Annotated in this window: 42 protein-coding genes (1 of these 42 running past the window's edge); 20 read left to right on the top strand and 22 right to left on the bottom strand. The window is 70.8% G+C overall.

Features of this window, described 5'->3' with window-relative positions; all coding sequences use genetic code 11:
• From FHR56_RS19135 to FHR56_RS19110, 6 genes are all read right to left on the bottom strand, one after another.
• Positions 1-679: the 5' portion of a lysophospholipid acyltransferase family protein gene (locus FHR56_RS19135; RefSeq protein WP_160947915.1), read on the bottom strand. It extends 116 nt beyond the left edge of the window; only the first 679 of its 795 coding nucleotides appear in the window; the start codon lies at positions 677-679; its stop codon lies off the left edge, out of view.
• A 104-nt stretch (positions 680-783) separates the two neighbouring features.
• Positions 784-1,203 carry a hotdog fold thioesterase gene (locus FHR56_RS19130; RefSeq protein WP_160947916.1) on the bottom strand — a complete coding sequence of 140 codons (420 nt, stop codon included), beginning with the start codon at positions 1,201-1,203 and terminating at the stop codon, positions 784-786.
• A gap of 168 nt (positions 1,204-1,371) precedes the next feature.
• The gene (locus FHR56_RS19125) at positions 1,372-3,366 is read right to left on the bottom strand and encodes a phospholipase D family protein (protein WP_160947951.1); all 1,995 of its coding nucleotides are present in this window, start codon (positions 3,364-3,366) and stop codon (positions 1,372-1,374) included.
• Between the two features lie 11 nt (positions 3,367-3,377).
• Positions 3,378-3,920 (bottom strand): YceI family protein, encoded by a 543-nt coding sequence (locus FHR56_RS19120; protein WP_242081631.1) that lies wholly within the window; start codon positions 3,918-3,920, stop codon positions 3,378-3,380.
• A gap of 68 nt (positions 3,921-3,988) precedes the next feature.
• Positions 3,989-4,465, bottom strand: coding sequence for a histidine phosphatase family protein (locus FHR56_RS19115; protein WP_160947952.1), 477 nt, complete (start codon positions 4,463-4,465; stop codon positions 3,989-3,991).
• Between the two features lie 15 nt (positions 4,466-4,480).
• Positions 4,481-5,113, bottom strand: a complete 633-nt coding sequence (locus FHR56_RS19110) for a ParA family protein (RefSeq protein ID WP_160947918.1) — start codon at positions 5,111-5,113, stop codon at positions 4,481-4,483.
• 127 nt (positions 5,114-5,240) lie between these two features.
• Here FHR56_RS19110 and FHR56_RS19105 point away from each other — a divergent pair, with 127 nt between their 5' ends.
• On the top strand, positions 5,241-6,734 hold the full coding sequence (locus FHR56_RS19105; protein ID WP_160947919.1) for an AAA family ATPase: 1,494 nt from the start codon (positions 5,241-5,243) through the stop codon (positions 6,732-6,734).
• 199 nt (positions 6,735-6,933) lie between these two features.
• On the opposite strand, the gene FHR56_RS19100 is transcribed toward FHR56_RS19105, so the two are convergent.
• Positions 6,934-7,848 (bottom strand): AEC family transporter, encoded by a 915-nt coding sequence (locus tag FHR56_RS19100; protein ID WP_160947920.1) that lies wholly within the window; start codon positions 7,846-7,848, stop codon positions 6,934-6,936.
• A gap of 533 nt (positions 7,849-8,381) precedes the next feature.
• Positions 8,382-8,993, bottom strand: a complete 612-nt coding sequence (locus FHR56_RS19095) for a tetratricopeptide repeat protein (protein WP_160947953.1) — start codon at positions 8,991-8,993, stop codon at positions 8,382-8,384.
• Between the two features lie 190 nt (positions 8,994-9,183).
• Here FHR56_RS19095 and FHR56_RS19090 point away from each other — a divergent pair, with 190 nt between their 5' ends.
• A complete protein-coding gene (locus FHR56_RS19090; protein WP_160947921.1) occupies positions 9,184-12,906 on the top strand; it encodes an indolepyruvate ferredoxin oxidoreductase family protein in 3,723 nt (1,240 codons plus the stop codon).
• 413 nt (positions 12,907-13,319) lie between these two features.
• On the opposite strand, the gene FHR56_RS19085 is transcribed toward FHR56_RS19090, so the two are convergent.
• The 7 genes from FHR56_RS19085 to FHR56_RS19055 form a co-directional block, all read right to left on the bottom strand.
• Positions 13,320-14,102 (bottom strand): hypothetical protein, encoded by a 783-nt coding sequence (locus FHR56_RS19085; protein ID WP_160947922.1) that lies wholly within the window; start codon positions 14,100-14,102, stop codon positions 13,320-13,322.
• A gap of 196 nt (positions 14,103-14,298) precedes the next feature.
• Positions 14,299-14,901, bottom strand: a complete 603-nt coding sequence (locus FHR56_RS19080) for a DUF938 domain-containing protein (RefSeq protein ID WP_160947923.1) — start codon at positions 14,899-14,901, stop codon at positions 14,299-14,301.
• A 61-nt stretch (positions 14,902-14,962) separates the two neighbouring features.
• Complete coding sequence (locus tag FHR56_RS19075) at positions 14,963-15,790, bottom strand: NYN domain-containing protein (RefSeq protein ID WP_160947924.1); 828 nt, start codon at positions 15,788-15,790, stop codon at positions 14,963-14,965.
• Positions 15,791-15,888: 98 nt separating this feature from the next.
• Positions 15,889-17,016 carry an alpha/beta hydrolase gene (locus tag FHR56_RS19070; RefSeq protein ID WP_160947925.1) on the bottom strand — a complete coding sequence of 376 codons (1,128 nt, stop codon included), beginning with the start codon at positions 17,014-17,016 and terminating at the stop codon, positions 15,889-15,891.
• A gap of 105 nt (positions 17,017-17,121) precedes the next feature.
• Positions 17,122-17,937 carry an EcsC family protein gene (locus tag FHR56_RS19065; protein WP_184502827.1) on the bottom strand — a complete coding sequence of 272 codons (816 nt, stop codon included), beginning with the start codon at positions 17,935-17,937 and terminating at the stop codon, positions 17,122-17,124.
• A gap of 126 nt (positions 17,938-18,063) precedes the next feature.
• Positions 18,064-19,458 (bottom strand): MFS transporter, encoded by a 1,395-nt coding sequence (locus FHR56_RS19060; protein WP_160947926.1) that lies wholly within the window; start codon positions 19,456-19,458, stop codon positions 18,064-18,066.
• Positions 19,459-19,616: 158 nt separating this feature from the next.
• Positions 19,617-20,522 (bottom strand): DUF4424 family protein, encoded by a 906-nt coding sequence (locus FHR56_RS19055; protein ID WP_160947927.1) that lies wholly within the window; start codon positions 20,520-20,522, stop codon positions 19,617-19,619.
• A 157-nt stretch (positions 20,523-20,679) separates the two neighbouring features.
• On the opposite strand from FHR56_RS19055, the gene FHR56_RS19050 reads away from it, so the two are divergent.
• The 3 genes from FHR56_RS19050 to FHR56_RS19040 all read left to right on the top strand — a co-directional run bounded on the left by FHR56_RS19050 (position 20,680) and on the right by FHR56_RS19040 (position 24,121).
• Positions 20,680-22,503: a family 43 glycosylhydrolase gene (locus FHR56_RS19050; protein WP_184502826.1), complete on the top strand. Its 1,824-nt coding sequence runs from the start codon at positions 20,680-20,682 to the stop codon at positions 22,501-22,503.
• A 98-nt stretch (positions 22,504-22,601) separates the two neighbouring features.
• Positions 22,602-23,159, top strand: coding sequence for a DUF1311 domain-containing protein (locus tag FHR56_RS19045; RefSeq protein ID WP_160947928.1), 558 nt, complete (start codon positions 22,602-22,604; stop codon positions 23,157-23,159).
• 53 nt (positions 23,160-23,212) lie between these two features.
• Complete coding sequence (locus FHR56_RS19040; RefSeq protein WP_160947929.1) at positions 23,213-24,121, top strand: hypothetical protein; 909 nt, start codon at positions 23,213-23,215, stop codon at positions 24,119-24,121.
• Between the two features lie 35 nt (positions 24,122-24,156).
• Here the strand turns inward: FHR56_RS19040 and FHR56_RS19035 are convergent, their stop codons facing one another.
• Together FHR56_RS19035 and FHR56_RS19030 are read right to left on the bottom strand one after the other, a co-directional pair.
• A complete protein-coding gene (locus FHR56_RS19035; protein WP_184502825.1) occupies positions 24,157-24,672 on the bottom strand; it encodes a hypothetical protein in 516 nt (171 codons plus the stop codon).
• 64 nt (positions 24,673-24,736) lie between these two features.
• Complete coding sequence (locus FHR56_RS19030) at positions 24,737-25,399, bottom strand: hemolysin III family protein (protein WP_184502824.1); 663 nt, start codon at positions 25,397-25,399, stop codon at positions 24,737-24,739.
• A 240-nt stretch (positions 25,400-25,639) separates the two neighbouring features.
• On the opposite strand from FHR56_RS19030, the gene FHR56_RS19025 reads away from it, so the two are divergent.
• Together FHR56_RS19025 and FHR56_RS20725 are read left to right on the top strand one after the other, a co-directional pair.
• Positions 25,640-28,153 (top strand): DEAD/DEAH box helicase, encoded by a 2,514-nt coding sequence (locus tag FHR56_RS19025; RefSeq protein ID WP_160947930.1) that lies wholly within the window; start codon positions 25,640-25,642, stop codon positions 28,151-28,153.
• Positions 28,150-29,259, top strand: coding sequence for a ribonuclease H-like domain-containing protein (locus FHR56_RS20725; protein WP_237473335.1), 1,110 nt, complete (start codon positions 28,150-28,152; stop codon positions 29,257-29,259). Before FHR56_RS19025 ends, FHR56_RS20725 begins: the two co-directional genes overlap by 4 nt.
• A gap of 476 nt (positions 29,260-29,735) precedes the next feature.
• Here FHR56_RS20725 and FHR56_RS19015 read toward each other — a convergent pair whose 3' ends face one another.
• Both FHR56_RS19015 and FHR56_RS19010 read right to left on the bottom strand, forming a co-directional pair.
• Positions 29,736-31,814 carry a M56 family metallopeptidase gene (locus FHR56_RS19015; protein WP_160947931.1) on the bottom strand — a complete coding sequence of 693 codons (2,079 nt, stop codon included), beginning with the start codon at positions 31,812-31,814 and terminating at the stop codon, positions 29,736-29,738.
• A gap of 3 nt (positions 31,815-31,817) precedes the next feature.
• The gene (locus FHR56_RS19010; RefSeq protein WP_160947932.1) at positions 31,818-32,204 is read right to left on the bottom strand and encodes a BlaI/MecI/CopY family transcriptional regulator; all 387 of its coding nucleotides are present in this window, start codon (positions 32,202-32,204) and stop codon (positions 31,818-31,820) included.
• 684 nt (positions 32,205-32,888) lie between these two features.
• Here FHR56_RS19010 and FHR56_RS19005 point away from each other — a divergent pair.
• From FHR56_RS19005 to ligD, 3 genes are all read left to right on the top strand, one after another.
• Positions 32,889-35,216, top strand: a complete 2,328-nt coding sequence (locus tag FHR56_RS19005) for a TonB-dependent receptor (protein WP_160947959.1) — start codon at positions 32,889-32,891, stop codon at positions 35,214-35,216.
• 188 nt (positions 35,217-35,404) lie between these two features.
• On the top strand, positions 35,405-35,581 hold the full coding sequence (locus tag FHR56_RS19000; RefSeq protein ID WP_019796493.1) for a DUF3606 domain-containing protein: 177 nt from the start codon (positions 35,405-35,407) through the stop codon (positions 35,579-35,581).
• A gap of 19 nt (positions 35,582-35,600) precedes the next feature.
• A complete protein-coding gene (ligD, locus tag FHR56_RS18995; RefSeq protein WP_160947933.1) occupies positions 35,601-38,228 on the top strand; it encodes a DNA ligase D in 2,628 nt (875 codons plus the stop codon).
• Positions 38,229-38,444: 216 nt separating this feature from the next.
• Here ligD and FHR56_RS18990 read toward each other — a convergent pair whose 3' ends face one another.
• Entirely contained in the window at positions 38,445-39,479 is a 1,035-nt protein-coding gene (locus FHR56_RS18990) for an SDR family oxidoreductase (RefSeq protein ID WP_160947934.1), read from the bottom strand.
• 71 nt (positions 39,480-39,550) lie between these two features.
• Positions 39,551-39,784, bottom strand: coding sequence for a hypothetical protein (locus FHR56_RS18985; RefSeq protein ID WP_019797504.1), 234 nt, complete (start codon positions 39,782-39,784; stop codon positions 39,551-39,553).
• A gap of 138 nt (positions 39,785-39,922) precedes the next feature.
• Between FHR56_RS18985 and FHR56_RS18980 the strand changes: the two genes are divergently transcribed.
• Positions 39,923-40,279, top strand: coding sequence for a hypothetical protein (locus tag FHR56_RS18980; RefSeq protein ID WP_160947935.1), 357 nt, complete (start codon positions 39,923-39,925; stop codon positions 40,277-40,279).
• Between the two features lie 46 nt (positions 40,280-40,325).
• Here the strand turns inward: FHR56_RS18980 and FHR56_RS18975 are convergent, their stop codons facing one another.
• Positions 40,326-41,555: a DNA topoisomerase IB gene (locus tag FHR56_RS18975; protein WP_160947936.1), complete on the bottom strand. Its 1,230-nt coding sequence runs from the start codon at positions 41,553-41,555 to the stop codon at positions 40,326-40,328.
• A gap of 440 nt (positions 41,556-41,995) precedes the next feature.
• Between FHR56_RS18975 and FHR56_RS18970 the strand changes: the two genes are divergently transcribed.
• The 9 genes from FHR56_RS18970 to FHR56_RS18930 all read left to right on the top strand — a co-directional run bounded on the left by FHR56_RS18970 (position 41,996) and on the right by FHR56_RS18930 (position 57,119).
• Positions 41,996-42,391, top strand: coding sequence for an I78 family peptidase inhibitor (locus tag FHR56_RS18970; protein WP_160947937.1), 396 nt, complete (start codon positions 41,996-41,998; stop codon positions 42,389-42,391).
• Positions 42,392-42,583: 192 nt separating this feature from the next.
• The gene (gene gltB / locus FHR56_RS18965) at positions 42,584-47,038 is read left to right on the top strand and encodes a glutamate synthase large subunit (RefSeq protein ID WP_184502823.1); all 4,455 of its coding nucleotides are present in this window, start codon (positions 42,584-42,586) and stop codon (positions 47,036-47,038) included.
• A 208-nt stretch (positions 47,039-47,246) separates the two neighbouring features.
• Positions 47,247-48,737 carry an FAD-dependent oxidoreductase gene (locus tag FHR56_RS18960; protein WP_160947939.1) on the top strand — a complete coding sequence of 497 codons (1,491 nt, stop codon included), beginning with the start codon at positions 47,247-47,249 and terminating at the stop codon, positions 48,735-48,737.
• Positions 48,738-49,201: 464 nt separating this feature from the next.
• A complete protein-coding gene (locus FHR56_RS18955; protein ID WP_343160769.1) occupies positions 49,202-50,218 on the top strand; it encodes a glycoside hydrolase family 5 protein in 1,017 nt (338 codons plus the stop codon).
• Positions 50,219-50,486: 268 nt separating this feature from the next.
• Positions 50,487-51,539, top strand: a complete 1,053-nt coding sequence (locus FHR56_RS18950) for a glycoside hydrolase family 5 protein (RefSeq protein ID WP_160947941.1) — start codon at positions 50,487-50,489, stop codon at positions 51,537-51,539.
• Positions 51,540-51,915: 376 nt separating this feature from the next.
• Positions 51,916-52,971 carry a glycoside hydrolase family 5 protein gene (locus FHR56_RS18945; RefSeq protein WP_160947942.1) on the top strand — a complete coding sequence of 352 codons (1,056 nt, stop codon included), beginning with the start codon at positions 51,916-51,918 and terminating at the stop codon, positions 52,969-52,971.
• Between the two features lie 106 nt (positions 52,972-53,077).
• Entirely contained in the window at positions 53,078-53,953 is an 876-nt protein-coding gene (locus tag FHR56_RS18940; protein ID WP_160947943.1) for a methylglyoxal synthase, read from the top strand.
• A 155-nt stretch (positions 53,954-54,108) separates the two neighbouring features.
• Positions 54,109-55,464, top strand: coding sequence for a substrate-binding domain-containing protein (locus FHR56_RS18935; protein WP_160947944.1), 1,356 nt, complete (start codon positions 54,109-54,111; stop codon positions 55,462-55,464).
• A 554-nt stretch (positions 55,465-56,018) separates the two neighbouring features.
• On the top strand, positions 56,019-57,119 hold the full coding sequence (locus tag FHR56_RS18930; RefSeq protein ID WP_237473337.1) for an alginate lyase family protein: 1,101 nt from the start codon (positions 56,019-56,021) through the stop codon (positions 57,117-57,119).
• Positions 57,120-57,671: the final 552 nt, after the last annotated feature.

Raw genomic sequence — 57,671 nt, 5'->3', positions numbered from 1 at the left:
CCGGCTCGCCGAGCAAGCGCAGGAAGTTGGCGAAGAAACTCTCGTGCGGGCCGAACGCGACGATCTGCTGCGCCGAGCCGCCGGCGCCGTAGCGCAGGGCCACCGGCTGCACCGCCACCTCGGCCTCGACCGCGGCCTGGAAGATGCGCGCGTGGAACGGCCCCACGTCCTGGCCGCTGCGGGTGCGCCCTTCCGGGAACACGCCGACCGAGCACCCGGAGCGCAGCCGCTCCAGCATCGCCTGCAGCACCCCGCCCAGCGACTCGGTGCTGCCGCGCTGGTGGAAGATGGTCTGCCCGCGTGCGGCCAGCCAGCCGACCAGCGGCCAGCCGGCGATCTCGCGCTTGGCGACGAAGCCCATCATGCGCTGGCTGTGCAGCATCACGATGTCGATCCAGCTGACGTGGTTGGCGACGAACAGCACCGGGTTGGGCAGCGGCGCGCCGATGCGGCGCACGCGCAGGCCGAAGATGCGCAGCAACCAGGTCGACCACCAGCAGACCATGCGGTCGCCGAAGGACTCGGTGCCGGCGCGGCCGGGCGACAGCGCCATGCACACCAGCAGGAACGGCAGCGACAACAGCACATGCAACGCCAGCAGCGGCACGCGGTAGCCGTAACGAACCCAGCGCAGCGCCCCACCGTATTGGCGCATGGCGGGTGGGGAGAACTCGCTCATTCGGATAAGGGTACCGGAAGCGGGGGCCTAGCGGAGAATTGTGTCAGCCCGAAGACGCCGCCGCGGCAGCGCGCGCCACGGCAGGGTTCAGCCATGGACCGGGCTCAGCCGCGGTCGACCACCGCCAGGGTCAACCGCGACACGCACACCGGCTTGCCTGCCGCGTCCTCGATGTGGATTTCCCACACCTGGGTGCTGCGGCCCACGTGCAGCGGCCGTGCGGTGCCGGTGACCACGCCGTCGCGCGCGCTGCGCAGATGGTTGGCGTTGATCTCCAGGCCCACGCAGATGCGCCCCGGCTCCACGCACAGGTTGCCGGCGGTGCTGCCCAGGCTTTCGGCCAGCACCACCGACGCACCCCCGTGCAGCAGCCCGTACGGCTGCCGCGTGCGCGCGTCCACCGGCATCGTCGCCCGCAGCCAGTCCGGCCCGGCCTCGGTGAAGACGATGCCCAGGTGCGCGATCAGGGTGTCGCGGCAATCGGCGTTGAGGGCGGCGAGATCGGCAGGTGCGCGAAAGGACATTGGGAGGCCGGGATTGGGGATTGGGGATGAGCAGCCATTCGGCTGCTGAAAAACCAGGAGCCGCAAGAGCGCATCCCAGGCACGGACATTATCGCGCCTGCACTGGGCATCCGGTCGCAGGGACTTGCTTTTACGAATCCCCAATCCCGAATCCCCACTCCCGGCCACTCAAAGAATCGGCACCAGCCCCGAGCCGAACGCGGTCAACATGCGCACCAGCAGCCACTTGGGGCCGACGTTGACCTCGGGGAAATCGCCGACCGCCTTGTAGCAGCGGTGGAAGCCGGGATCGCGCCGGGTCAGCGGCGCCGGGCAGTCGGGGCCGGGCTGGAAATCGTAGTCGGTGGCGTAGCGCCAGGGCCAGAAGTCAAGCACCGGCAGCGCCTCGGAGACCTTGCCCATGCTGTAGTTCAGGCCCGACAGCACCGGCGGCTTGACCCGCGGTGCCACCACCCAGGAATTCTCCGGCTCGATGTCGCGGCCGATGCTGGCCGCTAGTGCCTGCGCGAACGCCGGATCGTCGACGATCACCGCGCCTTCGGTGTTGTAGGTCTCGCTGCGCGGGTCGAAGTTGTGGGTGCCGATCACGCCGACACGGCGGTCCACCACCAGCGACTTGGCGTGCAGGCCCATGCGCGCGCCCTCGCGGGTCACCGGCAACGGCCGGTTGGCGATGCGCCGGCTCAGGTAGGACGGGCGGGTCTCGGTGCGCAGCACGCGACGCTCGACCTGGCTGCCGTCGCCGCGGCCGCCGGATGGCCCGCCACTGCCGCTGCCGAGCAGCGAACTGCGCCCGGCGGCGCTGCCGCCCAGCAGCGTGTTGCGCCCGCTGCCGGCATCGCCGCGGTTCTCGCCGCTGGCCGGCGTGGACGGCAGCTCGCCCTGCAACGGCGCCGGCAGCAGGTTCGTGTAGTCCACCGGCGCGTCCAGCGGGAACGGCTTGTACTCGTAGATGTCGAAGCCGAGCTCGCGCAGGTTGCGGCGCTTGTACTTGTAGGACAGCGCGTACACCACCGGGTTGTCGGTGGCCGCCAGGCTGTTGGTGGCCACCACCACGCGCGGCGGCGGGGTGCGTTTGCGCAGGTCGCGGAAGATCTCCTGCGCCGGGTCCGACAGCACCAGGTACGGCGTCTGCAGGATGATCTCCTCGCGCGCCTCGGCGATCAGCCGGTCGAGCTTGGGCGCGGTGGAAATGGCCTTGGGGCCGTGCTCGCGGCGGTGCTTCTGCGGCAGGTCGGCGACGTAGTCCACGTGCTTGACCGGCAAGGCCGGCAGCACGAAGGCGTTCTCCACGAAGGCCGGATCGGCCGCCTCCTCGCTGACCCGCTGCACCCGCTCCGGGCGCAGGAACTGCGCCGGCGGCATCGCCGGCACGCCCTCGCGCAGCAGCAGCTTGCCGACGTCGTTGAGCCGTGCCACCGGCACGCTACGCCGCGCCGCCCAGTACGCATCGAAGTTGGCGGCCATCGACCGCGCCACGGGACCGGCGACCAGCACGTCGCGGTCGCGGAAGTTGTACTCGGCGTCCCAGTCGTAGTAATCGTCCTGGTAGTTGCGCCCGCCGACCACGCCGATCGCATCGTCGATCACCAGCAGCTTGTTGTGCATGCGCTGGTTGAAGCGGCGAAAGCAGCACAGCACGCTGGCCGCGTAGTGGAAGTAGTTGGGTTTGGCCAGGCCGAAGGTGGGGTTGTAGATGCGCAGCGAGAAGTTCTCGTGCGCGCCGGCCAACGCGCCGAGGATCTGCAGGTCGGAGATCGCCGAGAGCTGGTCGATCAGCACCCGCACCTTGACCCCGCGCCGCGCCGCGGCCAGCAACTCGTCCATCACCAGCCGTGCGCTGTCGTCCTTGTCGAAGATGTAGGTCTGCAGGTCGATGCTGCGGCTGGCGCTGCGGATCAGGTTGACCCGCGCCACCAGCGCCTCTTCGCCATGGTCGAGGATGGTGGCGTAATGCCGCGGCGCGCCGTCGCCGGACTGGGCGAAGGCCTTGCCGGCCAGCCCGCGCAGCGGCGAGGCCAGCGCGCAGTGGTCCCCGCGCGTGCAGTCGACCTGGCGGTCGCGCGCGGCCTCGGCGATCGCCACGGCACGGCCGTGCTGCGCCTGCGACAGGCTCGCGCAGCCGCTGCCGAGCAGCAGCGCCACCACCACCAGCACCCGCATCAGCCGCGATGTCACCGAGGAGCCGCCTCGGTCAGGCGTGCGCGCAGCACGAACGTGACCCGGTCGCTCAAGGCCAGATCCCACTTGTCCATTCCGTAACGTCCACGCAATACCGTACCGCGGCTGATGACATCGCAATCATAGCCTGGGCGGGTGCATGCGGCCGGCATGACGGTCAGCGTCTCGGCGTGGCTGATCCCGCGGATGCTCAGCGTGCCGGGCACCGGCCCGCCCTTGCCCAGCACCTGCGGCGAGAACGGCTGCGAGTCGAAGGACACGGTGGGGTAGCGTGGCGCGTCGAAGAAATCCTCGCCGCGCATCCAGCCGGTGTAGCGTGGCTTGCCGGGAATCTCCACGTAGGCGGTGAACAGGCGCAGCTGCACCTGGTGGCGACCGTCGGGCAGCACATGCACGGTGCCCTCGTAGCGCGGGAAGAAGCCTTCGATGCGTTGGCCGAAACGGGTACGGATCTCGAACCCGAAGCGCGACTGCGCGGGGTCCAGCCCGTACTCGCCGGGCGCCAGCGGCGCAGGCGTCACCTGCGCGTGGCCGATGGCGCACCACAGACACAACGGCAGCAGCGCGGCGCACAGCGCCGGCCGCAGGAACCTGCGCAGCGCGCTCAGGGCCACCAGAACGCGGTCAACCGCGCCACGCCCGGCTCGATCGCCGCGTCGTGCGGCACCCCGAGCACGGCGACGCTGGCGGTGGGCATGCCGCGGTAGTCGCCGGACTGGCCGCTGTGCATCAGCGCCGCCAGCCGCTCCAGGCCCGGGTTGTGGCCGACCAGCAGCAGCCGCTCGACGTCGCGGTGGCCATCCAGCAGATCGGCCAGGGTGCCCGAGGTGGCCTCGTAGATGCGCGGCTCCAGGCGCTGCTCGACGTAGCCGGTCAGGCCCAGCACCGCCTCCAGGGTCTCGCGCGCGCGCCGCGCCGGCGAACACAGCACCCGGTCCGGCACCAACCGCTGCTCCAGCAGCCAGCGCCCGGCCGCTTCGGCCTCGGCCAGGCCGTGCGGCGACAGCGGCCGGTCGAAATCGGCCTGGCCGGTGTCGGCCGGCTCGGCGTGGGCATGGCGCAGCAGGATCACTTCTCGCAAAACGATGGTCATCGGTCAGGCCTTCTTGAGCCACTTGAGCAACGGTTCCCAGTCCTGCTGATGGTCGCGGACCTGGACGGAGTGGTAATCGAACAGGCTGCGGCCCAGCCCCACCAGCACCACGTAGGCCTGGCTGTCGCGCAGTTGCGCCACCACCGGGTAGGGCCAGTCGGCGAGCATCTGCAGCGCCTGCTGGGTGGCATTGGTCCAGGGCTTGCTGCGGTTGAGCACCAGCCCGACCGGCAGCTTGCGCTGATGCACCCGCGGCACCTTGGCCAGGGTGTTGAGGAAGCCGACGGTGGCGTCGATGTCCAGCGCCGACGGCATCACCGGCACCACCACCGCGTCGGCCTCCTCGAGGAAGTGGCCCAGATCCTCGGCCATGGCGCCGGCGGCGGCGTCGACGATCACCCGCTGCGCATCGTCGGGCAGGGCCGCGCGCCAGCTGCGCTTGCGGCTGGCGTCGATCGGCAGCACCGCGCTGTCCAGCCCGGCGCGGCGTTCGGCCCAGCGGGTCGAGGAGCCCTGCGGATCGGCATCGGCCAGCACCGTGCGCTTGCCGGCCAGCGCGTAGGACGCCGCCAGGTGCGTGGCGACCGTGGTCTTGCCCACGCCGCCCTTGGAGCCGGCCACCAGGATCGTCTTCATGCACGCCTCGCTTCCGGGGGAAGAAGCCGGAGCGTACACCGGCCCTACGTCAGCCGGTAGTCAACGCGCAGCACGCCGCCCGCCGCCGGGCTTGCTATCGTGGCGGCCCCCTTCGGCTTCCAATGCCATGAGCGAACTGCAGGACCTGGTCGCGCTGATCCGCGCCAACACGCCCCTGATCGTGATCGAGACGCAGGAGGAGGCGCGCATCGTCGATCTGTTCCGGCAGGCCTTGATGCAGGTCTGGCGCGCCCTGCACCGCTGGTCGATCACCGAGGGCCTGCGCCGCATCGACCTGGACCGCGAGGATCCGCCGAGCGGGCCGCCGGACGCCAGCGCGGTGCTGCAGGCGATCAAGCAGGCCGATCAACGCGGCATCTACCTGTTGCTCGACGTCACCCCGTACCTGGGCTATGCCAGCCACCAGCGCCTGCTGCGCGACATCGTCGAGCGCCGCCATTGCCAGCCGCACGTGCTGGTGCTGATCGGCACGCGGATCGAACTGCCGCCCGAACTCGAGGCGCTGGCCACCCGCTTCAATCCACGCCTGCCCGATGCCAACGCGCTGCTGAAGATGGTGCAGGAGGAAGCGCAGGGCTACGCACGCGAATTCGGCGGACGCCGGGTCGAGGTCGACGGGGAGGCGGTCAAGCAGATCCTGCGCAACCTGCGCGGGCTCAGCCTGATCGACGCGCGGCGCATCGCCCGCCAGCTGATCTACGCCGACGGCGCGCTCACCGCATCCGACCTGCCGCAACTGGCCAAGCTCAAGTTCGAACTGCTCAACCGCAGCGGCCATCTGCAGTACGACAACGATGCCACGCGCTTCGAGGACGTGGCCGGCGCGCGCCGGCTCAAGCAGTGGATCGCGCAGCGCCGCGCGGTGTTCGCCGGCACCGCCCCGCCGGGGCTGGACCCGCCCAAGGGCGTGCTGCTGCTCGGCGTGCAGGGCTGCGGCAAGTCGATGCTGGCCAAGGCCACCGCGGCCGGGTTCGGCGTGCCGCTGCTGCGCCTGGACATGGGCGCGCTGTACGCCAAGTACCACGGTGAGACCGAGAAGAACCTGCGCGACGCGCTGGCCGCGGTCGAGCAGCTGGCGCCGTGCGTGCTGTGGATGGACGAAATCGAGAAGGGGCTAGCCAGCGGCGGCGAGGACGGCGGCGTGTCGCGGCGCGTGCTCGGCACACTGCTGACCTGGATGTCCGAACGCGGCAACGCCGACGGCAGCGCCGGGGTGTTCATCGTCGCCACCGCCAACCAGGTGCACGAGCTGCCGGCGGAACTGCTGCGCAAGGGCCGCTTCGACGAGATCTTCTTCGTCGACCTGCCCGATCCGCAGGCCCGAGTGGAGCTGTTGCGCCTGCACCTGACCCGGCGGCAACTGCACGCGGACGCGTTCGCGCTGTCGGCGCTGGCCGCCGCGGCGGACGGGTTTTCCGGTGCGGAGATCGAACAGGCGATCGTCTCCGGGCTGTACGCCGCGCACGCCGAACAGCGGCCGCTGGACACCGAACTGCTGATGCAGGAGATCCGCGGCACGCGGCCGCTGTCGGTGCTGATGGCCGAACAGGTGCAGGCGCTGCGCAGCTGGGCCAGCGGACGGACAGTGCCGGCGGATTAGCGGCGGGCGGTGGGCGAGACCGGGGGATGCCGCTGTACGAGGCTGCGCCCGACCCTCACCCCAGCCCCTCTCCCGAGGGGAGAGGGGCTTTGCTTCCCTTCTCCCTCCGGGAGAAGGTGCCCCGGAGGGGCGGATGAGGGTGCGTCGCCCACGTCATGCCACACCACATCGATCCAGGTAGCACCCTCCCGGCGCAGGCTCAACGCAACGCCCCCAACACCCACGCCCAGGCCGGCAAGGTCACCAGCGACAGCAGGATGCCGTAGCCGACCAGGGCCGCGGCCAGGCGCGGGGCGAGGCGATGCGAGATCGCCAGCAGCGCCGCGGTGATCATGGTCGGCATCGCCGACTCCAGCACGTTGGCCTGCAGCGCCTGGCCGCGCAGGCCCAGCGCCCACGACAGCGGCCAGGCCAGGGCGGGCAGCAGCAGCAGCTTCAACACCAGACCAGCCGCCAACGGCGCCAGTTCCTCGCGCGGCAGCCGCAACTGGATCGAGAAGCCCACCGCCAGCATCACCAGCGGCAGCATCGCGTCGGCCAGGTGCTGCAGGCCGGAGGCGATCCAGGCCGGCGGCTGCGCCGGCATCAGGGTCAGCGCGAACGCCAGCGCCCACAGCGGCGGGAAACGCGCCATCCGCAACAGCGTCTGCCGCGGCGAGGGCGGCGCCTCGCCGCTGTAGCGCGCCAGCACGTACAGGCCGAAACTGGACAGCAGCACGAAGGTGCCGAACTGATCGTAGACCACCGCATACGGCAAGGCCGCCTCGCCGAGCAGCGCGCGCACCATCGGGTAGCCGATGAAGCTGGAGTTGCCCAGCGCCACGCACAGCAGCAGCACCGCCTGCTGGTCGCGGCGCAGCCGCAGCGGCCCGCGCAAGGCCAGCATCGCCAGCGCGCTCACGCCGGTCAGCAGCCAGGGCGTCAGCATCAATCCGAGCAGGTCCAGGTTGAACTGCAGGCGCGGCACGTAGATCAGCACCGAGGCGGGCAGGCACAGGTACAGCACCACCCCGTTGAGCACCTCGGTGGTGTTGGCCGGCAGGACGCGCTGGCGCGCGAACAGTTTGCCGAGCGCCAACATGACCAACATCAGGGCGAACGCATCGAAAGCCATGGGTACAGCACGGAATCCAGCGGGTACGCGGCATCATCGCATGGCATCTGCGCAGACGCCGTCGTGGCGGCGCGGATCGCGTTCTCGTCTTCGTCGCCGTGGCGATGCCGATGACGTGGATAGCGGCCACGAAGCGTGCCGGCTCGCTCCTGCCGCGTATGCCGCGCAGGGTGCGCCGCGCATCGGCAGGCCGTGGCTGCGGCCTCGCAGCACGGGCCGTAGAACGCCGAAGCGTACTGGCCGAGCAGGCCATGATGCGCACCTGCGGGTGCTCGTCGGCAGTCAGCGCACGCTGGCCTGCATAGACAGGCGGCGACTGGCGTCGCGACATCCGTCGGAGCGGCTTCAGCCGCGACCGGCGCCTCGGCCATCTGCATCCTGTCGGCGCCGATGCGCGACGACGTCGCACCTGTCTTGCGCCCAGCCGCAGACGGGCTCTCGGTGCAGGAGCAACGACACCTTGCCCCGTGCGATCGACCACGATCAACACAACGGATTGCGCTGGCCGCGTCGCGCTCCTTGGCGCGCGGCCCTCAGGGCCAGGCCGGCGGCGCCGCCTTCCAGGCGGCCTGCACGTCGGCCAGGGTGGCGCGCTCGTCGTCGCGCCAGCTCGGCAACAACGCGGCGAAATCGGCGCCGGCACCCCATTTGTCCGGCCAGGTGCGTGCCGCGGCGGCGTACCACTTCACCGCCTCGTCCTTGCGCTGCAACCGCCACAAGGCCAGCGCCAGGGTCGGCGGGACCCAATCCGGTGCCGCCGGGCGGCCGTTGACCAGGGCACTCCACTCGCTCAACGCGCGGCCCGGATCGCCGGCACGCAGCAGGTCCCACCCGTAGTTCCACTGCACCTGCCGCCGCTGCATGCCGGCGGGCAGGCCATGCAGCGCCGCCTGGTACAACTGTTCGCCAAGTTCCCGGCGGCCGCCGGCCATGGCGATGCCGGCCAGCTGGGCGCGCGCCTCGTTGGCGTTGGGGTCGCGCTGCACGGTACTGGCCAGGCGATCGACCAGGGCCTCGCCGCTGCCGGCGATGGCGGTGACCGGGCGGGTGGTGCTGCGGTCTTCGTCGAAATAGAACTCTTTCGGTGCCGGCAATGCCTGCGCCCGCACGCTGGCCGCGGTGGCCAGACCGATGCAGGCCAGCATCGCGGCCACTGCGTATGTGTATGCCTTCACTGCTGCAATCCCCTGGAGTGATCCCCTCACCCAAGTCCCATCCTACCGTGCCCGCGCCGCCGTGGACGAGAACGAGCGCAAAAATCGCCGCTGATACAATCGGGGCGATCGCGCGCGGCAGGCGCTGCGCGCCCGCCAGCCTTCCATTTCCGGGCAAGCCATGAACCGCATCGCCGATCCGCGTCCGTCGTCCTCCCTCGCCGCAGCGGCTGCCGACGGCGTGGATACCGGCTATAAGCTGGAAGACAAGTACACCCGCACCGATGGCCGCATCTATCTGTCCGGCGTGCAGGCGCTGGTACGGCTGCCATTGATGCAGCAACTGCGCGACCGCGCCGCCGGGCTGAACACCGGCGGCTTCGTCAGCGGCTACCGCGGCAGCCCGCTGGGCGGGTTCGACCTGGAACTGTGGCGCGCGCGCAAGCACCTGGACGCGGCCAACGTGGTGTTCAAGCCCGGGCTCAACGAGGACCTGGGCGCGACCATGGTCTGGGGCACGCAGCAGACCAATCTCTTCCCCGGCGCGCGCGTGGATGGCGTGTACGCCATGTGGTACGGCAAGGGCCCGGGCGTGGACCGCTGCGGCGACGTGTTCAAGCACGGCAATGCCGCCGGCACCTCGCGCCACGGCGGCGTGCTGGCGCTGGCCGCCGACGACCATGCCTGCCGCAGCTCGACCCTGCCGCACGGCTCGGAGGACGAGTTCGTCAGCGCGATGATGCCGGTGCTCAATCCGGCCGGCGTGCAGGACATCCTCGACATGGGCCTGCTCGGCTGGGCGATGAGCCGCTACACCGGGCGCTGGATCGGCTTCAAGACCATCGCCGAGACGGTGGAATCCTCGGCCTCGGTGCAGGTGGATCCGTTCGCGCGGCAGATCGTGCTGCCGGAGGATTTCGAACTGCCGCCGGGGGGCCTCAACATCCGCTGGCCGGATCCGCCGCTGGACCAGGAGATGCGCCTGCACCGTTATGCGGTGCGCGCCGCGCAGGCCTTCGCCCGCGCCAACGGCATCGACCGCACGGTGATGGATGCGCCGCAGGCGCGGCTGGGCATCGTCACCACCGGCAAGAGCTACCTGGACGTGCTGCAGGCGCTGGAATACCTGGGCCTGGATGCGGACGCCTGCGCGCGCATCGGCATCCGCGTGTACAAGGTCGGCATGACCTGGCCGCTGGAGCCGCTGGGCATCGCCGCATTCGCGCGCGGGCTGCAGGACATCGTCGTGGTAGAGGAGAAGAAGGCCTTCATCGAGCGGCAGATGAAGGAGCAGTTCTACAACTGGCCGGCCAGCGCCGGCCCGCGCCCGAGCATCGTCGGCAAGTACGACGAGGCCGGCGAATGGATCCTGCCGTCCACCGGCGAACTGACCCCGGCCACCATCGCCGGGGTGATCGGCAAGCGCATCCTGCGCCTGACCCAGGCCACTGCGCTCGACACCGATTCGATCGAGCAGCGGCTGCGCTGGATGGAGGCCAAGGAAGCGGAAATGGCGCTGCCGCGCGCCAACTTCCCGCGTGTGCCGCACTACTGCTCCGGCTGCCCGCACAACACCTCCACGGCGGTGCCGGAGGGGTCGCGGGCGATGGCCGGCATCGGCTGCCACTACATGGTGACGTGGATGGACCGCGCCACCGACACCTTCACCCACATGGGCGGCGAAGGCGTCACCTGGGCCGGGCAGGCGCCGTTCACCGACACCCCGCACGTGTTCCAGAACCTGGGCGACGGCACCTATTTCCACAGCGGCTCGTTGGCGATCCGCCAATCGATCGCTGCCGGCGTCAACATCACCTACAAGATCCTCTACAACGACGCGGTGGCGATGACCGGCGGGCAGCCGGTGGACGGCACCCTCAGCGTGCCCGACATCGCCCGGCAGATGCGTGCCGAAGGCGTGCACACCATCGCCCTGGTCAGCGACGACATCGGCAAGTGGACGCGGCGCCGCGAACTGTTCCCCAGCGACGTGGACTTCCACGACCGCAGCGAGTTGGACGCGGTGCAGCGGCGCCTGCGCGAGGTCAAGGGCACCAGCGTGCTGATCTACGACCAGACCTGCGCCACCGAGAAGCGGCGCCGGCGCAAGCGCGGCAAGCTGCCCGATCCGCCCAAGCGCGTGCTGGTCAACTCGCTGGTGTGCGAAGGCTGCGGCGACTGCGGCGAGAAGAGCTTCTGCGTGTCGGTGCTGCCGAAGGAGACCGAGTACGGGCGCAAGCGCCAGATCGACCAGTCCAGCTGCAACAAGGACTATTCCTGCGTGTCCGGGTTCTGCCCCAGCTTCGTCACCGTGCACGGCGGGCAGCCGCGCAAGGGCCGCAAGGCCGAGGCCGCGGCGCTGCTGGAGCAGCTGCCGGCGCCGAGCTTCCGCAGCGACCTGCGCCAGCCCTGGAACATCCTCATCACCGGCGTCGGCGGCACCGGCGTGGTCACCATCGGCGCGCTGCTGGGCATGGCCGGGCACCTGGAGGGCAAGGGCGCCAGCGTGCTCGACCAGACCGGCCTGGCGCAGAAGGGCGGCGCGGTCACGACGCATATCCGCATCGCGCGGCAGCCGGAGGACCTGCACGCGGTGCGCATCGCCGCCGGCGAGGCCGACCTGGTGCTGGGCTGCGACATGGTGGTGGTCAACGACTATTGGGCGCTGTCCAAGGTGCGCGGCGATCGCGCGCAGGTGGTGCTCAACAGCTACGAGGCGATGCCCGGCACCTTCACCACGCATCCGGACATGCAGTTCCCCGCCGCCGAGATCATTGCCGGCGTGCGCCTGGCGCTGGGCGGGCGCGACCCGCTGCTGCTCGACGCCACGCAACTGGCCACTGCGCTGCTCGGCGACGCCATCGCCAGCAACCTGTTCATGCTCGGCTACGCCTGGCAGCAGGGCCTGGTGCCGCTGTCGCACGCGGCGCTGATGCGCGCGATCGAGCTCAACGGCGCGGCGGTGGCGATGAACCAGCAGGCGTTCGCCTGGGGCCGCCTGGCGGCGCTGGACCTGCCCGCGGCGCGACGCGCGGCCGGCCTCACCGATGCGGCCGCGGACGAACGCGAACGCCAGGCGCTGGGCCTGCAGCAACTGCCGCCGGGCGAGTGGGAAGGCCACGAGGCCGGCGCCAGCGCCGCCCCGCGCAATCCGTCCAATCCGCGTCCGGCGCGCGAATTGCCGGCTGCCGCCGACAGCGGCGATACCGGGCACCCGCCGCTGGACGACAGCCGCCTGTCGCGCTCGCTGCACGAATTGGTCGCACGCCGCCACGCCTTTCTGGTCGACTACCAGGACGCCACCTACGCCGCGCGCTACAGCGCGCTGGTGGAGCGCGTGCGCGCCGCCGAGCAGCGCGTGGCCCCAGCCTCGACTGCGCTGACCGAAGCGGTAGCGCGTTATGCGTTCAAGCTGATGGCCTACAAGGACGAGTACGAAGTGGCGCGGCTGTACACCAGCGGCGCGTTCGCGCAGCAGGTGCAGGCGCAGTTCGAGGGCGACTACCGGCTGCGCTTCCACCTGGCGCCGCCGCTGCTGGCGAAGAAGGACGCGCAGGGCCGGCTGCGCAAGCGCGAATACGGCCCGTGGATGTTCACCGCGTTCAAGTGGCTGGCCAAGCTGCGCCGCCTGCGCGGCGGTGCCTTCGACGTGTTCGGCTACAGTGCCGAGCGGCGCGGCGAACGGCAGTTGATCGCCGACTACGTCGCCACCGTGGACGAACTGCTGCAGCGGCTGCAGGCGAACAACCTGGGGCTGGCGGTGCAGATCGCCAGCATCCCGGAGCACATCCGCGGCTACGGCCACGTCAAGGAAGCGCACCTGCACGACGCCAAGCAGCGCGAAGCGCGGCTGCTGGCGACCTGGCGCAATCCCAAGGCGCTGCATATCGTGCAGGCGGCCTGAGGCACCCAGTCACGTCGGCATCGCCGTGGGTGGCGGTGCCGGTCGTGGCGATGACGCATGCCGCGGGATGCTTGGTGTGCGGCGTAAATAGCGTCGCGGCTGAAGCCGCTCCTACAACACCATTATCCGCTTTGCGTAGGAGCGGCTTCAGCCGCGACCTCGGATGTCGTCATCGCGCCGGACTGCCGAATGACTTCCGGGGAACATCTTTGGATCACTGCCCGTGTGGCAAGGTCGTAGCGCGGCCCTGATTCTCGGGTATCGGAAACACTGCGCGTCGGGACTGAAGTTCCTCCCACAGAAAACACTCCCACATACGGCGCAGCGGCCGCGCATATGCGGACGCTGCGCCGACGGAAGGCGCAATTCAATCGGGCGCCGCTGGCGGCAACCCGATCGAACGCGCGGCGACATCAGACCCGCGGATCGGGCGGATTGCCGCGGCCGGGGCGATCGTAGCGATCCGAATCGAAGGCTTCGCGCACGGCGGCCTTGGCCTGCGCCCAGCTCAGCCGCGAGCGGTCCTTGACGCGCTCCCAGCCGCTTTCCAGATCCGATTCCAGGCGGTCGTCCCAGACGCGATCGCGGTAGCGGCTGCGCGCCTGCACGCCATAGCGGTAGGCCGGGCGGTAGTCGTCGTAGCTGCTGTCGGTGCCGCGGTAGTCCACGGTGTCGAAGCGCTCGGCGTAGTAGCGGTCGCTGTCCTCGTAGGTGCGGTAGGTAGCATCGGCGCGCTCCCAGGAGTCGCGCGCGGCCAGTCGCGCCTCGTCCCACTCCAGGCGCGAGTCGCCGCGGCGCTTGCCCCAGTCGTGCGACAGTTCGCGCTCGTGTTCGTCCCAGGTGCGCGAGGGATACTGCTCGCGCGCCTGCAGGCCCAGGCCGTAGGCCGCGGCGTAGTCGCGGTCGTAGTCGTAATCGGCCTTGGCGTAGTCGCGGTTGCGGTATTCCTCGCGCCAGTAGGCGTCCTCGCCGGTGGGGTCGATGCGCTCGGCCACGCCCTTGCCCGCGGCCGCGCCGGCAACCACGCCCACCGCTGCGCCGATCAAGGTGCCGAGCGGCCCGAATACGGTGCCGGCCAGTGCGCCCGCGGCCACGCCGCCGGCGGTGCCGCCGATGCCGACCCCGACCGGATGCGAGCCCGGGGTGCCGGAAATCGGGTCGCGATTGAGATCGCGGGCTTTGTCGTTGTTGTCCATGGGAACGCTCCGTGGCGAAGGAAGGAAGCACCGGCCGCGGGCACGTTCGGCGGCGGCGGGTGTCGTCGCACAGTCGCAAGCGCGCGGTGAATCCGCCGTGGCACCACGGTGAAACCGTCATGAGGGGAACGACGCGTCTTCGTCACCTGGACGCAACGCGCGGCCGACAAGTCGATCGCGCGCTGGTCGGCCACGCCTAGCCCCGGCGCCAGACCAGGCAGCGGTTGTTGGCGGGCATCGCCACGTCTTCCTGCAGCACCAGGCCCTGCGCCTGCGCCAGCGCATCCACCGCCTCGGCATCGCGGATGCCGCTCGCCGGGTCGCGCGCCTTCAGCCACGCATCGAAATCGCGGTTGCTGTCGCTGGTGAAGGCGCCGCCATCGTTGAACGGCCCGTACACTGCCAGCACGCCATCGGCGCTGTTCGCCAACAGCGGGCCGACGCCGGCGAAGAACGCCTGCACCGCGTCCCAACCCATGATGTGCAAGGTGTTCGCGGTGAACACCGCATCGTAGCCATCGCACGGCCACAGCCCTTCGCGCACGTCCAGCGCCAGCGCCGGCGGCGTGTTCGGCAGCGCCGCCGCCTCCAGCCACTGCGCGATGCCGGGCAGGTGCTCGGCACGCTCACTGCATTGCCAGGTCAGCTGCGGCAGCGCCGCGGCGAAATACACCGCGTGCTGGCCGGTGCCGCTGCCGATCTCCAGCACGCGGCGGCGGTCGGCGAACTGGCGCTGCAGCACCTGCAGGATCGGATCGCGGTTGCGGTCGCAGGACGGGGCGTAGGGTCGATCGCTCATCGTGTCGTGCACCTGGGTGCGCCGGGCAGTGCCGCGACGCCACACCGCGGCGACAGGCGGCTCATCCGCGCGAGCGCACGAAGATGCGCTTGCCGCCGCCTTCGTTGCCGCGCTCCTCCAGTTCGAAGTGCGACGACAACCGGCGCAGCAGATCGCTGAGCTTCTTGTGCCCGTACAGGCGCGGATCGAAATCCGGCCGCACCTTGTTCAGATAGCTGCCGACGCTGCCGAGTCCGGCCCAGCCCTGGTCGTCCGAAGCCTCCTCGATCGCCTGCCGCAGCAGGGTCAGTGGCGCGGCCGCCTTGGTCTCGGTCGGCACCGGCGCCGGCTCGGGCTTGGCCGGCGTCGCGGCGGGCTTCTTGCGGCCCTTGGCCGCCGGCTTGGCGGCCGCGGCAGCGGGCTTGGCCGACTCGGCGGCGCTGGCCTCGCTGCGCAGCACTTCGGTGTAGATGAACTTGTCGCAGGCCTGCACGAACGCATCCGGGGTCTTGCGCTCGCCGAACCCATACACCGTCGGCCCCTCCTCGCGCAGGCGCTGCGCCAGGCGGGTGAAGTCGCTGTCGCTCGAGACCAGGCAGAAGCCGTCGAAGCGGCCGGTGTAGAGCAGGTCCATCGCGTCGATGATCAGCGAGCTGTCGGTGGCGTTCTTGCCGCTGGTGTAGGCGAACTGCTGCACCGGGCTGATCGAGTGCTTCAGCAGGGCCTGCTTCCACTGGGTCATGCGCGTGCTGGTGAAATCGCCGTAGATGCGCTTGACGCTGGCCAGGCCGTACTTGGCGACCTCGGCGAGCAGGCCTTCGATCACCGATGGCTGCGCATTGTCGGCGTCGATCAGCACCGCCAGCCGCGGCTGGTCGTCGTCGCTGTCGGAACGGTGGCGGGTTTTCATGGCGGAGCACCTGGCAGAAAACGGGTTGAAGGCGGCCGCAGGGCAGCGGCCGCCACTGTGCCACCGCCACGCGGCGACGGCCAGTCGCGAGGCGTTGGTCAGTCCTGCGTCGCGGCCACCGGCGCCGCTGCCGGCGACGGCGGCAGATCCAGATGCCGGCGGAAGAAGCGCGCGATCACCCGCAGCGCCTGCTGGCTTTCCGGCAATGCGGTGTTCAGATGGAACGCGTGGCCCATGCCGTCCCACACGTGCAGGTCCGCCTCGCGGCCCAGATCGACCAGCCGCGTGTGGGTGTAGGCGACATTGCTCAGTTCCGCCGCGCGGGTGCCGGTGATGAACAGCAGCGGCGGGAACTGCGCCAGCACCGCGTCGGAGAACACCGGCGACACCAGCGGATCGTGGAAGTCCACGCCCTCGCCGTAGTACAGGTCTTCCATGATCGGCAGCGCACCCTGCGCATCGGGCAGCGGTGCGTCGTTCACCGCCGCCACCACGTAGCGCGAATCGCCGCGGTAGCGCGCATCGCCGCCGGCGCAGAACATGCCGGCCGCAGCGGGCATCGGCAGTTTCTCCTTGGCGAACCAGGCCAGCGACTCGCCGGTCAGCACGCCACCGGCCGAGCAACCGAACAGGCCGATGTGCTGCGGCGCGTAGCGCTTGAGCGCGGCGCGATAGACCGTGGCCACGTCTTCGCTGGCCGCAGGGAAGCGGTGTTCCGGGCCTTGCCGGTAGTCGACGCTGACCACGGTGACGCCGGTCATCGCCGCCACCGGGATCGCCTCCATCATGCCGAACGAGGCCGCGCTGCCCATGACGAAGGCACCGCCATGCAATTCGATCAGCAGCCGCTGGCGCTGCGCCGGCGAGGCATCGCGCGGCTGCACCAGGGTCACCGGCACGCCGTCCCAGGTGGTCCGCTGCAACGTCACCCCGTAGCGCTCGCGCAGCGGGTCCACCACGGTCTTGGCCCAGGCCTCGGTCTCCGCACGGATGCGCGGCAGTTCGCGGCGCAGCGTGGCGTTGTCCATCTTCGCCAGCGGGTCGCCCTGCGCCATGTCCTTGCGCGCGGCGGCCTGCGCCTGCGGACTGAGGAAGGGCGACAACGGCAGATTGAACGTCGGCATGTGCCGCACGCCATTGTGCGGCGGTGCGGCGTCCGTGGCCCGCGACGCCAGCGGGGTCACGCCCGCGATCAGCGCCAGCAGGCGCGCCCCTTGTCTGTACATCGCTCCCATCACGTCCAGGTGCCCTCCACGGCATCGATCGATCGCCGAGGATAGCGGGGCGGCGCACGCGCGACTTTGCACGATCCCGCCGCTTGGCCGATGCGACTAGCGCGACGCGGGCAACGCCTCGTAGGCCTGGCGCACCGCGGCCTCGCCGTAGCGGCGTTCCAGCCGGCGCACGGTGAAGTGGCCGCGCGCCATCGCCTGGAAGTGGGCGATGAACACGGTGTTGAGCAGCGCGCCGCTGGCCGCGCCGACCAGCGGCACCGCCTGCGCCGCCAGCTTCTCGCTGACCGTGACCGAGAACTTGGCGGCGATGCGCGACAGCAGCGACACCAGCACCGGTGCGCCCTTGCTGCCCAGCCCATGCGCGGCGATGTACTGCGCGGCAGCGCTGAGTTGCTGCGCCATCGCCGCACGCACCGCGAAGTAGCCCGATTCGCTGCCATCGTCGCGCTGGCTGCGGCCGCCGTGCGCCAGCACCTCCAGGCAGGCCAGCGCGGTGGCCGGGTCGTCCAGGCGCTCGCCCTCGGCGCGGGCGATGTCGGCGATGGAGCGCAGCATCAGGGTGGTGGTCAACGGCAGTTCCACCACCAGCCCGGGCAGGCCGAAGAAGCCGCCGGCGGCGCCGGTCGCCGCCACCGCGGCGCCGTGCAGGCGCGGCCGCGCGCGTTCCGGCGCCTGCCCACGCAGGGTCAGCAGCGCCGAGCGCAGCGCCACCCGCAGCGCACGCTGGCTGACCGCATCGAGGCGCGAGGACAGCATCTTCGGCATGCGCTTGCTGATCAACGCCTCGATCGGCGCGCCCACCGCATTGGCGATCTTCGCCGCCAGACCCGGGTGTTCCAGCAGCGCGCGCGCCTGGGCCAGGTCGCGGTGGTCGGCGGCATCCATCACGGGGACGGGCAATAGCGAGGTCATGGCCGAAGCTCGTGGCGAGGGAGGCGACAGCATGCACCGGGCCGCGGCGGCATGGTGTCGAGGCCCGATGACCGGTGCGGGACGTTCAGGAACCGGCCGTGCCTGCGCGGGAGGTGCTGACAGGCCCTAGATCCGCTCCAGCGCGCGCTGGTGGGTGCGCGGCCCGAACCGGCCCACCACCGCGGCGGCCAGCACCAGGCTGGCGGCGATGAAGCCGAGCACGCCGCGGTGGCCGGCGCGGTCCAGCAGCACGCCGATCAGCAGGCTGCTGGCGGCGGTGGACAGGCGACTGAAGGAATAGCAGAAGCCCACCGCGCGGGCGCGCAGCGCGGTGGGGAACAGCTCGGCCTGGTAGCCGTGGTAGGCGAAGCTCATCCAGGCATTGCAGAAGGTCACCGCCGCGCCGCAGGCGATCAGCAGCAGCGGCTGCTGCTGCCACGCGAACAGCAGGCCGAACAGCACCGCGCCCAGGGCCGACACCACCACCTGCCACTTGTTCTCCCAGCGCTGCGCCACGCCCACCAGCAACAGCGGCGCCAGCGGATAGGCCAGCGAGATCGCGAAGGCATAGCCGAGCCCGTGCACGCTGTCGGCGCCCTGCCGCGCCAGCAGCGCCGGCAGCCAGTTGCCGAAGCCGAAGAAACCGATCGCCTGGAAGATGTGGAAGCTCACCAGCATCGCCATGCGCCGCCGGTACGGAGGCTGCCACAGCGCGGACAGCTGCGGCGTCGGCACTGGCGTTGCCGATGTCGGCGCCGGTGCCGGCAACGGCTGCCCCAGGTCGGCGGCGCAGCGCGCCTCCAGCCGCTGCAGCACCGCGTCGGCCTCGGCATGCCGGCCCTGCGTGGCCAGCCAGCGCGGCGATTCCGGCAGGCGGCTGCGCAGCCACCACACCGCCAGCGCGAAGCCGCCGCTGAGCAGCGCCACCCAGCGCCAACCGCTCACACCCAACGGCGCATGCGGCACCAGCGCCCAGGCGCTCAACGCCACCGCCGGCACCGCCAGGAACTGCACGCAGAAGGCCAGCGCGAACGCGGCTCCGCGCATCTGCCGCGGCACCATCTCCGACAGGTAGGTGTCGATGGTGACCAATTCGATGCCGAGGCCGATGCCGACCACGCCGCGCCACAGGATCACCCCCAACGCGCTGTGCTGCAGGCCCATCGCCACGGTGGCGACGCTGTACCAGAGCAGGGCGAACGAGAACACCGCGCGGCGCCCGAAGCGATCGACCAGCGGGCTGAGCAGGCTCGCGCCGAGGAACAGGCCCAGGAACGTCGCCGCGGCGAACGCGGCCTGGTCGGCGATGCCGAACACGCCGGCCGCACCCTCGGCGAACACGCCGTCGCGCAGCAGGCCGGGGCTGAGGTAGGCGGTCTGGAACAGGTCGTACAGTTCGAAGAAACCGCCCAGCGCCAGCAGCGCGACCAGCCGCCACAGGCTCCGGGTCGGCGGCAGGCGTTCCAGGCGCGCCGCAACCAGGGCGACGGGATCGGAAACGGCAACGGCGGCATCGCGCATGCGGGCAGGTCCTGGGGGAGGAAACGCGCCGGCGCATGCTGCCCGATCCAGCGGCACGCGCGCCACCGCGTCGGGCGAAAACTGCCGACCGCGCCGCTTCGGCGTTCAGCGGGATGTCGGCTTCGGTGGGTCCGGCCGCGGCGGGCGCCCGCCGCCGCTCAGCGCAGGAACAGGATGTCCAGGTCGCGGTCGGGCACGAAGTCGCGCTGGCGGAACTCGAACGTCAGGGCATCGGTGCGCTGCAGCTCACCGTCGAAGCACAGGCTGAGCAGGTCGCCCGGCGCGCGCTTCTTCAGGGTCAGGTGGAAATCCTGGATCGGCCCCTTCCAGTTGGCGCCGGTGCGCAGCACATAGCGCAGGTTGCTCCACTGCAGGCCGTTGGCGCCGGCACGGCGGCGCATGCGCTGCTGCATGGCAGCGTCCAGGCAGGTGCTCTTGGCGTACTCGCCGATCAGGTCGCTGGCCGGCATCGGCACGCCGGTGGCGACGCTGGGCACGTAGCGGTGGCGGATCGCCACCGCGCCGCCGGCGGGGAAGCGCTGCTGCCAGACGAAGTACTCGCTGAGGGTGAAGCGCGGCTGCCCGTCCGCGTCGAACCAGCGCGCGGGCAGCGGCTTGCGGCCGGCCGGGACGGTGCCGCCCTCGGCGTACTCGGCCAGGTCGTCCGGCGTCCAGCCGCTGGCCGCCCACGCGCGGGAGATATCGTTGCCGTCCAGCTTCGCCACCAGCCGGCGCTCGGTGCGCACCGGCTTGCCGTCCACCCACAGCGTGAAGTCGGTGAGCGCGCTGTGGTCGGCCATGCCGAAGTACATCGGCGGCATCGGGAAGGCGATCGGCACAACCAGCTCGCGCGCGCTGGTGTTGGTGAACACGTAGTCGACCTGCACCCGCTCCTCGCTGATGAACAGGTCTTCCTTGCTCATGCGAATGTCGGGCTGGCGGATCAGCTCGATCGAGCCATTGGCGTCGCCGATGCTGCTGTCGTTGGCGAAGGCGGCAGCGGCAAACAGCAAGGGCGACAGCAGCAGGGGCAACAGGCGGCGCGGCGAGACGTTGGCGATCATGGCAGTCGGCGGTTGGCGAGACGGGCGCCGCGGTCGGTGCGTGGCACCGGGCAATGGGCGGGCGCCATGGTAACCGCGGCGACACGGGCGACCGCATCGCATCACGCCACCCCCTTTGCTACGGTAGCCGGTGCCGCCACGGGGGAAGGCCATCGCCATGATCAGAGCATTCGCACCGCTGGCGCTGCTGGCGACCGCCGGGCTGGCCGCGGCGCAGGCGCCGGGCGCACGCAGCTACGCCAACCCGATCGACCTGGACTACCGCTACAATTTCGAACAACTCAACGACGGCATCTCCTATCGCACCGGCGCCGACCCGGTGTTCGTGCGCTTCGGCGATGCCTACTACCTGTTCCAGACCCTGGCCGACGGCTACTGGCGCTCCAGCAACCTGCTCGACTGGCAGTTCGTCACGCCCAGCCGCTGGCCGTTCGAGAGCATCGTCGCGCCGGCGGTGGTCGCCGACGGCGACCGTCTGGTGATCATGCAGTCGGCCTTCGAACCGCGCCCGCTGCTGCAGACCCGCGACCCGGCCAGCGGCACGCTCGACTTCCTGACCCGGCTGCTGCCGAAGCTGCCGCGCGCCCAGCCGATCGGCACCGAGATGAAGGGCCGGCCGCTCAGCGACGTGCCGCCCGGCCCCTGGGACCCGGATCTGTTCATCGACGACGACGGCCAGTGGTACCTGTACTGGGGCTCGTCGGACCGCTACCCGCTGTACGGCATCGCCATGGACCGCAGCGCGCACGGAGTCGCCTTCCGCGGCGTGCCGACGCCACTGCTCGCGCTGGATCCGGCGCAGCACGGCTGGGAGCGCTTCGGCCCCGACCATCGCGGCGCCCGCTTCCCCGACGGCAGCCCGATCGGCAGCTTCCTGGAAGGCGCATGGATGACCAAGACCGGCGGCCGCTACTACCTGCAATACGGCGCGCCGGGCAGCGAGTACAACGCCTATGCCACCGGCGTGTACGTCGGCGAGCACCCGCTCGGCCCGTTCGTCTATGCGGCGTACAACCCGGTGGCGTACAAGCCCGGCGGCTTCATGCAGGGCGCCGGCCACGGCTCCACGTTCCAGGACGCGCACGGCAACTGGTGGAACAGCGGCACCGCCTGGATCGGCGCCAACTGGACCTTCGAACGGCGCATCGTGCTGTTCCCCGCCGCGTTCGCCGCCGACGGGCAGATGCGCGTGTCCACCCGCTTCGGCGATTTCCCGCACTGGATGCCGGAAGGCCCGGTAGACGACCCCGAGGCGCTGTTCACCGGCTGGATGCTGCTGTCCTACCGCAAGCCGGCCAGCGCCTCGTCCACCCTGGACGGTTTCGCCGCCGGCCGCGCCACCGACGAGGACCCCCGCAGCAACTGGGTGGCCGCGCGCAACGCGCCCGGGGAGACCCTCACCGTCGACCTGGGCGGGAAGCGCAGCGTGCGCGCGGTGCAGGTCAACTTCGCCGACTACCGTGCCGGCCGCTATGGCGATGCACCGGACATCTACACCGCGTTCCGGCTGCAGCACTCGCGCGACGGCCGCCACTGGCTGCCGCTGGCCGAGGTCGGCGACGGCGCCGACCGGCGCGACCGGCCCAACGCCTACCTGCAACTGCCCGCGCCGGTGCGCACCCGCTACATCCGCTACGTGCACGGCCACGTCGGCGCCGCCCACCTGGCGATCAGCGAGCTGCGCGTGTTCGGCAACGCCGACGGTGCCCCACCACCGGCGCCGACCGGTGTCGCCGCGCACCGCGATGCCGACCGCCGCAACGCCCGCGTGCACTGGCAGGCCGTGCCCGGCGCCGTCGGCTACAACGTGCGCTGGGGCCTGCGCGCCGATCGCCTCACCCTCGCCTACCAGGTGTTCGCCGACCGCGGCACCGACCTGGAGATCCGCGCGCTCAACGTCGGCCAGGACTACGTGTTCGCCGTCGAAGCCTTCGACGAGCGCGGTGTCTCCCCGCTGAGCGCGCCCATCGCCGTGCCATGAAGCCATCACCGCCCTTCCCGTATGCTTGGCGCCACCTCGACCGCGCACCGGCGATGCGGCGCGCGGCAGGATCGGCTGCCGATCGAAGGAGAAGGACGATGCACCAGCACCAGGGAACCCAGGGCCAGCGCCGGCTGCGCGCATGGCTGATCGCCGCGATGGTCGGCGCCGTGTGCGGCAACGCCGCCGCGCAGCAGACCGACCCGCGCGATGCGCAACTGCAGCAACAGCAGCGCCTGCTGCAGCAGCAGGCCGAGCAGATCCAGCAGATGCAGCAGCAACTGCAACAGATGCCGCCGGCCGGCGCCGAACCCGGTGCACCGAGCGATGGCCTGTCCGCCACCTACCACGACTGCCGCAAGCAGGCACAAGGCCTGGACGAGAGCCGCCGCTGCATCCAGCGCGAACAGCGCGTGCAGCAGGAACGCCTGGACCGCGCCTACGACAAACTGCGCTATCGCCTCAGCGGCATGGACCGTTCCCGGCTGATGGACGCGCAATACACCTGGCAGCAGTCCAACGAACAGGCTGCAAACCTGGACCGGGCGCTCGGCGCCCGTGGCCAGGATGCGGCCCTGCAAAGCGCCGAGGCCACCCTGCGCCGGATCAGCTCCCGCGCCGACGAACTGGAAGGCTATACGCGCGGCGGGCGTTGAGGGCACGTTCGCATCGACCCTCCACGACACCCTGCGATCCTTCGAGGACACCCGTGCACGCCTACGACATCGAACCCGGAGACTGGCACGGCGGGGCGCCCGTCCCCGACAGCGACGGCTGGTGCTTCGGCCTGCCGCCGGGCATCGCCGCGGCGCAATGGCCGCTGGATCCTTGGAGCGGCTATCCGATGCAGCACGGCTTCACCCTGCGGCTGCCACCGGACTACCGTGTGCACGGCCCGGACATCGTCGCGGTGTCGTTCTTCGCCACCGCGCCGGACCATAACGACGGCGGCCCGGCCGGAACAGTGGACGGGATGCACGCCGCGATCGCCACGCCCGCGCAGGCGCTGGCCGACCCGGCACTGCAACCGTTCCGCGAACGCGCGCTGCAGGCTCACCCGAGGCTGCGGCGCATGCAGGACGTTCTGGACTGCGCCTATGCGCTGATCCTGCTGCGGCAGGAAGAGGTGGATGGCGCGCCATGCCGGCCGCCGCCGCTGGTGGACAGCCCGTTGCTGCAGCAGACGCCGCCGCCGGAATGGCTGCAGGTCGGAAGCGCGACAGTATGCGAGGCGTGGGACGCGCGCAGCGCGCCGCTGCCGCAGGCGCCGGACCGTTTCGCCCTGCATCGTCCGCTGCGGCTGCGCCTGCGCGAGCACGATCCCAATGCCGGGGTGCCGCCGCGCGAGACGTTCGGCGACGCGCCCGATCCCGGCGGCTATCAGCCGTTCTACTACTGGCAGGACGGCGTGGTCAGCCGCGAGCACTACCGCGAACACGACTGCGCCGCCGGCCACGCCATCAACCACCTCGGCGGCACCATGCGCCCGATACAGGGCATCCCCGACTTCAGCCCGTACTACATCGAGTTCGACGAGGCGTTCGGCGGCTACAACTTCGGCGGCGGCATCGCGCAACTGGACATCCAGGGCCTGCGATTGGACTGGGCCTGCGACTGAGGTCGCCGAGCCGGGCGACGCTTGCGCGGCTGCGCTCACTCCCCCGCGGCGCAGCCCCCACCCTGTTCCGCGCACACCTTCATGGCGCGTTGCAGCTCGGCCTCGCTCAGCTGCGGTGGCGGCCGCGCGACGGCGGCCTGGACCTGGTCGGGGCCGCCGGTCAGCGCGTGCAGGCCCTTGGCCGCCTTGCCGGCCAGGTAGTACACGCCGAGCGCAATGTAGCCGCCGCTCTGGCTGACCTGCTCCACCGAGGGCGGCGGCCGCCAATCCTTGTCGAAGCGATTGGGCGGTGGGGTCACCGGGTTCTTGAAGCGGTACAGGTCCAGCGGCTCGCCCTCGTCCGGCGGCAGCGCGCGCACTTCGCCGAGCGTCTGGATGTCGTCCTTGGCAGCAGCGGTGGCCGGTGGCGACATGGCGACGGATGCCGCGGGCGGCGCAGCGGTATCGGTCGCAGGCGCGGCCTGTTGCGCCTGCGCCTGCGTGCACGCCGCCAGCAACGCGACGGCCAGCAAGGCCCTCAGGCGCCGGCCGATCGGATCCGCTGTGTCCATGCTGTCCATGGCGCCCGAGCTTACGGACGCGGCGCGGCCATCTCTAGCGCGTCGCCACCGCCGTTCACGTCGGCGACAGCGGGCGCAGGCACAGCCAGATCGCGCACCAGTGCGCCAGCGCGCCGCCCAGTACGTGCGCATGCCAGATCGCGCGGTTGTAGAGCATCGACTTGCGCACGTAGAAGGCCACGCCCACCGTGTAGATCGCGCCGCCGGCGGCGATCAGCCACAGCACCGGCGTGTCCAGCCCGGCCACGATCGGCTTGACTGCGGCCATCCCGGCCCAGCCCAGCAGCAGGTAGATCGCCACCCAGAAGCCCTTGGCGATGCCGGGCAGGAACAGCTTGGCGAATACGCCGAACAACGCCACGCCCCACACCGCCAGGGTCATCGACCAGACCCAGGCGCCGGACAGCGCGAGCACGAAGAACGGCGTGTAGGAGCCGGCGATCATCACGAAGATACCGGCGTGGTCGAGCTTGCGCAGCACCGGCTGGCGCTGCGGCGGGGCGAAGTTGTACGCCGCCGAGCAGGCGAACATGGTCAGCAGCCCCAGCGCGTAGATGCTGGTGGCCACGATCAGCGCGTCGTTGGCATGGGCGCGCCAGACCAGCAGCGCGCCGCCGACCACGGCCAGCAGCAGCCCGGCGGCGTGCACGAGCAGGTCGGCGCGGCGGGCGGCAGCGGTGCGGTAGTGCGGGGGAATCGGGGAAGCGGACACGGGCAAGGAGATAGACGACAGGAGCCGCCGTTGCCGAGGGGGACGACAGGATACCTGTCGGTGGCGACAACGCATGCCACGCAACGGCGGCAACCTCGCCCGGCGGCACAGCACCGAGGCGGCCAACCGCACTCGCGCAACCGCCCCGCCTGAATCCGCTCAGCCTGCCCGCCTCGCCTCGGCGGTCCCCGTCTCATACCCTGAGACGCGATTTCGCTTCCCTGTTCTACTTTGAGAGCCGTGCCGATGCCCGCCCACGCCCTAGCCCCGCGCATCGAGGACGCCGAGCGCGCCCTGTCCACCACCGACGGGGTGCCCTCGCGCGATGGCGCCCTGCTCAGCGCGCGGCTGGAGCGCCGTTACCACGACCGCATCACCGGCAGCTTCACCATCCCCGGCCAGGCCGGCCGCTATGCGCCGATCCCCGACGACGTGCCGCCGGCGCTGGCCGCCGCACTGCGCGAACGCGGCATCGCGCAGCTGTACAGCCACCAGGCCGAGGCCTGGGACGCGGCGCAGCGCGGCGAGCACGTGGCCATCGTCACCCCCACCGCTTCGGGCAAGTCGCTGTGCTACACGCTGCCGGTGGTGGCCGCGGCGATGACCGCGCAGGCCAAGGCGCTGTACCTGTTCCCGACCAAGGCGCTGGCGCAGGACCAGGTGGCCGAGCTGCTGGACCTCAACCGCGCCGGCGACCTCGGGGTGAAGGCCTTCACCTTCGACGGCGACACTCCGGGCGATGCGCGCCAGGCGATCCGCCTGCACGGCGACATCGTGGTCAGCAACCCGGACATGCTGCATCAGGCGATCCTGCCGCATCACACCAAGTGGGCGCAGTTCTTCGAGAACCTGCGCTACGTGGTGATCGACGAGATCCACACCTACCGCGGCGTGTTCGGCAGCCACGTCGCCAACGTGCTGCGCCGGCTCAAGCGCATCTGCGCGTTCTACGGGGTGACGCCGCAATTCATCCTGTGCTCGGCCACCATCGGCAACCCGCGCGCGCACGCCGAGGCGCTGATCGAGCAGCGCGTGCACGCCATCACCGACTCCGGCGCGCCCAGCGGCGACAAGCACGTGCTGCTGTGGAACCCGCCGGTGGTCAATGCCGACCTGGGCCTGCGCGCCTCGGCGCGCTCGCAGAGCAACCGCATCGCCCGCATCGCGATCAAGTCCGGGCTCAAGACCCTGGTGTTCGCGCAGACGCGGTTGATGGTGGAGGTGCTGACCAAGTACCTGAAGGACATCTTCGACCACGACCCGCGCAAACCGCCACGCATCCGCGCCTACCGCGGCGGCTACCTGCCCAGCGAGCGCCGCGAGGCCGAGCGGGCGATGCGCGCCGGCAGCATCGACGGCATCGTCTCCACCTCGGCGCTGGAGCTGGGCGTGGACATCGGTGCGCTGGACGTGGTGGTGCTCAACGGCTACCCCGGCAGCGTCGCCGCCACCTGGCAGCGCTTCGGTCGTGCCGGGCGCCGCCAGCAGCCGGCGCTGGGCGTGCTGGTGGCCAGTTCGCAGCCGCTGGACCAGTACGTGGTGCGGCACCCGGACTTCTTCGCCGACGCCTCGCCCGAGCACGCCCGCATCGCCCCGGACCAGCCGCTGATCCTGTTCGACCACATCCGCTGCGCCGCGTTCGAACTGACTTTCGTCGCCGGCGAGGCGTTCGGCCCGGTGGACCCGGCGGTGTTCCTGGAAGCGCTGGCCGAGAGCGAGGTGGTGCACCAGGAAGGCGACCGCTGGGAATGGATCGCCGACAGCTACCCGGCCAATGCGGTGAGCCTGCGCTCGGTGGCCGACGGCAACTTCGTGGTGGTGGACAAGACCGACGGCAAGCAGCAGATCATCGCCGAGGTGGATTATTCCGCGGCGGCGCTGACCCTGTACGAGGGCGCCATCCACATGGTGCAGAGCACGCCCTACCAGGTGGAGAAGCTGGACTGGGAAGGACGCAAGGCCTACGTCACCCGCACCCACGTCGACTACTACACCGACAGCATCGACTTCACCAAGCTCAAGGTGCTGGACCGCTTCGACGGCGGCGCAGCCGGCCGCGGCGACGCGCACCACGGCGAGGTGCACGTGGTGCGGCGCGTGGCCGGCTACAAGAAGATCCGCTATTACACCCACGAGAACATCGGCTACGGCCCGGTCAACCTGCCCGACCAGGAACTGCACACCACCGCGGTGTGGTGGCAGTTGCCGCAGGCCACCCTGCTCAAGGCGTTCGGCAGCAAGCAGGATGCGCTGGATGGTTTCCTGGGCGCCGCCTATGCGCTGCACGTGGTGGCGACGGTGGCGGTGATGGCCGATGCGCGCGACCTGCAGCAGGCGGTGGGCGACGGCGACGGCGCCTGGTTCGCGGTGGCCGACGCCAAGGGCCGCGGCCAGCTGCGTGGCGGCGACAGCGGCGAACCGGCCAGCATCGAACTGCAGCAGTTCGTGCCCACCGTGTACCTGTACGACAACTTCCCCGGCGGCGTCGGCCTGAGCGAGCCGCTGTGGCGGCGCCAGGCCGAGCTGGTGCAGCGCGCGCGCGAACTGGTGCAGGGCTGCGACTGCGTGGCAGGCTGCCCGGCCTGCGTCGGCCCGGTGCTGGCCGCGCAGGAAGCCAGCGCGACCACGCCCCGGGCCCTGGCGATGCGCGTGCTGCGCTTGCTGCTCGACGGCGAGGACGACGCGGCGCTGGACGCGCACGGCGCGACCACGATCGTCGCCGATGCAGACGCCGACGCGCTGCCGGAGTGGAGCGCATGAGCATCAGCCTAGAGCGCCTGCGCGCGCTGCGCCGACAGGCCGGCGATGCCAGCGCCGAGCGCACGCCGGTGTCCTCCGGCTATCGCATCGCGGCCGACGCGTCTGCCGCGCCGCGCGCAGACACTGCCGCGGCGACGTCCATGCAAGCGCCGAGGCAGGCCGCGGCGCAGCCGCGCGAGGTCGCATCGCAGGCAACTGCACCGCCGGCCGCACGCACGTCACCCGCCCCCACGCGTGGTGGCGGCAACGATACCGCCGTGGCGCCGCCCATCGCCATCGCCCCGTTCGACCGCGGTGGCACCGATGTGTCCGCGCTGCGGCGCCTGCTCGGTCTGCGCGAGCGCGCCGTCGCGCCCGCCGCGGCGGCGGCCGCGCGCAGGCCGGCGGCGGCACCGGACCGGCACCTGCCCGGGGTGGAGATCGCACCCGGGCTGCACCTGATCGAGGCGTTCCTGCCGCAGCCGGTCCCCACCGGCGCGCTGTCGCTGGCCTTCGCCCGGCGCGAGGACGCGGTGGAGCCCACCGACCTGCTGTTCTTCGATACCGAGACCACCGGTCTGGCAGGCGGTACCGGCACGCGCGCCTTCATGATCGGCGCGGCCGACTGGACCGTGCATCCGGCCGATGGCCCGGGCCTGCGCATCCGCCAGTTGCTGATGGCCACGATGGGCGCGGAGAAGGCGATGCTGGAAGCGTTTCGCGCCTGGCTGCGGCCGGGCACCGTGCTGTCCAGCTACAACGGCCGCTGCTACGACGCACCGCTGTTGAAGACCCGCTACCGGCTGGCGCGCTGCGCCGATCCGCTGTCGGCGCTGGACCACGTGGACCTGCTGCATCCCACGCGTCGCCGTTACCGCGGCACCTGGGAGAACTGCAAGCTCGCCACCATCGAGCGGCAGTTGTTGCGGGTGGTGCGCGAGGACGACCTGCCGGGCTCGGAAGCGCCGGCGGCGTGGCTGGGCTACCTGCGCGGCGGCAACGCGCGCAACCTGCGCCGCGTCGCCGCGCACAACCACCAGGACGTGGTCACGCTGGCGCTGCTGCTGCAGCGCCTGGTCGCCGCCGAGGCCGAGGAACGCGCACTGGCGGCGGCCGCATCGGCGTAGTCGCTGGGCCGGTGTAGTCCTTGGGCATGCGGGCGGCGCCTTGCCGACCTCATGCATGCTGCCTCGCGCGCTGCGCGCTGATGCGCACGACATGCTGCGGACGCGGCATGGGAGCCTTGGACGGCGATGCATCCAGGGGTGCGGCCGGTGCGGAAACGATGCGAGAAGCGTCCCGTCATGTTGGCGCGCACGCGGTGCGCGTGTAGGAGCGGCTTCAGCGCGACAGGCGTTGGCGGGAAAGGCCTCGCGGCTGAAGCCGCTCCTACAAGACAACGGTAGGTCTCGCCAAGCAGCGACAGAAGGGAATGCTGCGGCGTCCTTCCATCGCAATAGGCTTCCCCGCGAACGCCTCGTCCAGACTGAAGTCGCTCCCACCATGCCTTGCCGACTGTCCCAGCGGGCTGCGCGTGGTTCGAGACGGCGCCGCGTCAACGCGAGAGCACGCCGCGCGCGCCAGGCGCGCGGCGTGCAGCAGATCACTCCAGCCGCTGCGCGCTGCCCGCAGCGATGGCCGCATCGAGCAGGCGGTCGACCTCGCGATCGATCTGCGCGCTCAATTCGCCCTGCCGCGTGCCCAGTTCGCCTTGCTGCCGGCCCAACGCGGCCTGCTGTTCGCCGAGCGCGCGCATCTTCGCCGCCAGCGCGTCCTGGCGCTGCGCAAGCGCTGCCTGTGCATTCGCCTGCGCCTTGGCAGCGACGGCGTCCATGTCGATGCGCGCCAGCGCCCGCGCCGCGGCCTCCTGCGCCAGCTTGCCCTGTTCCCGGCCCAGCTCGCCCTGCTCGCGGCCCAGTGCGCCCTGGCGCTTGCCGAGTTCGCCCTGCTGCGCGCCCAGCTTGCCCATCGGCTCGAAAAGCGCATCGAAGCGGGCCAGCAACGCAGGATCGTGCACCACATAGCGCGTGTCGCCGCGACGGAACCACAGGCCATCGCCCTGGGTCTCGCGCTTCATGGTGGCGAGCTCGTCGCTGCTGCCACTCATCGTCGAATGGTTGCCCTTGACCCGGACATACGACTGTTCGAGTTGACCGTTGCGGGTCTTCTGCACCGACCGCGTGCTGATCCGCGAGCCGATGGCCGGCGGCGCAGCGGGGACCGCTGGTGCCGGCGGCGCGAGCGGCGCGGGCGGCGGCAGCGGTGCGGCTGGCGGCGGCGCGCGAAGCGAGGTCGTCGCAGAAGTGGCGGAGGTGGCAGACATCGCCGAGGTCGCCGCACGCGGCGGCAGCGGCGTCCCGGGCACGTTGGCGGCACGGGCGGCGGTGCCGTCATCCATGGCCGTGTCGTTGTCCGTGTCGGCAGCATCGGCGGCGTCGGCCGCCTTCTCCGCTGCTTCGGCGGCTGCATCGGCAGCGGCCTCGGCGGCCTCGGCAGCCGCATCGGCCGCCTCGGCTGCGGCGTCGGCCTCGGCGGCGGTCGGTGCCGCTGCATGAGCGGAACCCGACTTGCTGGCAGGCGCGACGGAATGGCCGGGCTGGGCCACCAGACGCAACGGCGCCACGCCGAGCACGGTCACTGCGGTCAGGATCAGGGCCGCGCCCAGGCGCGGAAAAGCGGACGTGGTCTGCAGCATCAGCAATCTCCGTTTCAGGCTCAGGAAGGTCGGCGAAGCGCTGGCCAGGCCGGCGCTGGGCCGCGGCGCCACCCCCAGCTGCACCAGCAGCCGTGCGTAGTCGTGACGGCAATGACGGTGGCCGGCGACCACGGCCGCATCGCAGGCCGCTTCGCGGGCCAGGGCGTACTCGCGGTTGGCCAAGTGCACCAGCGGGTGAAAGAAGAACAGGTGCTGCGCCACCGCCGGCAGCAGGCCCCACCACAGGTCGCGGCGCTGCAGGTGCACCAGCTCGTGGGTCAGCGCCATGTCCAGGTCGTCGGCGCGCAGGCTGGCCATGCGCCGCGCCGGCAGCAGCAGCACCGGCTGCCACGGGCCGATCAGCTGCGGCGAATCGATGTGCGCACACAGCCGCAGCTGCGGCGGCTGGCGCAGGCCATGCGCCTCGGCCGCCAGGCGCAGCGCGCCGAGCAGGGCGGCGTCTGTGCACGGCGCCGCCTCGCGTGCACGCTGGCGGCTGCGACGGTAGGCCAGGACGCTGTGCGCGGCGCAGACCAGCACGCCGGCCAGCCACAACGCCGCCAGCGCCTGCGCCCACGGCCAGGCCGCCGCGGCGGCCGTTGCCGGCGGGGCGGCGACCGTCCCGGCGCTAACCTTGGCGGTGGCATTGACATTGAGCTGCACGGGCGTGGCCGCCGACTTCGACACGGGCGGCGTCGCCGCGCGTGCCTGCATTGCCGGCGCCGTGGCGATAGCCGCCGGTGCGGCCGCCACCTGCGCCGGCGCGGCCGGCAGCACCGGCAATTGCACCGCACCGGCCCACAGCAGGCCCAGCACGCTCTGCGCGGCCACCAGCCACCACAGCCGGCAACGCGTCGCCGCCGGCAGGGTCGGCAGCCAGCGGCACAGCGCCCAGACCAGCGCGACCAGCACCACCGTCTGCACACTGGTCGCCAGCAGCCGCGACAGCAGAGTCTCGAACACGTCCGTCCCCAACAGGCTATGCATGGCTCAGTCCTCTCGCCGTTGCGATTGCAGTTTGGCCACCAGGGCCTCCAGTTCGGCCAGCTCCGTGTCGCTGACCTCGGCGCGCTGCGACATCCACGCCACGAACGGCGACACCGAGCCCTGCAGGGTCTTCTCGACGAAGCTGCCGACCGCACTGCGCACCACGTCGTCCTGGCCGCTGGTGGCGGCGTAGCGGTACACCCCCTGCACCTGGCGGCGGCGCAGATAGGCCTTGGCGCGCAGCCGCCCCATCATGGTCAGCACGGTCGAGCGTGCCAGCCCGCGCGCTTCGCCGAACCCGGCGGCGACCTCGCCGACGCTGGCATCGCCGTGCTCGGCGATGTACTGCAGCAGGGCCAGTTCCTGGTCCCCGATCGATTTGCGGCGCATCCGCCCACTCCGATGACTACACGTGTCGGCAAAACTACCCATGACGACAACTGTCGTCAATAGGTCGCAGGTCATGGGCTGGCGGGCGGCTGCAGGCTGGCGATGGCGTCCGTCGGGGAGGCCCCGGTAGTGCCACATCGCATGCAGGCGGATGTCGCGTCGGTCTTGGCTAACGGCCGTCCACGCGTCACCCAGGCGTGCGCGGCGAGGTCGGCATCCACCCCACCAATGCACGCATTCGCCGCAGAAGTCCGTCGCGATCCGCCCCGTTCGTGCAGGGACGAGAACGCCCTATACCCAGGTATCGCCCCACATACGCGCGGCAGGCAGTGCTGTACCAACGCGCAATGGTGCAAGTGCACATGCGGTGCAAGAATGCTCCGCATCGCTTCACGCCGCTGCATTCACCTCGGGAAGTGCGCTGTCGCGCGGATGCGCCGTTCGTCTCCACCGATCCGGAGCGAGCCGCCGCACCTGCCGCGCGCGACATCCCTGGTCCGCGCCGCACCGCCGGCGCCCTCCCATCGCAAACGCACAGCCAGCCGGACGCCGCCGCAAGGTCGCCGCCCAGGGCTGGGTGCGCGTCTGCGCCACCGCTTCCCCCTGCACGCTGGACCCGCCATGCACGTGACTTCCTTCCATCTTCGTGTCGCCGTTCTATCGCTGCCCGTACCGCATCGCCGCATTCGGCCCGGCGCGCCGTCGTTGCTGTCCGCGGCGCTGGGCGCCTGCCTCGTCGCGTCGGCGGCGCACGCCACGGAGGCGGCCACCAGCGCCGATCCCGGCACCACCCCCACCACGCTGTCCGCGCTGGACGTGGTGGCCTCGCCGCATGCGGCAGCAGTGGCGCCTACGCAAGTGGTCGGCCCGAACCGCTACGTCATCAATGCCGGCGACATGGACGCCGACGTCGCCGGCAGCAACGGCCTGGCGCGGCTGAAGACCGTGCCCGGCGCCAGCTATACCGCCACCGATGGCCTGGGCCTGGACGTCTCCGCCACCAGCCTGTTCGTGCGCGGCTTCCGCATGAACGAAATGGGCGTCACCTTCGAAGGCGTGCCGTTGAACGACAGCGGTTTCCTGTCGCTGACCGGGAACAGCGTAGTCAACGTCGGCGTGCCGGATGCCATCGGCTCCATCACCGTCAGCCCCGGCGCGGCGCCGGTGAGCGTGTTCTCCAGCAGCGCCAACGGCGGCGCGCTGGAGTATCGCCTGGGCGAACCGAAGGACACGCCCGGCCTGCGCCTCAAGCAGGGGGTGGGCAGCGACGCGACCCGGGTCACCACGGTCTCGGTGCAAAGCGGGCAACTCGGCGATACCGGCCCGAAGGTGCAGGTGGACCTGCAGCGGCTGGGCGCGGACAAATACCAGGGCGGCGGCACCCAACGCTTCCTGCGCGGCGACCTGAAGGCGACGCAGGACGTGGCCTGGGGCACGTTCACCGTGTTCCTGTCCGCCAGCCACGCGGCGATGTGGGGCTACAACAACCTGTCCTTCGACATGCTCGACAAGCTCGGTTGGCACGCCGACAGCGTCTATCCCGACTACGCCAAGGCCTATGCGGTCGCCCTGCCACAGAACGCCGGCGCGTCCTGTGGCGCCTACAGCTGCGGCGCGCTGGCCGGGCTGCTGCCGTACGACACCGGCCAGGTCACCGACGACCGCATCGCCTCGCTCGCGCACGATTTCCGCATCTCCGACGCGCTCAGCGGGCGCGTGCAGCTCTACAGCGCACACAGCCGCACCCATGCCACGCTGAGCGATCCGACCACACCTTCGCCCAATGGCGCGCCGTTCTCCGAGCAGGTGCAGGCGCCGCACCTGCAGCGCAGCGGCGGCCTGCTCAGCCTGACCTACCTGCTCGGCCGGCACACCCTCAGCGCCGGCCTCTGGCAAGAGCACGCCAGTGCCGACGCGGCGACGTTCTGGTACACCGAGCCGCTGCTGGGGCAAGGCGTACCGCTGCGCACCATCGGGCCGTGGGACACGTACGGCCCGGCGTTCAAGACCGACAACGCCTCGCACTGGACCACCCGCGCGCGCCAGGCGTACGTGCACGACGACATCGCACTGAGCGACACGCTGGTACTGGGCGTGGGCGCCAAGGCGGTGGATTTCCGCACCAGCGGTGGCGGTGTCGGCGATGCACCGGACCGGCCGGCGGCCGGCACGCTGCGCGCCAGGCGCGCGTTCCTGCCGCACTTGTCGCTGTTCTGGAGCCCGACCGCGCAGACCGATGGCTTCATCGACCTGGGCAGCACCATGAACGGCTTCCGCGTCGCCCAGCGTGGCAACATCGGCTACACCGCCTCGGCCTGGACCGTCCCCGACCAGGCCATGTTCGACCGCCTCGCCCGCCACCTGCAGCCGGAGCAGGACTGGAACCTCACCGTCGGCGGCACCCATCGCCTGGACCGCGCCACCATCACCGCGGACGTGTTCTACGGCGACATCCGCCATCGCCTGCTCTCGGCCGCGGTCGGCACCCAGTTCGCGCAGGTCAACACCGTGCAGGTGATGCCGAGGATGCACACGTTCGGCGCCGACCTGGGCGTGACCGTCGACCTCACCCCGCACCTGCAGTTCTACCAGGGCGTGGCACTGGCGCGCTCGGTGTACGACCGCGATGTCGTCGTCGACGGCAGCGTCTACCCGATCCAGGGCAAGGCGCAGCCAGGCTACCCGCAACTGTCGCTGGTCAGCGACCTGTCGGCGCACCTGCGCCACTGGCGTCTCGGTGCCACCAGCACCGAGTACCTGCATCAGCCCTTCACCTACGAGAACGACCTGCGCGTGCCGGCGTTCTGGCAGGTCAACGCGTATACGGCCTACACGCTGGGCGTGGACAGCCGGCTGCCGGGCCTGGAGCTGCGCCTGGACGTGAGCAACCTGCTCGATCGCCACAACATCGGCACCGCCAACATCGCCGGCTCGGCATTCGCCGGCGACTACCAGACGCTGCAGCGCAGCGCGCCGCGGCAACTGCTGTTCAGTACGTCGCTGGCGTTCTGAGGGAGCGGCACGCGCACCCACGCCAGCGGCGCGCATGCATCGGGCTGACACGGCGTTCACGGCGGTGCCACGCCGGCACGACTAGAAGTTTCCGCACCGGTCCGCCGACGCATGCCGCGTCCGTCGGCACTCGCCACCACCCGTGGCGCCCCACGACCGCAGCGGCTTCTGGACAGCAGGACATCGGCATGAGCGACGATCCCCGCAACACCGGTTCGCCCGACCGCGACCGCATCAATCTCCACGAAGACTACGAAGTGCGCTACTGGACGCAGGCGCTTGGCGTGTCCGCCGACGAATTGCGCGCCGCGGTGCAGGCCGTGGGCAGCAGCGCCGCGGCGGTTCGCGCGCACCTGCGCAAGTGACGCGGGCCGGGCCCGCGCCATGAGCCTCGCCGACTACCGCCGCAAGCGCCGCTTCGACAAGACCCGCGAACCGGAGCCGGGCAAGCCGGTGCCGGCGGGGCAGCGGCCGATCTTCGTCGTGCAGCTGCATCACGCCAGCCGCCGCCATTACGATTTCCGCCTGCAGGTCGGCGATGCGCTGAAGAGCTGGGCGGTGCCCAAGGGGCCGAGCTACGACCCCAAGGTCAAGCGCATGGCGGTGGAAGTGGAAGACCATCCGCTGGACTACGCCAGCTTCGAGGGCGAGATTCCGCAAGGCGAATACGGCGGCGGCCACGTCGCCCAGTTCGATCACGGCGTGTGGAGCAGCGCGCACGACCCGGAAGCGCAGCTGGCCAAGGGTCACCTGCGCTTCGAGTTGTTCGGCGACAAGCTCAAGGGCGGCTGGCACCTGGTGCGCTCGGGCAAGCCGGCGCGGCAGCCGCAGTGGCTGCTGTTCAAGGAGGACGACGCCTTCGCCGGCGACCTGGAGGCCGACGACCTGCTGGCCGATGTCACCGCGGCGCCAGCGCAGGACGTCAAGCGCGCCGGCGCCGGCAAACCCAACAAACGCAAGGCCACGGTCGTCGCCGCACCGGTCCGCAAGGGCCGCCGGACGAACTGGGCCAAGCTCGCCCAGGCGCTGCCGGCGGCCGTGCCGGCCGCCGCACCGGACGGGCCCTTCGCCGCGCAACTCGCCCGGCTCGGCGACGCGCCGCCGCAGGGCGAACACTGGATCCACGAGATCAAGTGGGACGGCTACCGGATCCTGGCCACCGTCGCCGACGGCGTAGTGCGGTTGTGGTCGCGCAATGCGATCGAGTGGACCGACAAGATTCCCGAGATCCGCGACGCCATCGCCGCACTGGGCCTGCGTTCGGCAGCGCTGGACGGCGAACTGATCGCCGGCAAGGGGACCAAGGAGGACTTCAACCTGCTACAGGCGGTGCTGTCCGGCGAGCGCCAGGGCAAGCTGGCGCTGGCCCTGTTCGACCTGTTGCACCTGGACGGGATCGACATCGCCGCCGCCCCGCTGTCCGAGCGCAAGGCGTTGCTGCAGCGGCTGCTACAGGGCGCCGATGCGCACCTGGCCTTCAGTTCGCACATCGACGGCGATGGCGACGCCGCGTTCCAGCTCGCCGGCGCACAGCACTTCGAAGGCATCGTCTCCAAGCGCGCCGATCGCGGCTACCACGGCGGACGCAGCGACGACTGGCGCAAGACCAAGCAGTTGCGCTCGGAGGAATTCGCGGTGGTGGGCTACACCGCGCCCAAGGGCAGCCGCAGCGGCTTCGGCTCGCTGCTGCTGGCGCGGCCGGATGCCGAGCACGGCTGGCTGTACGTCGGGCGCGTGGGCTCCGGCTTCTCCGACGCCTTGCTGCGCGAGGTGACCGCACTGATCGGCAAGGCCGGCAGCGCCACGCCCAGCGTGCACGTGCCGACCACCGAGACCGACCTGCGCAGCGCGCGCTGGTTCGCGCCGCGCTTCGTGGTGGAAGTGTTCTACCGCGGCGTCGGCGGGCAACAGTTGCTACGCCAGGCCTCGCTGAAGGCGGTGCGCCCGGACAAGTACATCGCCGACCTGGGCGATCGCGACGCACCGGCGCCGCGCGCGGCAGCCGCGCGCGCGACGCCGGCGGCCAGGAAAGCCAAGACGGACAAAACGACCAAGGCGGCAAAGGCGACCAAGATAGCAAAGGCGGTCGGCGCGAAGGCCGCCAGCGCCAAACGCGGCGCAGCAACGGCCGAGAACGCGCGCACGCCCCCGACCCTGTCCAGCCCGGGCCGCGTCGTGTTCCCCGACATCGGCGCGACCAAGCGCGAAGTCTGGGACTACTACAACGCGGTGATGGACCACCTGCTGCCGGAGATCGCCGGGCGCCCGCTGTCGATCATCCGCTGCCCGGCCGGCGCCGAACGCGCGTGCTTCTTCCAGAAGCACCACACCGCCGGGCTGGAGTTGGTGTCGTCGGTGCGCTTGAAGGAGGAGAGCGGCACTCAGGCCGAGTACCTGGTGGTCGAGGATGCGGCCGGGCTGCTGGAACTGGTGCAGTTCAATGCCCTGGAATTCCACCCCTGGGGCGCGCATGCGCTGCGCCCGGACGTGGCCGACCGCGTGGTGTTCGACCTGGACCCGGGGCCGGACGTGCCGTTCGCCGAGGTCAAGCGCGCGGCCACCGACATCCGCAAGCTGCTCGCGCAACTGGAGCTGGAGTCGTTCCTGCGCGTGTCCGGCGGCAAGGGCCTGCACGTGGTGGTGCCGCTGGCGCCGGGCTGCGACTGGGACCTGACCAAGCGTTTTGCCCATGGCTTCGCGGACGCACTGGCGCAGTCGCAACCCGAGCGCTTCCTCGCCACCGCCAGCAAGCGCCTGCGCAACCAGCGCATCTTCGTCGACTACCTGCGCAACGGCCGCGGCGCCACCGCGGTGGCCTCGTACTCGCTACGCGCGCGCGCCGGCGCGCCGGTGGCGATGCCGCTGGCCTGGAGCGACCTGCCCAAGCTGCACCGCGCCGACGCCTTCAAGCTGCGCGACGTCCCGGCCAAGCTGAAACGGCGTCGCAAGGATCCCTGGGCCGGGATCGAGGCGCTGAAGCAGAACCTGTCGCGCTGGGCCAAAGCAGAGTGAAACAAAGCCCCTCTCCCGTCGGGAGAGGGGTTGGGGTGAGGGTTCGGCGCGAAGCGACGCGCTGAGATCGAACACGAGCGACCCGTACCCTCATCCGCCCCCGCGGGGCACCTTCTCCCAGCGGGAGAAGGGAGTCAAAAGCCCCTCTCCCACCGGGAGAGGGGTTGGGGTGAGGGTCCGACCGCTAGCCAACGCACTGGCCAACCCACCCAGCAACTATCCCGTCGGCCCCCCCATCACCGGCAGGATCGCGCCATTGATGTAGCTGGCAGTAATCGGCGACGCCAGGAACACATAGGCCGGCGACAGTTCCTCCGGCTGCGCCGGGCGCCCCATCGGGTTCTGCTTGCCGAACACGGCCACGTCCTCGGCGGACTTGTCGGCCGGATTGAGCGGTGTCCACACCGGTCCCGGCGCGACCGCGTTGACGCGGATGCCGCGCGGCTGCAACTGGCTGGCCAGGGCCATGGTGAAGGCATGGATCGCGCCCTTGGTCGCCGAATAGTCCAGCAGCGACTTGCTGCCGAACAACCCGGTCTCCGAGCCGCTGTTGACGATCGCCGCGCCACGCTTGAGATGCGGCAACGCCGCGCGCGCCATGTGGAAATAGCCGGCGATGTTGGTCTGCAGCGTCTCTTGCAGATGTTCCTCGCTCAGGTCCTCCAGCGCATCGCAATGCAACTGGAAGGCGGCATTGTTGACCAGCACGTCGAGTCCGCCGAAGGCGCGCACGGTCTGCGCCACCGCGTCCTCGCAGAACGCCGGATCCTTCACGTCGCCGGCGATGGTGATGCAGCGGCGGCCTTCGTTCTCGACGTGCTGGCGGGTGACCTGCGCATCCTCGTGTTCGTCCAGGTACAGCACCGCCACATCCGCGCCCTCGCGCGCGAACAGCACCGCCACCGCGCGGCCGATGCCCGAGTCGGCACCGGTCACGATCGCGCTCATGCCGCGCAGCTTGCCGCTGCCCACGTATTCCGGCGCCTCGAAGCGCGGCTGCAGCGCCAGCTCGTGCTCGTTGCCCGGCTTGGCCAGGTGCTGCTTGGGCATGCGCTGCGGCTGCTTGCGCGGCCCGGCCTGGCCGGCGTCGCCCGCCTTGGCGCGCTTGGGCTTGGGCTTGGCGTCGCCGGCATCGACCGCGCGCTGCAGCGCGCGCTGGTGCTGCGCGGTCTTGGCGCTGGACGAGGATGCGGCGCTACTGCGCTTGGATGGGGCGGACGGGGTGGCGGCAGGACGCTTGCGGGAGGCCATCGGCAGTACTCCGGGTGCGGGAGGAGGACGCGGTGGCGCAGCCCTCCTCGAAGGGAAGGAAGAGGCGTCACTCAGGCGCGGTCGGCCAGACCGCTGACGCCGGCGTGCTGGGCACAATGCGCGCAGCAGAACATGCGCTCGCCGGCCTGCACGCCGTGGCCGACGATGCGGCAATCGCAGTGGCTGCAGCGCGGGGCGAAAGCGTGGATGGCGCACTCGAACGAATCGAAGGTGCCGCTGCGCGCGCCCTGGGTCAGGGTGAAGGCCTGGTCGTAGTCGTTTCCGCAGACATCGCAGGTGGCCATGGTCGGCTCCGGTTGCTGGGGGGATCCCGAGTCTGGCCCCGCCGGCGGCCACGACCGGTGAAACCGCCGGGGCGATCTCTTCATGCCGCGCAAACATGCGCCGCGACAGGCTCGCGCCATCGATTGAAGGAGACGCCCATGATCCGCTACTCGCTTGCCCACCTCGCCCCGTTCGCCGCCGTGCTGCTGCTCGGCGCCTGCAGTACCACTCAGGTGGCGCAGGTGCAGCCGATCGACGGCGTCATCTCCGGCCAATGCCATATCGACAAGGTGCGCGGCGCGGTCGGCCTGGCCGCCTCGCGCATGACCGTCGAACGCGCCCGCGTCGACAGCGACAGCCTCAAGGTGCAGGTGGTCAAGAGCAGCGTCACCGACAACGGCGCCACCTCCAGCGGCGTGGACAGCCCCAACCGCGGCGCCCGCGAAACCGGCGGCGACCGCCTGACGGTCGAGATCGGCCCGACCAACAACATCACCACCGTCTACTGCGGCTGATCCGCGTCGCCGGCCGGCCCGCCGCGCCGAGCGCAGCGCCACCCGCTCAGGCGCGTTTACGGGCCCTAGGCGCGGCCTTGCGCTTGCCGCGATGACCGCTGCCCTGCGCGCTCGCCGCCGCGCCCTTGCGCGTGGTCCGAGCAACCTTGCGCAGCGGCGGCGCCTTCGCCGCGGTGCGGCCGGCGGCCTTGGCCGCCTTGCGCGCCGCGGTGCGGGCCCGCCCCAGATACTTCAGCGTGATCAGGTCCCACTGCCGCTCGCCGCGCACGCCCTCGCACAGCCCGTGCAGGCGGCCGCAGCGCCAGCCGTCGAACACGCACGGATCGATATAGGCCTTGCGGCACACCGCCGGGGTATTGCCCAGCGCCTCGGCCACCTCGCGGATCACCGCGTTCTGCGCCTGCGCCAGCGCGCGCTCGCCGCCCGTATCCGGCAGCGGCAGCGCGGCCAGCCGCTGCAGCGCGGCGCGGGTGCCGCCCCAGGTGCGGAAGTCCTTGGCGGTGAAACTGTCGCCCATCGCCTCGCGCAGGTAGTCGTTGACCTCGCCCGAATCCACTGGCTGCAGCTGACCGTCGTCGTCGCGGTACTGGAACAACGCCTGCCCGGGCAGTTGCTGGCAGCCGCGGATCAGCTTGACCAGGTGTACGTCGTCGACCTCGATGTCGTGCTCCTGGCCGCCCTTGCCGCGGAACTGCAGCCGCGCGCGGCCGCCCTTGACGAAGGCCAGGTGGCGGTTGCGCAGCGTAGTCAGGCCGTAGGAGCGGTTGCTGCGTGCGTATTCGGCGTTGCCCACGCGCACCAGGGTCTCGGCCATCAGCGCCACCACCATCGCCAGCACCTTGTCGCGCGGGTAGCCGGGCAGCGCCATGTCGCGGCGCAGGCGCCGGCGCAGCCGCGGCAGGGCCTGGCCGAAGGCGACGATGCGCTCGAACTTGCCGTCGCCGCGCACCTGCGCCCAGTCGGCGTGGTAGCGGTACTGCTTGCGCCGGCGCGCGTCGCGGCCGGTGGCCTGCAGGTGGCCGTTGTCGCGCGTGCAGATCCACACCTCGGTATAGGCCGGCGGGATCGCCAGCTGGCGGATGCGCTGCAGGGTGGCGGCGTCGCGCACCGCACTGCCGTCGGGCATGCGATAGCCGAAGCCCTTGCCGGCACGGCGGCGGACGATGCCTGGCTCCTGGTCGCTGACGTAGACCAGGCCCGCGCTGCTGGCGGCCTGGCGGGACTGCCGGGCACGCGCCGCCTCGGCCGCGGCGGTGGAACGGGACGGGTTGGACATCGGACCTCCGGAAGCCGGAACCGCGGCCAGCGCCGCCGGTTCCACGAGCCCGGATTGTCGGCAGCGCAGCGGCTACGGCGCGTGATGCCCGGTCGTTGCACCGCTTAACGTGTGGCGAACGCGCCATGTCCGATGCTGCCGGTATTGGACGTGCGTCGCGCCGGCAGACACCGCAACGGCCGTCGGCGCATCGGCGGTGCCGTTCGCCGCCGATGGCCGCGGCCGGTCTCAAGCGCGGCGCACGGTCCAGGGATGTCATGCACGTGGAGGCGGGACGCGGTGGCTGTGCGCGATGCAGAGCGGTTGGTGTGCGGAGTGCGGGCCCCGGGCCGGCGCCAGGCGCACGCCTTCGCACCGCATCGCGGGTGCTCCGCACTCGTCTCACGGGCATCACACACTCTATGCTGCACCCATCCTCCCTCCATCCATCAGGAGCCCCGATGAGCACACCCCTTTCCTCCCGTGCGTCCACGCGTGTCGGCCTGCTCGGCACGGCCTGCCTGGCGCTGGCCCTGGCCGCCTGCGGCGCGCCGCCGCCGGACGAGCAGGAACAGGTGACCGCCAAGGCCCAGGCCGCCGCGCAGCAGGCCGCCGCGCCGGATCCGGCCAATGCCCCGGACGCGCCGCCCGTCGGGACCTGCGATGCCTCGCAGGCACAGGGGCTGGTCGGCCAGGCCGCCGAGCAGGCGCTGCTGGACCAGGCGCGCAGCGACACCGGCGCCAAGAGCGTGCGCGTGCTCAAGCCGAACCAGGCGGTGACCATGGAGTTCAACGGCGAACGGCTCAACATCGAGGTCGACGAGAAGAACCAGATCACCGGCGTGCGCTGCGGCTGAGCGCTCGGCCAAGACCCCGGCGCGGCGGCGGCGACACGGCCGCCGCCAGCGGTGAAGTTGCAGGTGTAACGGTGTATTGCGGCACCGCACCAACTATGTTTTAGTCGGGATTCCGGTGACCTCAAGAAGCGCTCCAGGAGAGAGCGGGGGCGAGTGTCGCCGCGTTCCTTCGGATCGCTTTCAGAGGCAGACATGGCCCCCCGCAACCGCCACGGGCTCTATGACCCCCAAGACGAGCGCGATGCCTGTGGTTTCGGCATGGTCGCGCAGCTCGACGACCAACCTTCGCGGGCGCTGGTGGATACCGCCATCGCCGCCCTCTCGCGCATGACCCATCGCGGCGGTGTCGCCGCCGACGGCCTCACCGGCGACGGCTGCGGCCTGTTGATCCGCAAACCCGAGCCGTTCCTGCGCGCGCTGGCGCGCGAGGCCGGCCTGAGCGTCGGCGCGCGCTTCGCCGCCGGCAACGTGTTCCTGCCGCGCGACGCAGACGATGCCGCGCGCTGCCGCCAGGTGCTGGAAGAGGAACTGCGCCGCGTCGACGTGCAGCCGTGCGGCTGGCGCCTCACCCCCACCGACGATGCGGTGTGCGGACAGCTGGCCAAGGACACCCTGCCGCGCATCGAACAGGTGTTCGTCGACGCCGGCGCCGAGCAAAGCGAGGACGCCTTCGCCCTGGCCCTGTTCCTGGCGCGCCGCCGCGCCGAGCAGCGGCTGCGCGAGGTCGCCGATTTCTACGTCACCACGCTCTCGCCCAACGGCATCAGCTACAAGGGCATGGTGCTGCCGGACAAGCTCAGCACCTTCTACCCGGACCTGCAGCGCAACGACCTGGCCTCCAGCGCCATCGTGTTCCACCAGCGTTTCTCCACCAACACGCTGCCGCGCTGGCCGCTGGCGCACCCGTTCCGCCTGCTCGCGCACAACGGCGAGATCAACACCATCGAGGGCAACCGGCACTGGGCGCAGGCGCGCAGCAAGGTGTGGAAGACTCCGCGCTTCGACATCGCCGAGCTCGACCCGGTGATCTCGATGCATGGCTCCGACTCGCAGAGCCTGGACAACATGCTCGAGCTGCTGGTCGCCGGCGGCATGGACCTGCTGCAGGCGCTGCGCATCCTAGTGCCGCCGGCCACCCAGTCGCTGGAGTTCAAGGACGCCGACCTGGCCGCGTTCTACGAGTTCTACGGGCTCAACACCGAGCCGTGGGACGGCCCGGCCGGCATCGTCGCCTGCGACGGCCGCTACGCCGCGTGCATGCTCGACCGCAACGGCCTGCGCCCGGCGCGCTGGATGCTGACCTCCGACCGGCATTTCCTGGTCGCTTCCGAAGCCGGCGTGTGGGAACTGCCGGCCGAGCGCGTCACCCGCAAGGGCAAGCTCGGCCCCGGCGAGATGATGGCCATCGACCTCAAGCGCGGCGACCTGCTCGATTCCGACGCCATCGACCGCATCAACCGCGGCCGCGCCCCGTACAAACAATGGCTGCAGCAGGGCGTGACCTACCTGCAGACCGAGCTGATCGATCCCTCGCTGGTCGAGGAGCCGTTCGACGAGCGCACCCTGCGCAGCTACCACAAGTTGTTCCAGCTCAGCACCGAGGAAGTGGAGCAGGTGCTGCGGCCGCTGGCCGAGACCGAGCAGGAAGCCACCGGCTCGATGGGCGACGACACCCCGATGGCGGTGCTCAGCCGCCACACCCGGCCGCTGTACGACTACTTCCGCCAGGCCTTCGCGCAGGTCACCAACCCGCCGATCGACCCGCTGCGGGAAGACTGCGTGATGTCGCTGACCACCCAGCTCGGCAAGGAGACCAACATCTTCCATGCCGGCCCGGAGACGGTGAACCACGTCATCCTCAACTCGCCGGTGCTCAGCCAGCGCAAGCTGCGGCAGTTGCTGAAGATGGAGCAGTACCAGACCCGCAACGCGCAGATCGACCTGTCCTACAGCGTCGAGGAAGGCCTGGAGGCCGGGCTCAGGCGCATCTGCGCCGAGGCCGAACAGGCCGCGCGCGACGGCAAGGTCATGCTGCTGCTGACCGACCGCTACCCGGTGCCGGAGCGGCCGATGGCGCATGCGCTGCTGGCCACCGGCGCGGTGCATCACCACCTCTCGCGGGTCGGCCTGCGCTGCGACGTCAACCTGATCATCGAGACCGGCACCGCGCGCGATCCGCACCACATGGCCTGCCTGCTCGGCTTCGGCGCCACCGCGGTGTATCCGTACCTGGCCTACCAGACCCTGTTCGACCTGGGCCGGCGCGGCATCCTGTTGCTCAAGAGCGGCGGCGAGCAGACCCAGATCGGCCGCAAGTACCGCAAGGGCATCTACAAGGGCCTGTCCAAGATCATCTCCAAGATGGGCATCTGCACCATCGCCAGCTACCGCGGCGCGCAGTTGTTCGAGATCGTCGGGCTGGATCCGGACGTGGTGGCGCTGTGCTTCCCGGACACCGCCGCGCGCATCGGCGGCGTCGGCCTGGCGCGGCTGGACACCGAGGCGCGGCAACTGGCCGCGCGCGCCTGGAACGACCTGCTCAAGCCGGAAGTGGGCGGCCTGCTCAAGTACGTGCACGGCGGCGAGTACCACATGTACAACCCGGACGTGGTGCTGACCCTGCAGCGCGCCACCCGCAGCGGCCTGCAGGCCGACTGGGACGCCTACGCGGCCGCGGTGCACGGGCGCCCGGCCTCGGCCCTGCGCGACCTGCTGCAGCTCAAGCGCGCGGCTACGCCGACGCCGCTGGACGAGGTGGCCCCGGCCGAAGACCTGCTGCGCCGTTTCGACACCGCCGCGATCAGCCTCGGCGCGCTGTCGCCGGAGGCGCACGAGGCGCTGGCGATCGCGATGAACCGCCTCGGCGGGCGCAGCAATTCCGGCGAAGGCGGCGAAGACCCGGCGCGCTACGGCACCGAGAAGCGCTCCAAGATCAAGCAGGTGGCCTCCGGCCGCTTCGGCGTCACCCCCGAGTACCTGGTCAATGCCGAGGTGCTGCAGATCAAGGTCGCGCAGGGCGCCAAGCCCGGCGAAGGCGGCCAGCTGCCCGGCCACAAGGTCAACGAACTGATCGCGCGGCTGCGCTACGCCAAGCCGGGCATCGGCCTGATCTCGCCGCCGCCGCACCACGACATCTACTCGATCGAAGACCTCGCGCAACTGATCTACGACCTCAAGCAGGTCAATCCCAGCGCGCTGGTGTCGGTGAAGCTGGTCAGCCATGCCGGCGTGGGCACCATCGCCGCCGGCGTGGTCAAGGCCGGCGCCGACCTGATCACCGTGTCCGGCCACGATGGCGGCACCGGTGCCAGCCCGGTCAGCTCGATCCGCTATGCCGGCGTGCCGTGGGAACTGGGCGTGGCCGAGTCGCACCAGGCGCTGGTCGCCAACGACCTGCGCGCCCGCACCATCCTGCAGACCGACGGCGGCCTGAAGACCGGCCTGGACGTGGTCAAGGCGGCGATCCTGGGCGCGGACAGCTTCGGCTTCGGCACCGGGCCGATGATCGTGCTCGGCTGCAAGTACCTGCGCATCTGCCACCTCAACAACTGCGCCACCGGCGTGGCCACCCAGGACGAGCGCCTGCGCGCCAACCACTTCGTCGGCCTGCCCGAGCGCGTGGAGAACTTCTTCCGGCTGCTGGCCGAGGAAGTGCGGCAATGGCTGTCGTACCTGGGCGTGCGTTCGCTGGACGAGATCGTCGGCCGCACCGAACTGCTGCAGCAGCTGGACATCTCGCCGCGCGAAGGCGTGCGCGTGGACCTGTCGCGGCTGCTCAAGGACGTGCGCCACGACGGCGGCCACTGCGCCGCGCAGCGCCTGTACGAATCGCCGGACAGCCTAGCCACGCAGATGGACGGCCTGCTCGCCGACGCCATCGCGCACAAGCGCGGCGGCGACCATCGCTTCCTGATCCACAACACCGACCGTTCGATCGGCGCGCGCCTGTCCGGCGCCATCGCCCGCGTCCACGGCAACCACGGCATGGACGATGCGCCGCTGACCCTGCGCTTCCGCGGTTCGGCCGGGCAGAGTTTCGGCGCGTTCAACGCCGGCGGCCTGCACCTGGAACTGGAAGGCGAGGCCAACGACTACGTCGGCAAGGGCATGGCCGGCGGCCGCCTGGTGGTGCGTCCGCCGCGCGGCGCCCGCTTCGAGGCGCGCAGCACGGCGATCATCGGCAATACCTGCCTGTACGGCGCCACCGGTGGCGAACTGTATGCGGCCGGCCGCGCCGGCGAGCGCTTCGCGGTGCGCAACTCCGGCGCGCTGGCGGTGATCGAGGGCGCCGGCGACCATTGCTGCGAGTACATGACCGACGGCATCGTACTGGTGCTGGGCAAGGTCGGGCTGAACTTCGGCGCCGGTTTCACCGGCGGCCTGGCCTACGTGCTCGACGTGGACCGCGACTTCGTCGACCGCTACAACCACGAACTGATCGACATCCACCGCATCTCCGCCGAAGGCTTCGAGAGCCACCGCCAGCACCTGCACAAGCTGATCAGCCGCCACCGCGAGCTGACCGGCAGCATCTGGGCGCAGCAGATCCTCGACGAATTCCGCGACTACGTCGGCAAGTTCTGGCTGGTCAAACCGAAGGCGGCGAGCATCGAGTCGTTGACCGAGTCGCTGCGCCGAGCCGCCTGATGGCGGCCCGTCGCAGCGACGGGATTGGGGAGTCGGGATTCGGGATTGGCAAAAGCAACCCCGCACGGATCCGACACCCGTCCTCCGCTTTCTCGAATCCCGAATCCCCAATCCCGAATCCCCACACAACACCGCGCTCCGTACCCTCATCCGCCCCTTCGGGGCACCTTCTCCCGGTGGGAGAACGGATTACGCCACGGATTTTTTTATGAGCCGCAAGCACGCCTTCCAGTTCCTCGACCTGCCCCGGCAGATGCCGCAACGCATTCCGGTGGAACTGCGCACCTCCGGCGACTGGAACGAGCTGTACGGCAAGTTCGACAAGGCCGATGCGCAGTACCAGGCCGGGCGCTGCCTGGATTGCGGCAATCCGTACTGCAGCTGGAAGTGCCCGGTGCACAACGCGATCCCGCAGTGGCTGCAACTGGTGCAGGAGAACCGCATCGAGGAAGCCGCGGCGCTGTGCCACAGCACCAATCCGCTGCCGGAAGTGTGCGGGCGGGTGTGCCCGCAGGACCGCCTGTGCGAAGGCAGCTGCACGCTGGAGGAGTTCGGCGCGGTCACCATCGGCGCGGTCGAGAAGTACATCGTCGATACCGCGCTCAACAACGGCTGGCGCCCGGACCTGAGCCAGGTCGAACCCACCGGCAAGCGCGTGGCGGTGATCGGCGCCGGTCCGGCCGGACTGAGTTGCGCCGATCGCCTGGCGCGCGCCGGCATCCAGGCGGTGGTGTACGATCGCTACGAGCAGATCGGCGGGCTGCTGCAGTTCGGCATTCCCAGCTTCAAGCTGGACAAGAGCGTGATCGGCAAGCGCCGCGAGGTGCTCGAAGGCATGGGCGTGCAGTTCCGCCTGGGCGTGGAGATCGGCCGCGACGTGAGCCTGGAGCAACTGCTTGGCGAATACGACGCGGTGTTCCTGGGCACCGGCGCCTACCGCTACACCGACGGCGGCCTGCCCGGCCAGGACCTGCCCGGCGTGCTGCCGGCGCTGCCGTTCCTGGTGCAGAACAGCCGCATCGTCGGCGGCAACGATCCCTGGGGCCGGCCGATCGCCGGCTGGGAAGACAAGATCGCGCTGCCCGACCTGAGCGGCAAGCGCGTGGTGGTGCTGGGCGGCGGCGACACCGGCATGGACTGCGTGCGCAGCGCGATCCGCCTGGGCGCGGCCAAGGTCACCTGCGCCTACCGCCGCGACGAGGCCAACATGCCCGGCTCGGCGCGCGAGGTGGCCAATGCGCGCGAGGAAGGCGTGCGCTTCCTGTTCAACCGCCAGCCGCTGGCGGTGGAAGCCGACGCCGACGGCAACCTGGCCGGCGTGCGCGTGGTGCAGACCCGGCTCGGCGAGCCGGATGCGCGCGGGCGCCAGGCCGCGGTACCGGTGGAAGGTAGCGAATCGCTGCTGGACGCGGACGTGGTGATCATCGCCTTCGGCTTCTCGCCGAGCGTGCCCGAGTGGCTGGCGGCGCAGGGCGTGGAAGGCACCGCCAACGGCCGCATCCTCGCCGGCGGCAGCGATGCCGACGGCAGCGGCCGCCTGCCGTACCAGACCACCAATCCCAAGCTGTTCGCCGGCGGCGACGCGGTACGCGGCGCCGACCTGGTGGTGACCGCGGTGGCCGAAGGCCGCGATGCCGCGGCCAGCATCGCCGCCTGGATCGGCAACCGCCTGCCGGTGACGACCCAGGCCGCCGCCTGAGCGACGGCGCACGGTCTCGGCGAAATTCGGCCGGTTCGGCGCGGGCGGGAACATCGCAGAGTTAGCGGTGCGGCCGACGGCAGCACCGCCGAACTGCTGCCTGGCATTCCCGGGATGCAGGACGCGTGTGGCGTCGCTGGCGTCGCGCCCCTTCCACCGCGACTCCTTCGCTGCGCACCTGACCTGGCGCACGGACGGCTGACGCAGTGCCGCGACCACGGTCACGCCGCTGCTGTCGGCTGCAGCACGCGCCTGCCGTGACGCCGCCGACGTCCGCGCGCAGCGTGCCTGGGTCAGGTGAATGCCGGGCTAACACGGGTGCGTGCAGGCTGGCGATCCCGGGGGCGATCCTTGCACGCTTGCGCCTGCCGTCCCGCATTCCCCCGACGCGGACGGCGCCTCCCCTCACCCAAGGAAGCTCCCCCATGTCGCTTTCCTCGTCGTGTTCTGTGCGCTGGCGTTCCCTGCCGCTGGCGCTGCTGCTCGCCGTCGCCTGCAACGCCGCCGCCGAAGGCCGCAACGTGCTCAAGTACGCCGGCGTCAACCTGTCCGGCGCCGAGTTCAACTCCGGCAAGAAGCCCGGCGTGCTGTACAAGGACTACACCTACCCGACGGCGACCGACTACAGCTACTTCGCCAGCAAGGGCATGAACACCATCCGCCTGCCGTTCCTGTGGGAACGCCTGCAACCCACCGCCAAGGGCGAGTTCGACCAGGCGCAACTGGCGCTGTTGAAGAAGGCGGTGGAGCAGGCCAAGGCCAACCACCTGTACCTGATCCTGGATCCGCACAACTACGCCAAGTACAACGGCGCGCTGGTCGGCAGCGAAGGTGCCCCGGACGAGGTGTTCGCCGACCTGTGGCGGCGCCTGGCCAAGGAGTTCAAGGGCGACGACAACGTCATCTTCGGGCTGATGAACGAACCCAATGCGGTGTCCTCGACCGACTGGGCCAGCGCGGCGCAGGCGGCGATCGACGCGATCCGCAAGGTCGGCGCCAACAACCTGATCCTGGTGCCGGGCACCGCCTACACCGGCGCGCACAGCTGGCGCAGCACCGCCTACGGCACGCCGAACGCGGTGGCGCTGCAGCCACTCAAGGATCCACGCAACCGCATGGCGTTCGAAGCGCACCAGTACCTGGATCGCGACAACAGCGGCACCAAGGGCGAGTGCGTCAGCGCCACCGCCGGTGCCGAAAAGCTGGCCGGGTTCGTCAGCTGGTTGCGCGAGAACAAGAAGGTCGGCTTCATCGGCGAGTTCGCCACCGCCAACACACCTACCTGCAACCAGGCGCTGGAGAACATGCTCAGCTACATGCAGAAAAACGACGACGTGATCCTGGGCTGGACCTGGTGGGCGGCCGGTGCGTGGTGGAAGCCCGACTATCCGTTCAACGTGCAGCCCGGCAAGGACGGCAGCGAGAAGCCGCAGATGCCGATCCTGTCCAAGTACGCCCGCCAGATCACCGGCAAGAAGTGAGCCGCCGTTGCCGGCGCCGTGTGCCGGCAACGCCTCGCATCACCGCACAACGCGTGCAGCGTCCGCGACGCGCACGCCGGGCACAGCGCATGCAGCGCGATCCAGTACCGGTTCGCGCTGCCAATCGCGGCACAGATCCAGGCATCCGCACCTGCGACGCATCGCCTCGCCCTCGGCAATGCACTACGGTGTCCGCACACCGTTGTCATCAGCCCGGCCTGGCAGTTCCATCGGCCGGGTTCCCCCTTGATGCCGAAGGAGACCCACCATGATCGCGCGCACCTTGCGTCGGCGGTCGCGGCACGCATGGCGTGCCGCGCTGCTGCTGTGCCTGTCCGTTCCGCTGCCGTCGCTGCAGGCGCAAGAGGCGCTGCGTTTCGCCGGCGTCAACCTGTCCGGCGCCGAGATCGCGCCGTCGAAGATTCCCGGCGTCGTCGGCGTCGACTACACCTATCCGCGCAGCAGCGACTACCCCTATTTCGCCGGCAAGGGCATGAACCTGCTGCGCCTGCCGGTGCGTTGGGAACGCCTGCAACCGCAGCCGCGCGGTCCGCTCGACGCGGCGCAACTGGCGCTGATCGACGACGCCGTGCAGCAAGCCAAGGCGCAGGGCATGTACGTGATCGTGGACATCCACAACTACGCGCGTTACGACGGCCGCCTCATCGGCAGCACCGGCCTGCCGGTCGCCGCCTTCGTCGACCTGTGGCAGCGTCTGGCGCGCGCCTACGGCAGCGACAACGCGGTGGTATTCGGGCTGATGAACGAGCCGCATGGCATCAGCCCCGCCGCCTGGGCCGGCGCCGCGCAAGCCACGCTCGATGCGATCCGCGCCACCGGCGCCAGCAACCTGATCCTGGTGCCGGGCGCGCTGTGGACCGGCGCGCATAGCTGGTACACGCCGGTGGACGGCACGTCGAACGCCAGCGCGCTGGCCACGCTGCACGATCCGCTGCAGCGCGTGGCGATCGAAGTGCACCAATACCTCGATGCCGACTCCAGCGGCACCAGCCCGGTCTGCGTCAGCGACGACATCGGCGCCGAACGCCTGCGCGCGTTCACCGGATGGTTGCAGGAGACCGGCCACCTCGGCTTTCTCGGCGAATTCGGCGCCGCCGACAATCCGGTCTGCCGGCGCGCACTCGATGGCATGCTCGCCGACATCGCGCAGCACCCGACGCTGTGGCTGGGCTGGAGCTACTGGGCCGGCGGCGCCTGGTGGCGCGCCGACTATCCGTTCAACGTGCAGCCCGACGCCGACGGCCACGACCGCCCGCAGATGGCGATCCTCGCGCCCTGGGCGCAGCGCATCACGCGCTGAGCCCGGCGCTGCCGAAGGCGAGGCGCGCGTGCGGCGCCATGCGTCACGACGCCGTGGCGCGCGCCGACACATAGGGATCTTTAGTCACGCCGGGACGTGTGCTGTGAGCGGCGCTCCCCTTTTCTTGCGAGATCAGCCGAGGCGGGCTTTACCGCGAACGCGTCGTCGCGGCTGCGCCGCTCCCACAGGGCAAGCTGCATCCAGCGGATTGTGCGCAAGCAGGCGAGTAGAGGCGCCCGCGTGACCTGCGACGTGCAATGCGTCGCACATTTCCGATGACCACGATCGCTCTGGCATGGCGGTTGCAGCGTGGTGCACGGCCGCGCACGCCGCATCGCGGCGGCGCCTGCCGCTCTTTCCCCACGAAGGATCCGCCATGCCACGCAATTCCCGTTTTTTCCGCTTCCCGCAATGGCGGCAGCGCGCCGCGCTGTGCCTGCTCCTGGCCGCCTGCGTGCCGTTCGCCCACGCGCAGCAGACGCTGCGCTATGCCGGCATCAACCTGGCCGGTGCCGAGTTCAACTCGGCGAAGAAGCCCGGCGTGCTGTTCAAGGACTATGTGTATCCCACCGACGCCGACTATGCGTACACCGCGGCGCAGGGCATGAACATCGTGCGCCTGCCGTTCCTGTGGGAGCGGCTGCAGCCGCAGGCCAACGGCCCGCTGGACACCGCGCAACTCGAGGCCCTGCGCACCGCCGTCGCGCGCGCCAAGCGCTACGACCTGCAACTGATCCTGGACGTGCACAACTACGCCAAGTACAACGGCGTGCGCATCGGCGGCGACGCGGTGCCGGCGGCGGCGCTGGCCGATCTGTGGCGGCGCCTGGCGCTGGTGTTCGGCAACGACAGCAGCGTGGTGTTCGGGCTGATGAACGAACCCAACGGCCTGGCAGCGGGCGACTGGGCGGCCATCGCGCAAGCGGCGATCGACGCGATCCGCGGCACCGGTGCCGACAATCTGATCCTGGTGCCCGGCACCGCCTTCAGCGGCGCGCACAGCTGGAACAGCACCTGGTACGGCGTGTCCAACGCGCAGGGGTTGCTGACGGTCCACGATCCCGCCGGCAACCTGGCGTTCGAAGTGCATCAGTACCTGGATCCGGACTCCTCCGGCACCAGTCCCGCCTGCGTCGGCACCAGCATCGGCGCGGAGCGTCTGCAAGGGTTCACCCAATGGCTGCGCGCCAACGGCTATCGCGGCTTCCTCGGCGAGTTCGGCGGCAGCAGCGACGCCACCTGCCTGGCCGCGCTCGACACCATGCTCGACTACGTCCACGCCAACGGCGACGTCTGGCTGGGCTGGACCGCCTGGGCCGGCGGCGCGTGGTGGCGCAGCGACTACGCGTTCAACCTGCAACCGGACAAGAGCGGGGCCGACAAGCCGCAGATGGACGTGCTGGCGGTGCGCGCGCAGCAGATCACGCAGTGACCGCGGCAAGGCCGGGGTCCACGGCGGCGGCATGGCGATCGCGCGGCGATTGAGTCGGCCCCGGGACGGGCGCAGACTGTCGCACCTTCTCCGCACGGATCGACGCATGCGCCTGGGCCTGGCCGCCAACCGATTGCACCACCAGGGCAAGGATGCCGCGCTGTTCCGCTGGCTGCGCGCCAGCGAAGCCGGCATCCGCGAGCTGCAGCTCGGCCTGCATGCGGTCGGCCGCACCCACGAGGCGATCGTGCGTGCCGGGTTGTTGACCGGCTATACCGGCCTCAAGCGCTACCCGTTCGGCCGCGAAGGCGGACTGATGAAGCTGGTGGCCGAAGTCGTGGGCCTGGAAGGCGCCGAACGCACCCTCGACGGTGCCATCTACCTGATCGATCCGGTCGACCCATCCTCGATTTTCCCCGAGGCGATCGCGCTCAAGCGCCAGTGCGTGATCCACGGCAAGCCGTTCATTTCGACCGTGGCCAGTGCCCGCGACTGGGTGGAGATGGAGCGCATCCACGCCGCGTTGCCGCCGGACCGTGGCGCCGACGATCTGTACGCGCTGCAGCGGCAGACCCTGGCGCTGATCGCCCACGACGCGATGAAGCCGCAGATGCTGGCGTTCGCCAGCGCGCATTTCGACCTGCTGTCGCGCTTCGCCGAACGCGTGGCCACCGGCACCACCGGCCAGCGGCTCAACGAACTGGCCTGGAGCCGCGGCTGGCCGCAGGGCCAGGAGTGGGTGCACCGCTACCAGAGCGGCCCGATGGGCGGCGACGCCCAGATCGCCGATCGTGTGCTCGCGCGGCGCTGCCACCGCGCGATCTTCTTCGAGGATCCGCATGTCGCGCGCCAGCACGAGGCCGACATCCAGTTGCTGGAACGCGCAGTGACCACGGTCACCGACAGCGCCGTGTGCATCACCTCGCCGGTGATCGCCGCGCGCTGGGCGCAGTCCGCCGCACGCCGCCTCGCCGCGGACTGACACACGCGGTCATCGCGCGCGCTCGCCTCGCGCGTGGACAGCAGACAGGACCCGCCGCGACGCTGCGCCGGCGTGCGTGACCTTACGCACAGTCACTGCGATGTCACGCCGATCGCCAACACTGCCGCGCCTGTCCAGATCCCAGGGGGGATCCGATGTTGCGTTTCACCCTGCGCCTGCTGCTGCTCGGCGCAGCAGCACTGTGCGCGCTGCCGTCCGCGTCTGCGCAGCCGGCCGAGCGCCTGCGCGTGCACGGTTCCAACAGTCTCGGCGCGCGGCTGATGCCGGCGCTCGTGGAATCCTGGCTGCAGAGCATGGGCTACCGGCAACTGCAACGGCGTCGCGTCGATGCGACGACGCTGGAGATCGCCGCAGTGCGCGACGACGCGGCGCTGGTGGTCGAGATCGCCGGCACCGGCTCGGCCGCCGGCATCGCCGACCTGGTGCATGGCGACGCCGAGCTGGCGATGCTGGCGCGCCAGCCCGACACGCGCGAACGCGAGGCCGCCTGGCAGCTCGGCGACCTGGCCTCGCCGGACCAGCAGTTCGTCGTCGCCCTGGACGGTGCGCGGGTCCTGGTCGCCGCCGACAACCCCATCGCCACGCTCAGCGTCGCGCAGCTGCGCGATATCCTCAGCGGCCGGACGACGCGCTGGTCGCAACTCGGTGGTGCGGACCTGCCGATCGCGCTCCATCGCAGCGCCGTGCATGGCGGGCTCGACGATTTCCTGCGCGAGCGCCTGGCGCTGCCGGCGCTGCACGCGCCGGGGGAGGTCCTGCATGCCGACCAGGCCGAGGCCGCGCGCGCCATCGCCGGCCATCCCGACGCCTTGGCGATCGTCGGGCTGACCACACCGGTGCCGGCCGGCACGCGCGCCCTGGCCATCGCCGACGGCGGCCTCGCCGTCGCCCCGACCGCGGCGGCAGTGCGCGGCGAAGACTATCCATTGGTCCAGCGCTACAGCCTGTACGGCGGGCAGATGATGTCGGCGCTCGGCCGCAGCCTGGCCCTGTATGCGGTCGGCCCGCAGGCGCAGCAACTGGTGCGCCGGCTCGGTCCGATCGCCATGACGATCGACGTCGACCCCACCACACCGCCAAGCGCGAGCGCCGCTGTCCGCACCGACGCGGCCTACATCCATGCCATCGCGGGCGCCCGGCGTCTGACCACCACGCTGCGTTTCAGCCTGCACTCGTTCAATGGGATGTACGAGGCGCGCAGCGCCCAGGACCTGGACCGGCTCGTCGCCTTCATGCACCAGCCGGCGATGCGCGGTCGCGTCCTGGCGGTGATCGGCTTCGCCACGCCGGACAGTGCCAACCGCCTGTACCCGACCATCGCCAGCAACGACCGTGCCGACGTGGTCGCCGCGTATCTGGTGCAACGCGGCGTCGCGGTGGAGCGCGTCCGCGGCCTCGGCGCACTGCGTCCGCTGCTTGGCGGCGAAGACGCCGCGGCCAAGGCCCGCAACGAGCGCGTCGAGCTTTGGCTGCTGGATCGGGCGCGGTAGCACGCTAGGCGCAGGTCGAAGAGCGTGGCGACGGGTGGACGCATCGGTGCCGCGGGACGCGAATGCGTGGCGTGGCATCCCGCAGTTTTCTTTGAGACGACAGCTGCAGCGGACACGGCGGTCCATCTGCAAAAGCGTAGCGCGATCAAGCACGACGCCGCTGGCCGGGTAGCCGATACAGCGGTCGATACCGATGCAGAGCGCCTGCTGCAGGAACGAGCGCTTCCATAACGGCAAAAGCGAGCACACGTGCAGGAGCGGCCTCAGCCGCGACGAGGCGTCCCCGGGAATGCCCGTCGCGGCTGAAGCTGCTCCTACAAAAACCTCAAGCCTCAACCGAACGACACCTTCAGCTCGCCACGACAAGGTGCGGCTGCGAACGGCTCGGCACGCCGCCCAAGGGAACCACGTCGACGCACGGATGGCGCCACATGGCCACGCCAGACGAGCGAGCGGATCCCGGCTACAGCGCGCCGCCGTGGGCCATGCCCCGTTCACCGCACGACGCCTAAAGTCGCCCGACAACGCTCGCCCATCTAGCCCTGGAGATCGCCATGCCTCGTCCGTCGCACGCCGTGCTTGGCGTGATGCTTGCCGCAGCCGCCCTGGCGCACAGCGCGCCCGCCGCCGCAGTGCAGCGGCTGTGGCCGACCGCGGACCAATGGCAACAACTGCACGCCTCGGCCGCCACCGATCCGGCCTGGCGCCAAGTCGAGGCGGCGCAGGCCCGGCTGGCCGATGCGGCGCGCGCACAGGGCGCGCATCCGCTCGACAACCTGAGCACCGGCGGCCGCCTGCACGGCGATCCGGTAAAGGCGGCGACCGAAGCCAGCCTCGGCGACATGCCGCGCATCCAGGCGCTGGCGCTGGGCTACGCCCTGGACGGCGGGCGCGCGGACGCATTGGCCGCCGGCGACCAACTCGCGCAATGGGCCGCACGCAACGTGCCCAACGGCAATCCGATCGACGAGACCGGGCTGGAACCGGCGATCTTCGCCTACCGCATCGTGCGCCCGACGCTGCCGGACGCGCAACGCCACGCCATCGACGCCTGGATGCGAAAGATCGCCGACGCCGAAATCGGCTCGCGCGATCTCAAGCGCAAGACCGCCACCAACAACTGGCATAGCCACCGCCTGAAGACCGTGGGCATGATCGGCGCCGCGCTCGACGACACCCGGTTGCTGGACTACGCCCGCACCGGCTTTCGCCAGCAGATCGCCGACAACCTGTTGCCCGACGGCCGCAGCATCGATTTCGTCGAACGCGATGCGCTGTCCTATCACGTCTACGACCTGCGCCCGCTGGTGACGCTGGCATTGCTGTTCTCCGAACGCGGCGAAGACCTCTACCACTGGCGCGCGCCGAACGGCGCATCGCTGGCGCGCAGCGTCGACTGGCTGCTGCCGTATCTGCGCGGCGAACGCAGCCACGCCGAGTTCGTCGGCAGCCAGGTGCCGTTCGACAAGGCACGCTCGGACAACGGCGAAGCCGGACACGTGATCGGCACGCCGTACGCAGCGGAGAGCGCGGAATCGTTGTTGGTGCTTGCCGCAGCCTACGACCCTGCCTGCGCCCGCTTGGCCCAACAGCTCGGCCACGGCACGCCGTCTTGGCGCCTCGCGATCAGCACATTGCCCGATTCACCGCGCTAGCCCCGTCACACCCGCCGGCATCGGAACGCCGGCGCTCAGCCAAGTCATGACGGAGGGGCCTGCGACGCGGCACGTCTCGATGCGAGCCGTTGCGCACCTCATCGCGCGGCACAGCGGCGCAGGAAGTGGTCGAGCGGTTTGGCCTCATCCGGCCCTTCGAGTGCCCCTTCTTCCGACGGGAGAAGGGAGTAACCGAGCCCCTCTCCCCCGGGAGAGGGGTTGGGGTGAGGGTACGGCGTGCGCAGCGCGCCACCGATCCGTCATTGCGAGGTTTCGCCCGCAACCTCATCTGCCCCTGCGGGACCCCTTCTCCCGACGGGAGAAGGGAGCAACCGAGCCCCTCTCCCCCCGGGAGAGGGGTTGGGTTGAGGGTACGGCGTGCGCAGCGCGCCACCGATCCGTCATTGCGAGGTTTCGCCCGCAACCTCATCTGCCCCTGCGGGGCCGCTTCTTCCGACGGGAGAAGGGAGGAACCGAGCCCCTCTCCCCGCGGGAGAGGGGTCGGGGTGAGGGAACGGGCAGCGCCTCGCCGATCCGTCATTTCGAGGCTTT

Origin of the sequence: Xanthomonas sp. F10, assembly GCF_014206815.1 — a bacterium.
GTDB lineage: Bacteria > Pseudomonadota > Gammaproteobacteria > Xanthomonadales > Xanthomonadaceae > Xanthomonas_A > Xanthomonas_A indica.
The sequence above is the reverse complement of the archived record's forward strand: the minus strand, read 5'-3'. Positions and strand labels throughout refer to the sequence as shown.

Bases quoted from the DNA above. Each gene is read 5' to 3' on its own strand.
- FHR56_RS18990 (WP_160947934.1), bottom strand. From the start codon at position 39,479: ATGGCCTCCCGCAAGCGTCCTGCCGCCACCCCGTCCGCCCCATCCAAG.
- FHR56_RS18935 (WP_160947944.1), top strand. From the start codon at position 54,109: ATGTTGCGTTTCACCCTGCGCCTGCTGCTGCTCGGCGCAGCAGCACTG.
- FHR56_RS20725 (WP_237473335.1), top strand. From the start codon at position 28,150: ATGAGCATCAGCCTAGAGCGCCTGCGCGCGCTGCGCCGACAGGCCGGC.
- FHR56_RS19105 (WP_160947919.1), top strand. From the start codon at position 5,241: ATGAGCGAACTGCAGGACCTGGTCGCGCTGATCCGCGCCAACACGCCC.
- FHR56_RS19130 (WP_160947916.1), bottom strand. From the start codon at position 1,203: ATGTCCTTTCGCGCACCTGCCGATCTCGCCGCCCTCAACGCCGATTGC.
- FHR56_RS18985 (WP_019797504.1), bottom strand. From the start codon at position 39,784: ATGGCCACCTGCGATGTCTGCGGAAACGACTACGACCAGGCCTTCACC.
- ligD (WP_160947933.1), top strand. From the start codon at position 35,601: ATGAGCCTCGCCGACTACCGCCGCAAGCGCCGCTTCGACAAGACCCGC.
- FHR56_RS18980 (WP_160947935.1), top strand. From the start codon at position 39,923: ATGATCCGCTACTCGCTTGCCCACCTCGCCCCGTTCGCCGCCGTGCTG.
- FHR56_RS18940 (WP_160947943.1), top strand. From the start codon at position 53,078: ATGCGCCTGGGCCTGGCCGCCAACCGATTGCACCACCAGGGCAAGGAT.
- FHR56_RS19110 (WP_160947918.1), bottom strand. From the start codon at position 5,113: ATGAAGACGATCCTGGTGGCCGGCTCCAAGGGCGGCGTGGGCAAGACC.
- FHR56_RS19065 (WP_184502827.1), bottom strand. From the start codon at position 17,937: ATGACCTCGCTATTGCCCGTCCCCGTGATGGATGCCGCCGACCACCGC.
- FHR56_RS19050 (WP_184502826.1), top strand. From the start codon at position 20,680: ATGATCAGAGCATTCGCACCGCTGGCGCTGCTGGCGACCGCCGGGCTG.
- FHR56_RS19045 (WP_160947928.1), top strand. From the start codon at position 22,602: ATGCACCAGCACCAGGGAACCCAGGGCCAGCGCCGGCTGCGCGCATGG.
- FHR56_RS19000 (WP_019796493.1), top strand. From the start codon at position 35,405: ATGAGCGACGATCCCCGCAACACCGGTTCGCCCGACCGCGACCGCATC.
- FHR56_RS19015 (WP_160947931.1), bottom strand. From the start codon at position 31,814: ATGCATAGCCTGTTGGGGACGGACGTGTTCGAGACTCTGCTGTCGCGG.
- FHR56_RS19025 (WP_160947930.1), top strand. From the start codon at position 25,640: ATGCCCGCCCACGCCCTAGCCCCGCGCATCGAGGACGCCGAGCGCGCC.
- FHR56_RS18945 (WP_160947942.1), top strand. From the start codon at position 51,916: ATGCCACGCAATTCCCGTTTTTTCCGCTTCCCGCAATGGCGGCAGCGC.
- FHR56_RS19060 (WP_160947926.1), bottom strand. From the start codon at position 19,458: ATGCGCGATGCCGCCGTTGCCGTTTCCGATCCCGTCGCCCTGGTTGCG.
- FHR56_RS19035 (WP_184502825.1), bottom strand. From the start codon at position 24,672: ATGGACACAGCGGATCCGATCGGCCGGCGCCTGAGGGCCTTGCTGGCC.
- FHR56_RS19095 (WP_160947953.1), bottom strand. From the start codon at position 8,993: ATGCTGGCCTGCATCGGTCTGGCCACCGCGGCCAGCGTGCGGGCGCAG.
- FHR56_RS18960 (WP_160947939.1), top strand. From the start codon at position 47,247: ATGAGCCGCAAGCACGCCTTCCAGTTCCTCGACCTGCCCCGGCAGATG.
- FHR56_RS19100 (WP_160947920.1), bottom strand. From the start codon at position 7,848: ATGGCTTTCGATGCGTTCGCCCTGATGTTGGTCATGTTGGCGCTCGGC.
- FHR56_RS18975 (WP_160947936.1), bottom strand. From the start codon at position 41,555: ATGTCCAACCCGTCCCGTTCCACCGCCGCGGCCGAGGCGGCGCGTGCC.
- FHR56_RS19055 (WP_160947927.1), bottom strand. From the start codon at position 20,522: ATGATCGCCAACGTCTCGCCGCGCCGCCTGTTGCCCCTGCTGCTGTCG.
- FHR56_RS18930 (WP_237473337.1), top strand. From the start codon at position 56,019: ATGCCTCGTCCGTCGCACGCCGTGCTTGGCGTGATGCTTGCCGCAGCC.
- FHR56_RS19090 (WP_160947921.1), top strand. From the start codon at position 9,184: ATGAACCGCATCGCCGATCCGCGTCCGTCGTCCTCCCTCGCCGCAGCG.
- FHR56_RS19080 (WP_160947923.1), bottom strand. From the start codon at position 14,901: ATGAGCGATCGACCCTACGCCCCGTCCTGCGACCGCAACCGCGATCCG.
- FHR56_RS18950 (WP_160947941.1), top strand. From the start codon at position 50,487: ATGATCGCGCGCACCTTGCGTCGGCGGTCGCGGCACGCATGGCGTGCC.
- gltB (WP_184502823.1), top strand. From the start codon at position 42,584: ATGGCCCCCCGCAACCGCCACGGGCTCTATGACCCCCAAGACGAGCGC.
- FHR56_RS19085 (WP_160947922.1), bottom strand. From the start codon at position 14,102: ATGGACAACAACGACAAAGCCCGCGATCTCAATCGCGACCCGATTTCC.
- FHR56_RS19075 (WP_160947924.1), bottom strand. From the start codon at position 15,790: ATGAAAACCCGCCACCGTTCCGACAGCGACGACGACCAGCCGCGGCTG.
- FHR56_RS19010 (WP_160947932.1), bottom strand. From the start codon at position 32,204: ATGCGCCGCAAATCGATCGGGGACCAGGAACTGGCCCTGCTGCAGTAC.
- FHR56_RS19125 (WP_160947951.1), bottom strand. From the start codon at position 3,366: ATGCGGGTGCTGGTGGTGGTGGCGCTGCTGCTCGGCAGCGGCTGCGCG.
- FHR56_RS18970 (WP_160947937.1), top strand. From the start codon at position 41,996: ATGAGCACACCCCTTTCCTCCCGTGCGTCCACGCGTGTCGGCCTGCTC.
- FHR56_RS19070 (WP_160947925.1), bottom strand. From the start codon at position 17,016: ATGTACAGACAAGGGGCGCGCCTGCTGGCGCTGATCGCGGGCGTGACC.